The organism is Burkholderia sp. APQ4-4ca, assembly GCF_057837105.1.
Genome location: NZ_JBYQCG010000243.1, coordinates 66,814 through 121,756, shown reverse-complemented (window position 1 = coordinate 121,756; position 54,943 = coordinate 66,814). Strand labels below are relative to the sequence as shown.

General features: G+C 67.6%; 56 protein-coding genes and 5 pseudogenes (1 of these 61 cut by a window edge). 28 read left to right on the top strand and 33 right to left on the bottom strand.

The window, feature by feature from the left end; translation table 11 throughout:
• Positions 1-484 carry the 3' portion of an MBL fold metallo-hydrolase RNA specificity domain-containing protein gene (locus AC3IFE_RS33075; protein ID WP_489194543.1) on the top strand. The gene continues 899 nt to the left of window position 1, outside the view, so only the last 484 of its 1,383 coding nucleotides appear in the window; the start codon falls outside the window, past its left edge; the stop codon is at positions 482-484.
• 102 nt (positions 485-586) lie between these two features.
• Here AC3IFE_RS33075 and AC3IFE_RS33070 read toward each other — a convergent pair whose 3' ends face one another.
• The 4 genes from AC3IFE_RS33070 to AC3IFE_RS33055 are packed head-to-tail and all read right to left on the bottom strand — an operon-like array spanning position 587 to position 4,731.
• On the bottom strand, positions 587-1,627 hold the full coding sequence (locus AC3IFE_RS33070; protein WP_489194541.1) for a zinc-dependent alcohol dehydrogenase family protein: 1,041 nt from the start codon (positions 1,625-1,627) through the stop codon (positions 587-589).
• Positions 1,628-1,641: 14 nt separating this feature from the next.
• On the bottom strand, positions 1,642-3,462 hold the full coding sequence (locus AC3IFE_RS33065; protein ID WP_489194539.1) for a PHA/PHB synthase family protein: 1,821 nt from the start codon (positions 3,460-3,462) through the stop codon (positions 1,642-1,644).
• Complete coding sequence (locus AC3IFE_RS33060) at positions 3,459-4,205, bottom strand: beta-ketoacyl-ACP reductase (RefSeq protein WP_489194537.1); 747 nt, start codon at positions 4,203-4,205, stop codon at positions 3,459-3,461. Before AC3IFE_RS33060 ends, AC3IFE_RS33065 begins: the two co-directional genes overlap by 4 nt.
• Complete coding sequence (locus AC3IFE_RS33055) at positions 4,195-4,731, bottom strand: hypothetical protein (protein ID WP_489194536.1); 537 nt, start codon at positions 4,729-4,731, stop codon at positions 4,195-4,197. The genes AC3IFE_RS33060 and AC3IFE_RS33055 overlap by 11 nt, the downstream gene beginning before the upstream one ends.
• Positions 4,732-4,919: 188 nt before the next feature.
• Between AC3IFE_RS33055 and AC3IFE_RS33050 the strand changes: the two genes are divergently transcribed.
• The 3 genes from AC3IFE_RS33050 to AC3IFE_RS33040 all read left to right on the top strand — a co-directional run bounded on the left by AC3IFE_RS33050 (position 4,920) and on the right by AC3IFE_RS33040 (position 7,414).
• The gene (locus tag AC3IFE_RS33050; RefSeq protein WP_489194534.1) at positions 4,920-5,759 is read left to right on the top strand and encodes a universal stress protein; all 840 of its coding nucleotides are present in this window, start codon (positions 4,920-4,922) and stop codon (positions 5,757-5,759) included.
• 321 nt (positions 5,760-6,080) lie between these two features.
• On the top strand, positions 6,081-6,584 hold the full coding sequence (locus AC3IFE_RS33045; RefSeq protein ID WP_489194532.1) for a universal stress protein: 504 nt from the start codon (positions 6,081-6,083) through the stop codon (positions 6,582-6,584).
• On the top strand, positions 6,581-7,414 hold the full coding sequence (locus AC3IFE_RS33040) for a universal stress protein (protein WP_089471411.1): 834 nt from the start codon (positions 6,581-6,583) through the stop codon (positions 7,412-7,414). The genes AC3IFE_RS33045 and AC3IFE_RS33040 overlap by 4 nt, the downstream gene beginning before the upstream one ends.
• A 42-nt stretch (positions 7,415-7,456) precedes the next feature.
• Here the strand turns inward: AC3IFE_RS33040 and AC3IFE_RS33035 are convergent.
• Positions 7,457-7,798: pseudogene (locus AC3IFE_RS33035) on the bottom strand (universal stress protein); the annotation flags it as partial.
• Between the two features lie 158 nt (positions 7,799-7,956).
• Here AC3IFE_RS33035 and AC3IFE_RS33030 point away from each other — a divergent pair.
• Positions 7,957-8,604: a response regulator gene (locus tag AC3IFE_RS33030; protein ID WP_089471721.1), complete on the top strand. Its 648-nt coding sequence runs from the start codon at positions 7,957-7,959 to the stop codon at positions 8,602-8,604.
• 303 nt (positions 8,605-8,907) lie between these two features.
• Positions 8,908-9,681: a helix-turn-helix domain-containing protein gene (locus AC3IFE_RS33025; protein ID WP_489194529.1), complete on the top strand. Its 774-nt coding sequence runs from the start codon at positions 8,908-8,910 to the stop codon at positions 9,679-9,681.
• A 26-nt stretch (positions 9,682-9,707) separates the two neighbouring features.
• On the opposite strand, the gene AC3IFE_RS33020 is transcribed toward AC3IFE_RS33025, so the two are convergent.
• Positions 9,708-10,697 carry a zinc-dependent alcohol dehydrogenase family protein gene (locus AC3IFE_RS33020; RefSeq protein WP_489194527.1) on the bottom strand — a complete coding sequence of 330 codons (990 nt, stop codon included), beginning with the start codon at positions 10,695-10,697 and terminating at the stop codon, positions 9,708-9,710.
• 172 nt (positions 10,698-10,869) lie between these two features.
• Here AC3IFE_RS33020 and AC3IFE_RS33015 point away from each other — a divergent pair, with 172 nt between their 5' ends.
• The 5 genes from AC3IFE_RS33015 (at position 10,870) to AC3IFE_RS32995 (ending at position 15,502) form a co-directional block, all read left to right on the top strand.
• On the top strand, positions 10,870-11,871 hold the full coding sequence (locus AC3IFE_RS33015) for an Acg family FMN-binding oxidoreductase (RefSeq protein ID WP_301737035.1): 1,002 nt from the start codon (positions 10,870-10,872) through the stop codon (positions 11,869-11,871).
• Between the two features lie 71 nt (positions 11,872-11,942).
• Positions 11,943-12,284, top strand: coding sequence for a c-type cytochrome (locus AC3IFE_RS33010; RefSeq protein WP_301737036.1), 342 nt, complete (start codon positions 11,943-11,945; stop codon positions 12,282-12,284).
• Entirely contained in the window at positions 12,266-13,264 is a 999-nt protein-coding gene (locus tag AC3IFE_RS33005; protein ID WP_489194524.1) for an LOG family protein, read from the top strand. Before AC3IFE_RS33010 ends, AC3IFE_RS33005 begins: the two co-directional genes overlap by 19 nt.
• A gap of 138 nt (positions 13,265-13,402) precedes the next feature.
• Positions 13,403-13,627, top strand: a complete 225-nt coding sequence (locus AC3IFE_RS33000) for a hypothetical protein (RefSeq protein ID WP_089471417.1) — start codon at positions 13,403-13,405, stop codon at positions 13,625-13,627.
• Between the two features lie 108 nt (positions 13,628-13,735).
• A complete protein-coding gene (locus AC3IFE_RS32995) occupies positions 13,736-15,502 on the top strand; it encodes a SulP family inorganic anion transporter (RefSeq protein WP_489194522.1) in 1,767 nt (588 codons plus the stop codon).
• Between the two features lie 73 nt (positions 15,503-15,575).
• Here the strand turns inward: AC3IFE_RS32995 and AC3IFE_RS32990 are convergent, their stop codons facing one another.
• On the bottom strand, positions 15,576-16,226 hold the full coding sequence (locus AC3IFE_RS32990; RefSeq protein ID WP_027809190.1) for a BON domain-containing protein: 651 nt from the start codon (positions 16,224-16,226) through the stop codon (positions 15,576-15,578).
• 107 nt (positions 16,227-16,333) lie between these two features.
• Here AC3IFE_RS32990 and AC3IFE_RS32985 point away from each other — a divergent pair.
• A pseudogene (locus tag AC3IFE_RS32985) lies at positions 16,334-16,671 on the top strand (nitroreductase family protein); the annotation flags it as partial.
• Between the two features lie 102 nt (positions 16,672-16,773).
• On the opposite strand, the gene AC3IFE_RS32980 reads toward AC3IFE_RS32985, so the two are convergent.
• From AC3IFE_RS32980 to AC3IFE_RS32960, 5 genes are all read right to left on the bottom strand, one after another.
• Positions 16,774-17,208: an Hsp20/alpha crystallin family protein gene (locus AC3IFE_RS32980; RefSeq protein ID WP_301737037.1), complete on the bottom strand. Its 435-nt coding sequence runs from the start codon at positions 17,206-17,208 to the stop codon at positions 16,774-16,776.
• 179 nt (positions 17,209-17,387) lie between these two features.
• Complete coding sequence (locus AC3IFE_RS32975; RefSeq protein ID WP_089471420.1) at positions 17,388-17,663, bottom strand: DUF1488 family protein; 276 nt, start codon at positions 17,661-17,663, stop codon at positions 17,388-17,390.
• A gap of 81 nt (positions 17,664-17,744) precedes the next feature.
• On the bottom strand, positions 17,745-18,218 hold the full coding sequence (locus AC3IFE_RS32970; protein ID WP_089471421.1) for a universal stress protein: 474 nt from the start codon (positions 18,216-18,218) through the stop codon (positions 17,745-17,747).
• Positions 18,219-18,351: 133 nt separating this feature from the next.
• Positions 18,352-18,816, bottom strand: coding sequence for a hypothetical protein (locus AC3IFE_RS32965; RefSeq protein WP_301737038.1), 465 nt, complete (start codon positions 18,814-18,816; stop codon positions 18,352-18,354).
• A 247-nt stretch (positions 18,817-19,063) separates the two neighbouring features.
• Positions 19,064-20,302, bottom strand: a complete 1,239-nt coding sequence (locus tag AC3IFE_RS32960) for an SfnB family sulfur acquisition oxidoreductase (RefSeq protein ID WP_301737039.1) — start codon at positions 20,300-20,302, stop codon at positions 19,064-19,066.
• Between the two features lie 291 nt (positions 20,303-20,593).
• Here AC3IFE_RS32960 and AC3IFE_RS32955 point away from each other — a divergent pair, with 291 nt between their 5' ends.
• Together AC3IFE_RS32955 and AC3IFE_RS32950 are read left to right on the top strand one after the other, a co-directional pair.
• Entirely contained in the window at positions 20,594-21,865 is a 1,272-nt protein-coding gene (locus tag AC3IFE_RS32955; protein WP_489194518.1) for an acyl-CoA dehydrogenase family protein, read from the top strand.
• Positions 21,862-23,262, top strand: a complete 1,401-nt coding sequence (locus tag AC3IFE_RS32950) for an LLM class flavin-dependent oxidoreductase (RefSeq protein ID WP_489194516.1) — start codon at positions 21,862-21,864, stop codon at positions 23,260-23,262. The genes AC3IFE_RS32955 and AC3IFE_RS32950 overlap by 4 nt, the downstream gene beginning before the upstream one ends.
• A 138-nt stretch (positions 23,263-23,400) precedes the next feature.
• Here the strand turns inward: AC3IFE_RS32950 and AC3IFE_RS32945 are convergent, their stop codons facing one another.
• A complete protein-coding gene (locus tag AC3IFE_RS32945) occupies positions 23,401-24,828 on the bottom strand; it encodes an MFS transporter (RefSeq protein WP_489194514.1) in 1,428 nt (475 codons plus the stop codon).
• A 355-nt stretch (positions 24,829-25,183) separates the two neighbouring features.
• Here AC3IFE_RS32945 and AC3IFE_RS32940 point away from each other — a divergent pair.
• A pseudogene (locus AC3IFE_RS32940) lies at positions 25,184-25,282 on the top strand (MerR family transcriptional regulator); the annotation flags it as partial.
• Between the two features lie 18 nt (positions 25,283-25,300).
• Here AC3IFE_RS32940 and AC3IFE_RS32935 read toward each other — a convergent pair.
• A complete protein-coding gene (locus tag AC3IFE_RS32935; protein ID WP_179233570.1) occupies positions 25,301-25,708 on the bottom strand; it encodes a VOC family protein in 408 nt (135 codons plus the stop codon).
• Positions 25,709-26,053: 345 nt separating this feature from the next.
• Positions 26,054-26,296, bottom strand: a pseudogene (locus AC3IFE_RS32930) (YadA-like family protein); the annotation flags it as partial.
• 119 nt (positions 26,297-26,415) lie between these two features.
• Between AC3IFE_RS32930 and AC3IFE_RS32925 the strand changes: the two are divergent.
• The 3 genes and pseudogenes from AC3IFE_RS32925 to AC3IFE_RS32915 form a co-directional block, all read left to right on the top strand.
• Positions 26,416-27,327, top strand: coding sequence for a DUF72 domain-containing protein (locus tag AC3IFE_RS32925; RefSeq protein ID WP_489194512.1), 912 nt, complete (start codon positions 26,416-26,418; stop codon positions 27,325-27,327).
• 182 nt (positions 27,328-27,509) lie between these two features.
• Entirely contained in the window at positions 27,510-27,680 is a 171-nt protein-coding gene (locus AC3IFE_RS32920) for a hypothetical protein (protein ID WP_006397039.1), read from the top strand.
• A 24-nt stretch (positions 27,681-27,704) separates the two neighbouring features.
• Positions 27,705-27,813, top strand: a pseudogene (locus AC3IFE_RS32915) (LacI family DNA-binding transcriptional regulator); the annotation flags it as partial.
• Between the two features lie 46 nt (positions 27,814-27,859).
• Here the strand turns inward: AC3IFE_RS32915 and AC3IFE_RS32910 are convergent.
• Positions 27,860-28,885 (bottom strand): AraC family transcriptional regulator, encoded by a 1,026-nt coding sequence (locus AC3IFE_RS32910; protein ID WP_489194508.1) that lies wholly within the window; start codon positions 28,883-28,885, stop codon positions 27,860-27,862.
• Positions 28,886-29,235: 350 nt separating this feature from the next.
• Here AC3IFE_RS32910 and AC3IFE_RS32905 point away from each other — a divergent pair, with 350 nt between their 5' ends.
• The 5 genes from AC3IFE_RS32905 to AC3IFE_RS32885 all read left to right on the top strand — a co-directional run bounded on the left by AC3IFE_RS32905 (position 29,236) and on the right by AC3IFE_RS32885 (position 34,154).
• The gene (locus AC3IFE_RS32905; protein WP_489194506.1) at positions 29,236-30,483 is read left to right on the top strand and encodes a dienelactone hydrolase family protein; all 1,248 of its coding nucleotides are present in this window, start codon (positions 29,236-29,238) and stop codon (positions 30,481-30,483) included.
• A gap of 43 nt (positions 30,484-30,526) precedes the next feature.
• Positions 30,527-31,315, top strand: a complete 789-nt coding sequence (locus AC3IFE_RS32900; RefSeq protein ID WP_089471430.1) for an SDR family oxidoreductase — start codon at positions 30,527-30,529, stop codon at positions 31,313-31,315.
• A gap of 64 nt (positions 31,316-31,379) precedes the next feature.
• Positions 31,380-32,618 carry a styrene monooxygenase/indole monooxygenase family protein gene (locus tag AC3IFE_RS32895; RefSeq protein WP_489194503.1) on the top strand — a complete coding sequence of 413 codons (1,239 nt, stop codon included), beginning with the start codon at positions 31,380-31,382 and terminating at the stop codon, positions 32,616-32,618.
• Positions 32,619-32,623: 5 nt separating this feature from the next.
• Entirely contained in the window at positions 32,624-33,151 is a 528-nt protein-coding gene (locus tag AC3IFE_RS32890; protein WP_489194501.1) for a flavin reductase family protein, read from the top strand.
• A gap of 37 nt (positions 33,152-33,188) precedes the next feature.
• Positions 33,189-34,154: a SphA family protein gene (locus AC3IFE_RS32885; RefSeq protein WP_489194499.1), complete on the top strand. Its 966-nt coding sequence runs from the start codon at positions 33,189-33,191 to the stop codon at positions 34,152-34,154.
• Between the two features lie 266 nt (positions 34,155-34,420).
• Here the strand turns inward: AC3IFE_RS32885 and AC3IFE_RS32880 are convergent, their stop codons facing one another.
• From AC3IFE_RS32880 to AC3IFE_RS32810, 15 genes are all read right to left on the bottom strand, one after another.
• Positions 34,421-35,395 (bottom strand): type II secretion system F family protein, encoded by a 975-nt coding sequence (locus AC3IFE_RS32880; protein WP_089471433.1) that lies wholly within the window; start codon positions 35,393-35,395, stop codon positions 34,421-34,423.
• A gap of 36 nt (positions 35,396-35,431) precedes the next feature.
• Positions 35,432-36,409: a type II secretion system F family protein gene (locus AC3IFE_RS32875; protein WP_089471434.1), complete on the bottom strand. Its 978-nt coding sequence runs from the start codon at positions 36,407-36,409 to the stop codon at positions 35,432-35,434.
• Positions 36,410-36,444: 35 nt separating this feature from the next.
• A complete protein-coding gene (locus tag AC3IFE_RS32870) occupies positions 36,445-37,812 on the bottom strand; it encodes a TadA family conjugal transfer-associated ATPase (RefSeq protein WP_089471435.1) in 1,368 nt (455 codons plus the stop codon).
• A gap of 18 nt (positions 37,813-37,830) precedes the next feature.
• Positions 37,831-39,039, bottom strand: a complete 1,209-nt coding sequence (locus AC3IFE_RS32865) for a CpaE/TadZ family protein (protein ID WP_301737045.1) — start codon at positions 39,037-39,039, stop codon at positions 37,831-37,833.
• Positions 39,040-39,061: 22 nt separating this feature from the next.
• Positions 39,062-39,505 carry a TadE/TadG family type IV pilus assembly protein gene (locus AC3IFE_RS32860; RefSeq protein ID WP_301737046.1) on the bottom strand — a complete coding sequence of 148 codons (444 nt, stop codon included), beginning with the start codon at positions 39,503-39,505 and terminating at the stop codon, positions 39,062-39,064.
• On the bottom strand, positions 39,502-40,035 hold the full coding sequence (locus tag AC3IFE_RS32855; RefSeq protein WP_089471438.1) for a TadE/TadG family type IV pilus assembly protein: 534 nt from the start codon (positions 40,033-40,035) through the stop codon (positions 39,502-39,504). Before AC3IFE_RS32855 ends, AC3IFE_RS32860 begins: the two co-directional genes overlap by 4 nt.
• A 13-nt stretch (positions 40,036-40,048) precedes the next feature.
• Positions 40,049-41,320: a pilus assembly protein TadG-related protein gene (locus tag AC3IFE_RS32850; RefSeq protein ID WP_489194494.1), complete on the bottom strand. Its 1,272-nt coding sequence runs from the start codon at positions 41,318-41,320 to the stop codon at positions 40,049-40,051.
• Between the two features lie 25 nt (positions 41,321-41,345).
• The gene (locus AC3IFE_RS32845; protein ID WP_089471440.1) at positions 41,346-41,642 is read right to left on the bottom strand and encodes a hypothetical protein; all 297 of its coding nucleotides are present in this window, start codon (positions 41,640-41,642) and stop codon (positions 41,346-41,348) included.
• A gap of 20 nt (positions 41,643-41,662) precedes the next feature.
• Positions 41,663-43,588, bottom strand: a complete 1,926-nt coding sequence (locus AC3IFE_RS32840; protein WP_489194492.1) for a type II and III secretion system protein family protein — start codon at positions 43,586-43,588, stop codon at positions 41,663-41,665.
• 104 nt (positions 43,589-43,692) lie between these two features.
• Positions 43,693-44,532, bottom strand: a complete 840-nt coding sequence (gene cpaB, locus AC3IFE_RS32835) for a Flp pilus assembly protein CpaB (protein WP_489194491.1) — start codon at positions 44,530-44,532, stop codon at positions 43,693-43,695.
• Positions 44,533-44,567: 35 nt separating this feature from the next.
• Entirely contained in the window at positions 44,568-45,968 is a 1,401-nt protein-coding gene (locus AC3IFE_RS32830) for a DUF8689 domain-containing protein (RefSeq protein WP_489194489.1), read from the bottom strand.
• A 32-nt stretch (positions 45,969-46,000) separates the two neighbouring features.
• On the bottom strand, positions 46,001-46,540 hold the full coding sequence (locus tag AC3IFE_RS32825) for an A24 family peptidase (protein WP_489194487.1): 540 nt from the start codon (positions 46,538-46,540) through the stop codon (positions 46,001-46,003).
• Positions 46,541-46,568: 28 nt separating this feature from the next.
• Entirely contained in the window at positions 46,569-46,787 is a 219-nt protein-coding gene (locus AC3IFE_RS32820) for a Flp family type IVb pilin (RefSeq protein ID WP_489194485.1), read from the bottom strand.
• An 82-nt stretch (positions 46,788-46,869) separates the two neighbouring features.
• Positions 46,870-47,061 (bottom strand): Flp family type IVb pilin, encoded by a 192-nt coding sequence (locus AC3IFE_RS32815; RefSeq protein WP_059577621.1) that lies wholly within the window; start codon positions 47,059-47,061, stop codon positions 46,870-46,872.
• Between the two features lie 148 nt (positions 47,062-47,209).
• Positions 47,210-47,401: a Flp family type IVb pilin gene (locus tag AC3IFE_RS32810; protein ID WP_089471446.1), complete on the bottom strand. Its 192-nt coding sequence runs from the start codon at positions 47,399-47,401 to the stop codon at positions 47,210-47,212.
• A gap of 1,050 nt (positions 47,402-48,451) precedes the next feature.
• Here AC3IFE_RS32810 and AC3IFE_RS32805 point away from each other — a divergent pair.
• Genes AC3IFE_RS32805 through AC3IFE_RS32790 form a run of 4 tightly spaced genes read left to right on the top strand, consistent with a single transcriptional unit; the run spans position 48,452 to position 52,530 of the window.
• Positions 48,452-49,690: a glycosyltransferase family 87 protein gene (locus AC3IFE_RS32805; protein ID WP_489194483.1), complete on the top strand. Its 1,239-nt coding sequence runs from the start codon at positions 48,452-48,454 to the stop codon at positions 49,688-49,690.
• The gene (locus AC3IFE_RS32800; protein WP_489194481.1) at positions 49,687-51,066 is read left to right on the top strand and encodes a glycosyltransferase family 87 protein; all 1,380 of its coding nucleotides are present in this window, start codon (positions 49,687-49,689) and stop codon (positions 51,064-51,066) included. The genes AC3IFE_RS32805 and AC3IFE_RS32800 overlap by 4 nt, the downstream gene beginning before the upstream one ends.
• A 24-nt stretch (positions 51,067-51,090) precedes the next feature.
• Complete coding sequence (locus AC3IFE_RS32795) at positions 51,091-52,134, top strand: glycosyltransferase family 2 protein (RefSeq protein WP_301737052.1); 1,044 nt, start codon at positions 51,091-51,093, stop codon at positions 52,132-52,134.
• Positions 52,135-52,146: 12 nt separating this feature from the next.
• A complete protein-coding gene (locus tag AC3IFE_RS32790) occupies positions 52,147-52,530 on the top strand; it encodes a GtrA family protein (RefSeq protein WP_489194478.1) in 384 nt (127 codons plus the stop codon).
• A 102-nt stretch (positions 52,531-52,632) separates the two neighbouring features.
• Here AC3IFE_RS32790 and AC3IFE_RS32785 read toward each other — a convergent pair whose 3' ends face one another.
• The gene (locus AC3IFE_RS32785; RefSeq protein WP_489194476.1) at positions 52,633-53,247 is read right to left on the bottom strand and encodes an NIPSNAP family protein; all 615 of its coding nucleotides are present in this window, start codon (positions 53,245-53,247) and stop codon (positions 52,633-52,635) included.
• A gap of 112 nt (positions 53,248-53,359) precedes the next feature.
• On the opposite strand from AC3IFE_RS32785, the gene AC3IFE_RS32780 reads away from it, so the two are divergent.
• Complete coding sequence (locus AC3IFE_RS32780) at positions 53,360-54,280, top strand: LysR family transcriptional regulator (protein WP_489194474.1); 921 nt, start codon at positions 53,360-53,362, stop codon at positions 54,278-54,280.
• A 54-nt stretch (positions 54,281-54,334) separates the two neighbouring features.
• On the opposite strand, the gene AC3IFE_RS32775 is transcribed toward AC3IFE_RS32780, so the two are convergent.
• Positions 54,335-54,943 (bottom strand): alpha/beta fold hydrolase (locus AC3IFE_RS32775; RefSeq protein WP_489194472.1); only part of this gene is annotated, 609 nt, incomplete at its 5' end.

The following is a 54,943-nucleotide window of genomic DNA, read 5'->3' as shown; positions in this document are numbered from 1 at the left end:
CCACGCGGCGACGATGATCCGGACGGTCGAGCAGTCGAAGGCGATTGCCGAACACCATGGCCCGATGGTCATCATCGCCGGCAGCGGCATGGCCACGGGCGGCCGCGTGCTGCATCACCTGGCCCGCTATGCGCCGGACGCGCGCAACACGATCGCGCTGGTCGGCTACCAGGCCGTCGGCACGCGCGGTGCGGCGCTCGCCGCGCACGAGCCGACGCTGAAGATTCACGGCGAATACGTCCGCGTGCGCGCGCAGGTCGAGTCGATCACGACGCTCTCCGCCCATGCCGACTACGAGGAAGTGCTGAAGTGGCTCGGCACGATGCAGTGTGCGCCCGTGCGGACCTTCGTCACGCATGGCGAACCCGCCGCCGCGGATGCGATGCGTCGGCGCATTTCGGAGCGTCTGAATTGGCCGTGCGAGGTGCCGACCTACGCGCAGTGCGTCGACCTGGACGAACGCGAAGCCGGCGGCACGCAGTAACCCGCCGCGCTGTCGTCCTGACTGGCGGTCATGCCGCCCGGCATGCCCAACGCACGTGACGGGCGGCAGCGTCCCGGCTTCCCGTCACCGGCCACCCGACGATCAAGCGACTTCGATGATCACCTTCAGCGCATGGGTTTGCGCGGCGCGGCCGAACGTGTCGTACGCACGCTCGACGTCGTCGAGCGAAAACCGGTGCGTGATCAGGCGTGCCGGATCGAGACGCCCGGCGCGTACGGTCTTCAGCAGCATCGGCGTGCTGACCGTGTCGACGAGCCGCGTCGTGATCGAGATGTTGCGATCCCACAGCTTCTCGAGATGCAGGTCGGCCTTCGCGCCGTGCACGCCGACGTTCGCGACGACACCGCCCGGCGCCACGAGCGCCGTGCACATCTCGAACGTCGCCGGAATGCCGACCGCCTCGATCGCGCAATCGACACCGATGCCGTCGGTCAGCCTCATCACTTCCGCTACCGGATCGCCGGCACGGCCATCGAGGCAATCGGTCGCGCCGAAGTGCCGCGCGATCTCGAGCCGGTTGCTGTCCGGGTCGATCATGATGATCCGCGCGGGCGAGTAGAACTGCGCGGTCAGCAACGCGGCCAAGCCGATCGGCCCCGCGCCGACGATCGCGACCGAGCACCCCGGCTGCACCTTGCCGTTCAACACCCCGCATTCGAACCCGGTCGGCAGGATATCGGACAGCATCACGAGCGCGTCCTCGTCGGCGCCGGCCGGAATCCGGTACAGGCTGGTCGCCGCATGCGGGATACGCACGTACTCGGCCTGCGTGCCGTCGATCCGGTTGCCGAGAATCCAGCCGCCCGTCGTGCAATGCGAATACAGTCCGCGGCGGCAGTATTCGCAGCGGCCGCACGACGAGATGCACGAAATGAGCACGCGATCGCCCGGCTTCAGCGAATCGACCGCGGCGCCGACCTGCTCGACGACGCCGACGCCCTCGTGGCCGAGAATGCGGCCGGGTTCGCAGGTCGGTACGTCGCCCTTGAGAATATGCAGATCGGTGCCGCAGATCGTCGTGCGCGTCACGCGGACGATCGCGTCGGTGGGCGATTGCAGTGCCGGCTTGGGCCGTTCCTCGAGCGCCTTGCGCCCCGGCCCGTGGTAGACGAGTGCCTTCATCGCTGTTTCTCCGTTCATGTTTCCAGTACATAGGCGCCGGGCGCCGCCGCGAGTCCGGGGGGCGGCGTACGGGCCGGCGCGTCGCCCGACGAGCGCGCGTGCAACCAGTCGCGCCAGCAGGTCCACCACGATCCGTCGACCGCCGGCGTGTCGCGCACGAAGTCGTGCGGGCTGCGGTAAGCCGCGCCGGGTTCGCGCGTCGCGCATCGATAATGGCGCCCCGGATGGCCCGGTTCGGACACGATGCCCGCGTTGTGCCCGCCCGACGTCAGCATGAACGTCAGCGCATGGTGCGTGAACAGATGGAGCTGGTAGACGGAACGCCACGGCGACACGTGATCGCGCTCGGTGCCGACGACGAACGTCGGCACGTCGATATCCGACAGCGCGACCGGCCGCCCGTCGACGCAATACCGGCCGGCCGCGAGATCGTTGTCGAGAAAGAGCCGCGTCAGGTATTCCGAATGCATGCGGTACGGCATGCGCGTGGTGTCCGCATTCCACGACATCAGGTCGTTGGGCTTCGTGCGCGTGCCGAGCAGGTATTCGCTCATCATCCGCGACCAGATCAGGTCGCGTGCGTTCAGCAGTTCGAACGCGGCGGACATCTGCGCACCGTCCAGGTAGCCCTGCCGCCACATCAGCGCGTCGAGCGCGGACAGTTCGCTCGCATCGATGAACAGGCCGAGTTCGCCGGGTTCGCTGAAATCGGTCTGGGCCGCCAGCAACGTGATCGAGCGCAGCGCGTCGTGCTGCTGCCCGTCGCGCGCCAGCGCCGCCGCGGCGATCGCCAGCAGCGTGCCGCCCAGACAATAGCCGACCGCGTGGACCGCTTCGCCGCCGATCGACCGCGCGGCGTCGAGCGCCGCGATGCAGCCGTCGCGCAGATAGTCGTCGAGCCCGAGGTCGCGCGATTCCGCGCCCGGGTTGCGCCACGACACGGCGAACACCGTATAGCCCGCGTCGACCAGGAAGCGGATCAGCGAATTGTGCGGCTGCAGATCGAGGATGTAGTACTTCATGATCCACGACGGCACGATCAGGATCGGCTCGTGCGCCACGCGGGCCGTCGTCGGCGTGTATTGCAGCAGCTCGCACAGCGCGTTGCGCCAGACGACGCGACCCGGCGTGATCGCCACGTCGCGACCGGGCAGATACGCGCGCGCATCGTGGGCCGGCGTGCCGCTCGCGCGCTCGACGAACGCGTTCGCGTCTTCCCGCCAGTGCCGAAAGCCGGTCACGAGGTTCGCGCCGCCGCTGCGCATCGTCGCGTCGAGCACGACCGGATTGGTCGCCAGGAAATTGCCCGGCGAACAGGCATCGAGCCACTGGCGCGCGGCGAACCCGACCAGTTCCTCATGATGGCGTTCGACGCCCGGCACGCCGCGTGTCGCGTCGCGCCACCAACGCTGGACCGACAGGAAACCGTCGCGGTACACGCAAAACGGCCAGCCGCCCCATGCGGGCGCGGCGAAGCGTGGATCGGCGTCGCCCGCGTGCACGGCCAGGCCGCTCGACTCCGCCTCGTCGGCCTCGCCGTCGCGTCCGCTCGCCGCCGGCGCCACGGCGCCCAGCCACGCCTGGGTCGCGAGTTCGAAGCCTTTACCCGGCGCCACCGCCAGATGCGCGCCCCAGTCGAGCATGGCCAGCGCCAGCGATACCGGCGACAGTCCGAACGTCAGCGCGGCCACATTCGCGTGCGCGGCACGGTTCCACTGTTCGGCGGCGCTCATCCGGGCAGGCGCGCATCGCGTCGCCGCCGGCGCGTGCCCGTCGTCGGCCGGCGTCGGTGGCGATGCCGGCGCGCGAGGCGCGCGCAGCACGGACGCGTTCATCGCAAGTACATTCCGCCGTTGACGTCGAATTCCGCGCCGGTTGCGAACGCACCGGCATCGGAGCACAGGAGCGCGACGAACGCGGCGATTTCGTCGGGGTCGCCGAGCCGCCCGGCCGGAATCTGCGGCAGGATCTTCGTGTCGAGCACCTCCTTCGGCACCGACTCGAGCATCGCGGTCGCCAGATAGCCGGGCGAAACCGTGTTGACCGTCACGCCATGCCGCGCGAGTTCGAGCGCCAGCGTTTTCGTGAAGCCGTGGATGCCGGCCTTCGCGGCCGCGTAGTTGGCTTGTCCGTATGCGCCTCTCGACCCGTTGACCGAGCCGATGTTCACGATCCGCCCGAAACCCGCGTCGATCATGCCCGGCACGAACGGCTTCGTCATGTTGAACATGCTGTCGAGATTGGTGCGCAGCACCGCGTCCCACATGCTCTTCGTCATCTTCACGAAGGTGGCGTCGTGCGTGATGCCGGCGTTGTTGACGAGCACGTCGACGCGCCCGAATTCGGCCAGCACGCGTGCCGCGCAGTGCTGGCACGAGTCGTAGTCGGCCACGTCCACTTCGAACGCGTGAAACGTGCGGCCGGCGTCGCGTTCGCGCGCGAGCCACGTCGCGACGTGGTCGTTGCGCTCCGTGTACGACACCGCCACCGTCATGCCCGCTTCGTGCAGGCGACGGCTGATCGCGGCGCCGAGCCCGCCCATCCCGCCGGTGACGAACGCGACGCGGTCAGCGCACATGATCGCTCTCCCGTGCGCCTGCGATGCCGTTCAGGCGGCCCGCGGCGAGCGCCCCGTTCGTCGCGCCGCCCGCCGCCTCGATCCCGCGCTCCAGCGCGGCCATCCAGTCGGCCCACGGCATGCTGGCTTCGTTGACCACCGCGAGTCGCTCGAGGTCAGGCAACCAGTCGGTCTGATAGCGCGACAGCGCGCCCGAGCCGTATTCGCGCAACCAGGTACGCCACGCACTGGCGCGCTCGAATTGTGCACGCATGCACAGCTCCGCGGCGTCCTGCCAGATCTCGACGCTCGCGATCGCGTAGTCGCTCGTCACCTGCCGGCCGGCCTCGGCGAAGGCCGTCCACTCGTTCGTTTCCGCCAGCGCCTGCTGCAGGCGCCGCACCGCGGTGCGGTCGCGCTCGATGCGCCGCCCTTCCAGCGCATGCCATTCGTATTGCCAGTCGCGGTTCAGCGCGACCATGCGCAACGCGAGATCGCAGCCCGCGCGCCAAGCGTCGTTCGGTGTCGTCAAAGCATCGCTACTCATCGGCTTCCCCTTTCGATCGGATCAATGGGTTGGCATCCGCGTCGCGCCGCCTGCCCGGCCTCGGCGTCGCGACCACTTCACTGTGCGGGTATCGCGCACGGCTGCCGTTGATCTGAGTCAACCGCGTGGAAACCCTGCTTCGTAGACTGGATTGCACTGGCGGATCACCCGTCGATGGAGCGATTCCGATGAGCTACAAGAGCATGGTCGTGCACCTCGATACGAGCACCCGCGCGCATTCGCGTCTCGAGTTCGCGTTGCGTCTCGCCCGGCGCTTCGGTGCGCATCTCACCGGGCTGTTCGCGGTCTACACCCCCGAGCCGCATTCGTTCTACGTGATGGCCGGTTCCGCCGACTATTTCCGCGCGCACCGCGAACAGCGCGACGAGCGGCTCGCCGCGCTGGAGCGCCTGTTCCATGCCGAAACGGCGCGCGCCAAAGTGCCGGCAACCTGGATTCGCGCCGACGAGCGTGCGAACGTGGCCGTACCGCGCGCCGCTCGTCTCGCCGATCTGGTGATCGCCGGCCAGAGCGACCCGAACGATCCCGAAACCTATATCGACGACCAGTTTCCGGAAAACCTCGTGTTGACCGCCGGTCGCCCGGTGCTGTTCTGGCCGTACACCGGAGAATTCCCGTCGATCGGCGAACGGGTTTTCGTCGCATGGGACGGCAGCCGCGAAGCGGCCCGCGCCGCGCACGACGCGCTGCCGTTTCTCGAACACGCGAAGCGCACGACCGTCGTCGCCGTGGTCGACGGCAAGTCGGAGGCTGCGACCGCGCGGATTCCCGCCGCCGATGCCGCGTTGATGCTGGCGCGCCACGCGCGCGACGTGAACGTGCTCGACATCGATGCCGGCGCCGGCGCGTCGGTTGGCGACACGCTCCTGTCGCGCGCGTATGAAACGGGTTCCGACCTGCTGGTCATGGGCGCGTACGGCCATCCGCGCTGGCGTGAACTGTTGATGGGCGGCGCCACGCGCACGGTGCTCGCATCGATGACGCTGCCGGTGCTGATGTCGCACTGAGCCGCCCGATGCGTACGTTCGCGTTGTTCGTCGTCAACGCCGGCGTCGGCAAGCACTCGGCCGTGTTGCGCGGGCGGATACGCGCATCGCTCGGCTGGCTCGGCAGCGAGAGCGACGCACGCGCGAATGCGGACGACGCACACGTCGTGTCGTTCGCGTCGGGCGCGGTGACGGTGGTCGTCGCGCCGACCAACGAAGCGTCGATCGACGCGCGCCGCGACGGGCGTGCCGCGCGGCAATCGGGACGCTTGATCCAGATCAGCGCCATCGGCGTGCACGCGCCGATGATGGCTTCATCCACATCCGTTCAAGGGAACTGCCATGTACTCGAACATTCTGGTTGCACTCGACGGCAGCGACACGTCGTCGCGTGCACTCGACGCCGCGCTGAGTCTCGCGGCGGAAACGGGTGCGCGGCTGACACCCGTCTACGTCGTCGATTTCCTGGTGCCGGCCTACGACATGTACGGATACGATCCGTCGATCCTGGTCGATTCATTCCGTGAAGAAGGATTGCGCGTGACCGAGGACGCCGCGCGGCGCATGAAGGCGCGCGACGTGGCCGGCACGCCGCGGATTTCCAACGTCGCGCCGGCAGGCGACGACATCCCGCACCGGATCGTCGGTCTCGCGGGCGAGATCGGCGCCGATCTGATCGTGATGGGCACGCACGGCCGGCGCGGCTTTCGGCGCGTGTTCCTCGGCAGCGTGGCCGAACGCGTGCTGCGCCTGGCCAGATGCCCGGTCCTGATGATTCCGGCGAGCTGCGCAACGAAGGCATCCGCCGACGTCACGGCCGCTTCCACCGAAAAGGAGCCATCATGAGCTACAAGACCCTGCTCGTTCATCTCGACGACAGCGATCGCTGCGCGACGCGCGTCGACCTCGCGCTCCAGCTCGCGGGACGCTGGAACGCGCATTTGATCGGCCTCTACCTGGTCTGCCAGGATCTCCTCGAACCGTTGCGCCGGCCCGACGAACCACTGAAGCTGGCCGTCTACGAGCGCCTGTGCGACCAGCGGCGCAAGGAGGCGGAAGAACGCTTCCTGACGGCCGCCGAACGCGCCGGACGCAGCGTCGAATGGCAAGCGCCGGCCGGCAATGCGATCGATGCCGCGATCCTGCACGCCCGTCACGCCGATCTGCTGGTGCTCGGCCAAGAGGATCCCGACGATCGCATGACCTACGTGGCGCGCCATTTCGTCGAGGATGTCGTGATCGGCAGCGGCCGTCCGGCGATCGTCGTGCCGTATGCCGGTGACGTACGCACGTTCGGCGAGAACGTGCTGATCGGCTGGGACGGCGGGCGCGAGGCCGCGCGCGCGATGGCCGACGCGCTGCCGCTGCTCGCCCGCGCACGCTTCGTCAACGTCGAGACGGTCGTGCGCGGGCAACCCGATCCGGACCAGACGCCGGCCGGCGTCGACGTCGCCGCGTATCTCGAACGACATGGCGTTCGCGCGTCGTTCTCGACGACGCCGCGCGAGCGATCGGTCGGCGTGGGCGGGACGCTGCTGAACCGCGTGACCGACGTGCATGCGGACCTGCTCGTCATGGGCCTGTACAGCCATACCCGCGCCCACGAGCGCGTGCTGGGCGGGGCGACCCGCACGATCCTCGAGACGATGACGGTGCCGGTGCTGTTGTCTCACTGAACCGGCGGGGTTCGGGCAGCCGGTCGCGGCTGCCCGCTTGCGTCACGACACGGCCGCAGCCGCGCCCGGCCCCTCCCGCACGGCGAGCACCGGCCGTTCGGCGGTGCGCGCCAGCGACTCGGCGACGCTGCCGAGCACCGCGCGGCGCATGCCGCGACGGCCATGCGTCCCCATCACGATCAAGTCCGCGTCGCATTCGGCGGCCGCTCGCGCGAGCACCGACGACACGTCCTCCCCGCACGCGTCGATCGCATGCGCGGTGCCGCGGACGCCGCACAGGCGGAACGCGGTCGCGGCATCCGCCACCGCGATCGCGGCCTTGTCCGCATCGGTCCCAATTGGCGAATACCGGCAAAACGCGCACAATCTCGGCGCATCGGACATGCTTTTGATGCGACCCTTTGAAGAGCCAACATCCGGTTATCGACGGCAGCCATCCTGCCCGCCGTTCGGAATCGGACGATCGCCACGTTCCGTTCGGAATCGGATCGACGAACGCCGACGCGCGCCTGCCCCGCGCGAGCCGGCAAAGGACGCACGCCATGATCAGGGTACTCATCGCTGACGATCACACCCTCGTCCGGGACGGCCTGCGCCACATCCTGCAGAACGCGAACGATTTCGTCGTGGCGGGAGAAGCAAGCGACAGCGCGTCGACGATCGCGCTGACGCGCGGCACCGAGGCCGAAGTGCTGGTGCTCGACCTGTCGATGCCCGGCCGCAACGGCATCGAACTCATCAAGCAGATCAAGGACGAGAAACCGGCCCTGCACATCCTCGTGTTGACGATGCACGCCGAGCAGCAATATGCGGTGCGCGCGTTCCGCGCCGGCGCATCGGGCTACATGACCAAGGAAAGCGCGAGCGCGGAGCTCGTGGCCGCGCTGACGAAAATTTCCGGCGGCGGCGTGTACGTCAGCCTTGCGATGGCGGAGCAATTCGCGCAAAGCCTCAACGAGCCGACCGACCTGTTGCCGCATCAACGGCTGTCCGACCGCGAATTCGACGTGTTCCGGCGCGTGACGACCGGCGAGTCCATTTCCGAGATCGCGCGGGCGCTGTGCGTCAGCGTCAAGACCGTGAGCACCTACAAGACGCGGATCCTCGAGAAGATGCAGATGGCCAACGATACGGCGCTCGTCCGATACGCGATGCGCCACAAGCTGTTCGACGACCCGGACGAACTCTGACCGCGACAACCCGCCACACCGTTGTAGGAATCGTCCTACAAACCTTCGCTATCACCTACCGCATCTTCAATTTCCGCTGATTTCAATCAAGCGTCCGGCTGTCCATACTCCGATCAACAACAACACACCGGCGTGCCTTCCGGAGCTGCCCGGCCTTGCCCTCGTATCGCGACGGCATCGCCGGCCCGCCGATCCGGTGCGGCGCCGATTCGACGAACCAGGCGGCGGCCTCCCCGTCCGCCCGTACGACGGCCAGCGCAACCGCGACGACGCGACCCGCGGCCGCCCCAACCGGAGCAGATCATGCAGAGCCATGCCGACATTCCGACGACGGTGCCGTTGCACCCGTTCATTCCGCTGCATCCCGTCGCGCGGGCGGACCAGCCGAAGCGCACGTCGTCCCGCTGCTCGTCCTGCACGCTGCGCATCGTTTGCATGCCGCGGGAAATGACGCCCGACGAATTCGCGCGGGTCGACGCGATGATCTGCACGACGCGCCACGTCAAACGCGGTGAAACGCTGTTTCGCGCGGACGACACGTTCCACAGCATCTATGCGGTCAGGACCGGGTCGTTCAAGACCGTGATGATGCATCGCGACGGCAACGAGCAGATCACCGGCTTCCAGATCGTCGGCGAATCGCTCGGGCTCGACGGCGTGCACACCGGGCGGCACAACGGCGATGCGATCGCGCTCGAGGACAGTACGGTCTGCATCATCCCGTTCGGCCAGCTCGAGCAGATGTGCCGCGAAGTGCGGCCGATGCAGCATCACGTGTATCAGATGATGAGCGGCGAAATCGTGCGCGAATCCGCGCTGATGGTGCTGCTCGGCACGATGACCGCCGAGCAGCGCGTGGCCGCCTTCCTGCTGAACCTGTCCACCCGCTTCAAGGCGCGCGGCTACTCGGCCGCCGAATTCGTGCTGCGGATGACGCGCGACGAGATCGGCGAATATCTCGGGATGAAGCTCGAAACGGTCAGCCGCATGCTGTCGAAGTTCCAGCGCAACGGGCTCGTCGCCGCGCAAGGCAAGCAGATCCGCATCGTGGATCCGGAAGGCCTCGCGCGCATCTGAGCGGAGGGCGTGCGGACCGGGCGGGATCAATCGCGCATGTCGAGCACGGCGGCGCCGGACACGCGCCCCCTGCGCAGATCGTCCAGCGCGCGATTCGCATCGGTCAGCGCGTAGCGCACGGCTTCGACCCGCAGCGGCATCACTGCGGCGATCCGCATGAATTCCGCCGCATCCGCGCGCGTCAGGTTGGCGACCGACGCGATCCGGCGCTCGCCCCACAGCCACGCGTACGGAAAGTTCGGGATATCACTCATGTGAATGCCGCCGCATACGACGATCCCGCCTTTGCCGACGGCGCGCAGCGCGGCCGGCACCAGCGCGCCCGCCGGCGCAAAAATGAGCGCGGCGTCGAGTGTTTCCGGCGGCGTTTCGTCGCTGCCGCCGGCCCACGCGGCGCCGAGTGACAGCGCGAGCTGCTGGGCCGCTGTATCGCCGGGCTTCGTCAGCGCGAACACCTTGCGCCCCTCGAAACGCGCGACCTGCGCGACGAGATGAGCGGCCGCGCCGAAGCCGTAGATGCCGATGCGACGCGCATCGCCGGCCATACGCAAGGTTCGATAGCCGATCAGGCCGGCGCACAGCAGCGGCGCGGCTTCCAGATCGGAATAGCGCCGCGGCAGGTGCACGCAATACCGGTGGTCGGCGATCGCGCACTCGGCATAGCCGCCGTCGATCGTATAGCCCGTGAAACCCGGGCTGTCGCACAGGTTCTCGCGGCCCGACGTGCAATACGCGCAATGCCCGCATGTCGAGCCCAGCCACGGAACGCCGATCCGGTCGCCTACGGAGAACCCCGTCACGCCATCGCCGAGCACGCGCACCGTTCCGACGATTTCGTGCCCCGGCACCAGCGGCAGCTTCGGGTGCGCGAGTTCGCCGTCGACGACGTGCAGATCGGTTCGACAGACACCGCATGCATGCACGTCGATCAACAACTGGCCCGGCGCCGGCAGCGGATCCGGCACGCGCGCCTCGCGCAAATGCGGTGTCGTGCCGTCAAACATCATCGCAAGCATGCTCGCCTCCCACTCCATCGTCTTCGTGCTTCGCTGTCCAAGACTAATCCCGGCGCATCGCGCGTGCATGGCCCGGTGACGGGCGCTTGACGTGGGTCAACGGCTGCCGGACGGTTGCTGACACGATGAGATGGCATGACGCCGCCCACGCGGCGTGCCAGGAGATGATCGAATGATGTCCGTTCCCCCGCTTGCCGCAAGCGCCCATGTCGACGATCAATTGAAGTCGCTGTTGGCGTACGCGGTGCTGGCCCCGTCCAGCCACAATTCCCAGCCGTGGCGGTTCATCGTCAACGGCGCCACGATCGCCGTCTGCGCGGACCGGGTCCGCGCGTTGCCCGTGGTCGATCCGTTCGACCGCGAACTGATCATCAGTTGCGGCGCGGCATTGCTCAATCTGCGCGTCGCGCTCGATCACGCCGGCCTCGCCCACACGATCAGCACGTTTCCGTCCGAGGTCGACCCCGATCTCCTTGCGCTGGTCCGGGTCTGCGACGACGGCTATTCCGATCCGTCTCTCGGCGGGCTGTTCGACGCGATCCAGGCGCGCGTCACGACGCGCGCGCCGTTCGAATCCACCGCGCTGCCCGACGAAATTCAGCGCGAGTTGATCGCGGCCGGCGTCGCGGAAGGCGCCGAGGTCGCGTGCATCGACTCGACCGCGCGTCGCGCACGGGTCGCCGAACTGGTTGCGCAGGCCGACCGGCAGCAGTTCGCAGATCCGCGCTTCCGGCGCGAACTGGCGAGCTGGATCGATCCGCGTCGGCGCGTCGACGGCATGCCGGCATTCGCGGCCGGCGTGCCGACGCTGCTGGACTTCGCGGCGCCCGTCGTGACGATGGCGGTGCGGACGTTCGATCTCGGCAACGGGCTGGCCGCGCTCCATCACCAGCTCGTCGGCGCGTCGCCTTTGATCGTCTGCCTGTCGACCGTGCGCGACGATCGCGAAGCGTGGCTGGCCGCGGGCCAGGCGCTCGAGCGGATCCTGCTCGTCGCGGCGCGCGCGGGCTATACGGCGTCGTACCTGAACCAGCCGATCGAGACGGCCGCGCTGCGTGCCGACCTGGGCCGCACGCTCGGGCTACGCGGCGAGCCGCAGTTGCTGTTGCGGGTGGGCCGCGGCCCGCACACACCGCATTCGCCCCGTCGCCCGCTCGGCGAAGTGATCTCCTGAGTGATCTCCTGAGTGATCTCCGAGCGCAACCGGCGACGCGCCGCGCGCATTCGGCTCCGGACGAGGAAAACATGAACATCACGCGCTGCTCCGCTTTCTCTTTCTTCCTGATCGCCGCCATGGCCGGAACGGCAGCCGCGCAAACCACCGTGCCCGAGCCGACCGAGCTCGTCAACGCGCAACACTGCATGTTCTGCCACACGCCCGACATGACGTTCCTCGGGCCGTCGTTCCACGACATCGCCGCGCGCTACCGCGGCGATCCTCACGCGGCCGCCGAACTGGAGCGCAAATTGCGCGTCGGCGGCCCCGCGCATTGGGGCGACACGCCGATGCCGTCCGCCATCGATCGCGGCGGGCCGCTGTCTGCCGACGACGCGCATCAGCTCGTCCAATGGGTGTTGAGCCAGTGACCGTGCCCACGATAGTCAAACGCGCTCCTGCCGGCATGGTGCGCGGCAAGCGGGTACGCACCCGGCCCATCTCGCCCGCCAGCCTCGACGACATCCCGCGGCCGTCTCGTCGAGGGCGGCATCCAGCCAGCCATCCGGGCTGCACGCCCGGCGACGCGGACACGTCGTTGCTGCAACGCGCGACCATGCGCGGTATCCGGCTGCAACTCGACTACTGGAAAGCCGAAGCGCGCCTGCAACACGAGCGCATCGGCCACGCCGTCGTGATCTACGGCAGCACGCGCATCGTCGCGCCCGCCGTCGCGAATGCACGGCTCGCCGAAGCGAACCGCCTGCTCGCGCTGCGCCCGCGTGACCCGGCCCGGCGTCGTGCCGTCGCGGTCGCCAGCCGTCTCCTCGAGCACAGCGCGTACTACCGCGTCGCACGCGAATTCGGCCGTATCGTCGGTCATGCCGACCGGCGCACGCGTACGGCGCGCCTCGCGATCGTCACGGGCGGTGGCCCCGGCATCATGGAGGCCGCCAATCGCGGCGCCTACGAGCGCGGCGCCCCGAGCATCGGCTTCAATATCGAGCTGCCGCGCGAACAGGCGCCGAATCCGTACATCACGCCGGATCTGTGCTTCCGGTTCCACTACTTCGCGATTCGCAAGCTTCATCTGCTCGAGCGCGCCAAGGCAGCCGTGTTTTTCCCCGGCGGATACGGCACGTTCGACGAACTGTTCGAGGTCCTGACGCTGCTGCAGACGCGCAAGATCGCGCCGCTGCCGGTTGTGCTGGTCGGCGAAGCGTACTGGCGGCGCGCCGTCGATCTGGCGTTTCTCGCGGACGAAGGGATGATCGACCGCCGCGACCTCGAACTGTTCACCTACTGCGAATCCGCCGCCGATATCTGGCACGCGATCGGCTCCTGGTATGCACGGTGCCGCGCCGGGCGAGCGGCCCGACGAAGCCCTTCGCCGAAGCCGTCCGCCGTGTAGGAATCCGCCGACGGCCTCCGCTCGATTCCTACTACAACTTCGGGACACGCCGATTGAATCGCGCATGCCCGCCAACGATACTGAAATCACGGACAACGGCTCCCGGCATACCGATCGCGAGCCCTCAGGAGAGACGTCATGTCACACGCTACCCAGCCTGCCGATTCGGGCAATCCGTCCGGTCGGTCCGATGCAGCGACGCTCGACACGCTGGCCTTGGTCACCCTCGCCCGCGACGCCGGCATGCTCGTGATCCTCGACGGCCAGATCGGGCGGGAACGGTACGAAAGCGTGACGGGATCGATCGCCACGCTCGCCCGCTTCGCGCAGGCGCTGCAACGTTCGGCGCTCAAGGCTGCATGACACCGGGCGCGGTGGAAGCCGTGCCGCGCGCCGACCCAATGCCGATGAACCCGCCGCTCACGGATCGGTCCGCCCGTTTTGCCCGGATATCCGCTGGATGAAGCGGCGATGAACCTGCCCCGCTCCGGACGCATCGCACGCATGTTCCCGGGTGCGGCGTTGCTCGCGAACTACCGGCGTGCCTGGTTATCGCGCGATCTCTATGCGGGCATCGCGCTTTCCGCCGTGCTGGTTCCGGTCGGCATGAGCTACGCGCAGGCGGCCGGCCTGCCGGCCGTCACCGGGCTGTATGCGTCGATCGCGGCATTGCTCGCCTATGCGGTACTCGGCCCGAGCCGGATTCTCGTCCTGGGCCCCGATTCGGCCTTGGCCGCGCTGATCGCCGGCGCCATCGCGCCGCTCGCCGACCATGATCCGCAGCGCGCCGTCGCGCTCTCCGGCGCACTGGCGCTGGCGGCCGGTACGATCTGCATCCTGCTCGGTACGCTCGGCCTCGGTTTCGTCACCGACTTGCTGTCGCGCCCGATCCAGTACGGGTATCTGAACGGCATTGCCATCACGCTCGCCATCGGTCGCCTGCCCGAGCTGTTCGGCATGACGGCATCGGGCGGCGACGTGTTCGCCAGCGTCCCGCACATCGTGCATGCCCTCGTCGCGCGCCGGTTTTCACCCGCTGCCTGCCTGCTCGGTGTCGGTGTTCTGGCGACCATTTTCTTGATGAAGCGTGTGATACCTCGCTGGCCCGGCGTATTGATCGCCGTGCTCGCGGCGACGCTGGCCACGCGCGTGCTGCAGCCGGACGGCATCGCGGCGGTCGGCGCATTGCCGGCCGGTGCGCCCGCCCCGCACCTTCCGGCCGTCTCGCTCGCCGACCTGAGCGCGCTCGCGTCCGGTACGATCGCCGTGGCGCTGGTGTCGTTCGCCGACATCAGCATGCTGTCGCGTGCGCTTTCCGTGCGTGCTGGCGACACGCCGGACCGTAACCAGGAACTGATCGCATTGGGCGCGGCGAATCTGCTGGCGGGGGTGACGCAGGGTTGCGCGGTCAGCAGCAGCGCGTCCCGTACGCCGGTGGCGATCGCCGCCGGCGCGCAAAGCCAGGTCACCAATCTCGTCGCGGCCGCATGCATCGCGATACTGCTCATTGCCGCGCCCACACTGCTGACGCTCGTCCCGCGCGCAGCGCTGGCCGCGGTCGTGATCTACGCGGCGTTCGGCATCGCCGACGTCCGCAGTGTCGTCCGGCTGTACCGGATGCGCCGCGGCGAATGCCTGATTTCGATCCTGTGCTTTGCCGGCGTGATCGGCCTGGGTGTCGTCCCCGGCATCCTGCTCGCCAGCGCGCTGTCGCTGCTGTCGTTCGTGTGGCGGGCCTGGCACCCGTACGATGCCGTGCTTGGCCGGCTGTCAGGCGTGCGCGGCTATCACGACATCACGCGACATCCGGACGCCGTGCAAACCCCGGGCCTCGTGCTGTTCCGCTGGGACGCCCCGCTCTTCTATGCCAACGTCGAGATCTTCTGCGAGCATCTGCACGCGGCAATCGCGCGCTCGGCATGCCCGGTCACGCGTATCGTCGTCGCCGCGGAGCCCGTCACCGATATCGACGTCAGCGCGGCGGACCGGCTCGTCGCGCTGTGCGAAGAACTCCGCGAGCAACGCATCGCGTTGAACTTCGCGGAAATGAAGGGGCCGGTGAAGGATCGCCTGCGCGCCTACGGATTGTTCGACGTGTTCGGCGCGGCCAGTTTCTTTCCGACCGTGACCGACGCCGTTGCGCATCACGTCCAGCGGAAAGGCGATCACGCGGGCGCGGGCGAACACGGCACGCGTTCCGCGTCATCGCCGCCCGCGCGGAACAAGACGGGCGGCTAGACGCTTGAAGATGGGCGGCCGTCACGCGTATCGCGTCGGGCCGGGCGGCGCGGCCAGCTTCAGCCCGCCGGCCTTACTCGACGACCAGGTCGTCGACGACGGCGCGCACGCCACGCGCGGACCACGCGGCGCCGCGCACGGCCTTGCGTTCGGAGAACGAGCCGACCTTGCCGGACAACCGGACGGTGCCGTCGCGCACCTCGATCGCGATGTGCTTCGCCTCGCGCTCCGCGTGGCGCATGATCGCACGCTTGATGTTGCCGCCGATGTCGGCCGAGCCGACCGCCCCCTGCACGACGATGTGGTCGGTCACGCCGGTCACGCTGCGCATCTGCGAGATCGCGCGCACGGCCAGATGGCTCTGGTATGCCCATTCGACCCGGCCGGACAGCGTGATCCAGCCGTGCTCGACCTGCACCTTGACCGCGTCGTCATGCAGCCCGACCGTCCAGTGCAGCACCGAGCGCACGGCATTCGCGATGTCCTCGTCGGTGCGGACGTCGTCGTTCGGCAGATGCACGGTCATGTCGACGACGAGCGCCTTGACACCGGCCACGCGGTTCGCCGCACGCTCGATCGCGAGTTTCTCCGCATAGCTCGGCGGGTGACCCGAAAGCGTCACGATCCGGTCGGACACCTCGACACCGATCCGTGTCGCGTCGATTGCCGGGTCGGATTCCAGCTCGTCCTGAACGTCCTGTTTCAACTGCTTGTCGGTTTTCATCGTCTGCACTCCCGTGAGCCTCGGCGCGCCTGTCCGCCGTATACGACCAGATTTGCACACGCGCGGCCCGGCGGTGCTGATGCAGGTCAACCGATGCCCAGCGCCGGGCTCCGCGGCTCGTGCCGAAACACGCAGCCGATGCACGCAACCTGACGGGGTACCAGGACGTCGTGGGCCGCGCGCCACTCGATCTCGTCTACGTGGTGCGGACCGCCTCGATCCTCGACATGCCGCCGCCGCAACGCTGCGTGTTCCCGGCCATCGCGGCGGGCGCCATCGCGCAGAACGTTTCGCTCTACTGGACGGCAGCCGGCCTCGGCACGGTCGTGCGCGGCTGGATCAATCATCGCGTGCTCGCCGACGCGTTGCGGCTGAACGAGGACGGCTGCCGATCCTCGCGCAGACCGTCGGATACCGTGCCCGCGGGACGGTAGCGGCGGCGTGAGCGCACGTGGCCGATTGAAAGAAACGGCACGCGGATGGCTCCGTGCGCCGTCGCCCCCTTCGAGCGACGCGTGCCCCGCATCGCCCGGCGTCTGCCTCCCGATCAACTGATCGTCAGCTTCTTCTGCCCGACCGGCGCCTTCTTCGGCAGCGTCAGCGACAGCACGCCGTCCTGATACGCCGCCGTCGCGTTCGCGTCGTCGATCTCGTCGGACAACGAGAACGACCGGCCGATCGCGCCGCTGTAGCGCTCGCGCCGGATCACGCGCTCGCCATCCTTCTGCTCGTTGCTGCGCTCGACCTTCGCATTGATCGTGACGGTTCGGCCCGTCACCTGGACATCGATATCCTCCTTCGCGACGCCCGGCAACTCCGCATGGACCTTGTAGGCGTTGTCGTTTTCCGACACGTCGATCTTCATCGACGCAAGACCGGGGTCGTCCGTCGTCGCCACGCCGCGCAGCGGCCTGAACAGTCCCTGAAACAGGTCGGAGACGGGTTCGATCGAAAACGGATCGTAACGCGTGAGGTGGGTCATGGTTCGCACTCCTCGTACGGTTGACATGCAGCAGCGCTTTCGTCCGGCCAGCGCGGCGCCGTGATGCGGATCGGACTGGCGCGGCATCGCGAGCCGCGCAACGGACGAAGGATCCCTCTGAAATCAGCGTATCCGCTCGCACCGTCGCGCGCTTGATACGCGTCAATGACCCGCGGCGATCACGTACAGAACCGGAAAAATCCGCTGTGAAGCAGGATCGGCCTGCCGTCCATTTCCTCGAGCAGGCAGCGCGCCGCGCGTTCGATCGCGGGGCGATGATGCGCGAATGCGTCGACGAGATCCTGTTCGCGCGGCGATGCCGCCCGGAAGTGATCTTCCAGCGCTTCCGCGGTGATCACGCAGCGCACGCGGCGGCCTTCGACCACGGCCGGAAAGGCCAGCGCCGGGTCCAGACCGCAATACGTCGGCGGTTCGGAAGGAAAAGTTATCTGCATGACGATCCCCTGGGCAGGTTGCGTGCCGATCGTCGCCCGACTCGACCCGGGCGAGCCGACCCGTTATCGGGCACGGCGACGCTAGGCTGCCGCGACGGCAGCAGGCGCGGCATCGTCGCCGCGTACGAGCAGGACCGGGCAACTCGATCCGCGCAGAAACCGTTCGGCTACGCTGCCGAGGACCAGTCGACGGACGCCGCGCCGCCCGTGCGTACCGACCACGGCGAGATCGATCGACCGTTCGACGACATAGCGTTGCAGCCGTTCGGCGATATCCTGGCCGGGTTCGGTCTCGACGATTTCGGTATCGCCGTTGACGGCCGCATGCGAGATGGCCCGTTCCGCGCTTCGCAGCACCGCCGCGCCATCGCGCCGGACCTCGTCGAGCAGGCCATCCGGGCTCATTCGTCCGGCGTACGTGATCAGAAGCGATTGGTCGACGACGAAAACGGCGAACAGGCGCGCGCCGCAGGACCGGGCAACCTTCAAGCCCTCTTGAAGCGCCAGATTCGACGAAGGACTGCCGTCGACGGCGACCATGATGTTCGTGTACATATCGACCTCGCTGGATGACTGGACGCGCCGGTGGCGTTCGGCGTTGTTTCATCATCAACGCTCGCCGGAAACCGGCGTTGACCGACGTCAACGGTTCGAAGCGATATGAGCCGACGCAGAAGGCGCTCCATTATCAAGGGTCGACCGGCGGCGTCGGCGCGCCCGTCGGGCGCTCGTACGTCGCGAAACCGCGCTCGATTTCAAGGATCTTCGACGCGCATGCATCGTATTGCCAGCCGGGGCCGCCATCGGTGCCGTACATGCCCTTGCACATCGCCTTGAGCCGAATCACCGCGCCGCCGTCGTCCGATGCCGTGCGCGACGCCCATAGATAAACTTCGCCGGCGAAATGGGGTTGCGCGGTCTCGATCCGGTCCGCACTGAATCGCGTGACACGGGTCGACGAACGCGCGTCGACGTAGCGCCGTGCGAGCTGCCATGCACGGTCGCATTCAGGCGCCGTCGAACAGTGCAGCGCTGCAGCTTCCCGTGCCGCCCGCAATTGCGTTTCGGTCGACCGGAACGCCGCTTCCTGGCTCATACCGGCGCAAGCGCCCAGCGCGAGCGCGGCGCCGATCGCCCACGTCGGATGTTTCATTGCCCCTGCCTCATCGCGCGGCGACTCGCGCGCCATCGGGCGCCGCGTCGTGCGAGCGCCGGAGTCCACTGTATTGCCGGCAGCGCGAATGAGGTTGACCTGCGTCAAGCGCCGTCATGCGTCGCACATCGCGTGCGTCGCCACGAGACCCTGCTTTCGACGATTCGTTGATTCGATCGGCACGGCGCCGCCCGTAGCATGGGCGCGTCCCCGATCCTCGGCGCCCGCCTCGTTTGCCGCTGACGATTCAATTCCACGCATGCCGCGCCGGGCGCGCGCCGTTCAGGTAGTAGTTGCCGACGAGGTGATATTTCCAGCGCACCGGGTCGTGCAGCGTATGCGTGCGCGCGTTGCGCCAATGCCGGTCGAGATTGTGCTCGGCGAGCGTCGACTGCGTGCCGGCCAGCTCGAACAGCTTCTCGCCCGCGAGCAGCGCGATCTCGGTCGTCAGCACTTTCGCTTCGCCGACCGCGACGGACGCCCGCGCGACATCGTCTTCGGTCACGTCGCCTTTTGCCGCGATCTCGTCGAGCGTGCGCGCCGCGCGTTCGAGCAACGCATCGGCCGCATGCAGCTGGATGTGCAGCCGGCCGATTTCGCGAATCGTCAGCGGATCGTCCACCGCCCGCTCGACGCCGCTGTCGACCCACGGCCGCGTGCGGGTCCGCACGAACGCGAGCGTATCGTCGACGGCCGCCTTCGCGATGCCCGCGTCGATCGCCGCCTGGATGATCTGAGACAGCGGGCCGTTGAGCGTCGGCACGTCCGACACGCGCTGCGCGGGCAGCACGTGCGACGCGGGGATGCGCACCGCGTCGAGCACGACCGTGCCGCTCGCGGTCGTGCGCTGCCCGAATCCCGACCAGTCGTCGATCACGCTCAGGCCCGGCGTCGGTTGCGGCACGTACGCAAGCCACGCCTGCCGCGCGTCGTCGAGCCCGAGCACCGGCACGTAATGCGCGAACAGCGCGCCGGTCGAATAGAACTTCGTGCCGTCGACGACATAGTCGTCGCCGTCGCGGCGCACGCGCGTCTTCAGGTCGAGCACGTGCTTCGTGCCCTTCTCCGAGAATCCGTTGCCGAACCGCTTGCCGCTCAGCACTTCGGCGAAGAAATGCCGCTTCTGCGCGTCGGTGCCGACCAGCGCGATCACGTCGACCAACCCGAAATGATTCTGCGGAAGCTGCCCGAGCGACGCATCGGCCGCGGCGACGATCTTGATCACCTCGGTAAGCGTCACGTGCGACACGCCCGCGCCGCCGTATGCCTTCGGCACCGTGATCGCCCACAGCCCCGACTGCGAGAACCATTCGATCTCTTCGCGCGGCAGCCGGCGTTCGCGATCGCGTTCGGCGGCCCCTTGCGCGACGCGTTGCGCCAGTGCATGCGCCGCCGCGATCGCTTGCGCATCGTCCGCAATCACGCGAGCCACCTGCCGTGGTGCATCGGTGGGCCGCTCCTGAATCGTCGCGCTCGTGTCTGACATCGGGTTCTCCTGTCGAATGACGAAAGCATTCAATCTAGCAGCGCCGCGCGGGCCGGAAAACCGAGCGATTCTCGAAACGATATTCCTTTGGAGAACAAACGACGTCGCGCCTGATACCGGTGAATCGATGTTTTAGCGCCGCAACGGATGCGAGAGCGTCGATGCGTCCCGCGCGGTTGCCGTAATACGCAGCGACGATAACGATCCGAGAATCCGTTATTGGAACGCCCGCGTCGCGCTTCCTATACTGGGCTCCCGGCGCACACGGCCACGCCCTTCGAGGAAATCCGCATGACTTCATCGCACGCAGCTCCCGACCTTTCCACCGGTACCGATTACGACGCGCTCGCGAGCCGGTTCCGACCGATCTTCGAACGTATCGCCGCCGGCACCGCCGAGCGCGAACGCAACCGCGAATTGCCGCACGAGGCGATCGGCTGGCTGAAGTCGGCAGGCTTCGGCGCGATCCGGCTGCCGCCCAGTGCCGGCGGCGCGGGCGCGTCGCTACCGCAGTTGTTCCGGCTGCTGACCGAACTGGCCGCCGCCGATTCCAATTTGCCGCAGGCGTTGCGCGGACATTTCGCGTTCGTCGAGGACTGGCTCAATGCGCCGCCCGAGCCGCAGCGCACGACCTGGTTCGACCGCTTCGCGAGCGGTCAGCTCGTCGGCAATGCGTGGTCGGAGGCCGGCGACGTGCCGCTCGGCCAGACCATCACGAAGGTGTCGGAGCAGAACGGCCGGCTCGTGCTGAACGGCCGGAAGTTCTACAGCACCGGCAGCCTGTTCGCCGACTGGATCGACGTATTCGCGCAGCGCGCGCACGACGGCAGCGACGTGATCGTCGCCGTCGCGACCGCGCAGCCCGGCGTGATCCGCGACGACGACTGGGACGGCTTCGGCCAGACCACCACCGGCAGCGGCACGACGCGCTTCGAGAATGCGGCGGTCGACGCGGACAACGTGATCGATTTCGCGCGCCGCTTCAAGTACCAGACCGCGTTCTACCAGTTGTTCCACGTCGCGACGCTGGCGGGCATCGGCCACGCGATCGTGCGCGACGCGGGCGAGCTCGTGCGCAACCGCACGCGCGTGTACAGCCACGGCAATGCGCAGCGTGCCGGCGACGACGCCCAGCTGCAGCAGGTGATCGGCGAGATCGCGTCATGGGCGTACGCGGCCGACGCGCTCGCGCTACGTGCCGCGCAGCCGCTTCAGCAGGCCTATGAAGCGCGCTTCGGCGGCGACGAAGCGGCCGAGCAGGCCGCGAACGTCGCGGCCGAAATCGAATCCGCGCAGAGTCAGCTCGTCGTGTCCGAACTCGTGCTGCGCGCGGCGACGCGCCTGTTCGACGCGCTCGGCGCATCCGCGACCCGCAGCACGACCGCACTCGATCGCCACTGGCGCAACGCGCGCACGGTGTCGTCGCACAACCCGCTCGTGTACAAGGCGCGCATCGTCGGCGACTGGATCGTCAACGGCCGCACGCCGCCGTTCGTCTGGCGGGTGGGCAACGGCGCGGGCGCCAATGCGAACGCCGGCGCGGAGACGGGGGCCGCGCAATGAGCAAGACCATTCGCTTCAACGCGTTCGAGATGAACTGCGTGGGACATCAATCGCCGGGCCTGTGGGCGCATCCGCGCGACCGCTCGTGGCAGTACAAGGATCTCGATTACTGGACCGACCTCGCGCGCGTGCTCGAGCGCGGGATCTTCGATGCGATCTTCATCGCGGACGTGATCGGCTACTACGACGTGTACAAGGGCAGCAACTATCACGCGCTGCACCAGGCCGCGCAGATCCCGGTCAACGATCCGCTGCAACTGGCCGCGCCGATCGCGATGGCGACCGAGCATCTCGGCATCGGCATCACCGCGTCGACGACGTTCGAGCACCCATACACGTTCGCGCGCCGGCTGTCGACCGCCGACCATCACACGAAGGGCCGGCTCGCGTGGAACATCGTCACGTCGTACCTGGAGAGCGGCGCGAAGAACGTCGGCGATCACGGGCTGCGCACGCACGACGACCGCTATGCGGTCGCGGCCGAATACGTCGAGGTGCTGTACAAGCTGTTCGAGGGCAGCTGGGAGGATGGCGCGGTGGTGCGCGATCGCGACGGCCGCGTGTTCACGCATCCGGAGAAAGTGCACGAGATCGGCCACCAGGGCCGCTTCTTCGACGTGCCCGGCTACCACCTGTGCGAGCCGTCGCCGCAGCGCACGCCGGTGCTGTTCCAGGCGGGCGCGTCGGGCCCCGGCAAGGCGTTCGCCGCGCGGCACGCCGAATGCGTGTTCGTCGCGGCGCCGACCCGCGATCAACTGGCGCGCTACGTGGCCGACGTGCGTGCGCAGGCTGCCGCCGCCGGACGCGATCCGGCGAAGGTGCTGATCTACAACCTCGTCACGGTGATCGTCGACGAGACCGACGAGAAGGCGCAGGCCAAGTTCGACGAGTATCGCCGCTACGTGTCGTACGATGGGTCGCTGGTGTTCATGTCGGGCTGGACCGGCATCGACTTCGGCCAGTACGCGCCGACCGATCCGGTCAGGCGCGTCGAAACGAACGCGATCGTGTCGGCGGTCGAGCACCTGTCGGGCGGCGACACCGCGTGGACGATCGAAGCGCTGGCCGCCTGGGGCGGCATCGGCGGGATGGGCCCGGTGTTCGTCGGGTCGGCGGCGACCGTTGCGGACATCCTGCAGGAATGGGTCGCCGCGACCGACGTGGACGGCTTCAATCTCGCGTATGCGGTCGCGCATGAAACCTTCGAGGACGTCGTGCGTTATCTCGTGCCGGAGTTGCAGCGCCGCGGCGTGTATCCGGCCGCGTATGCGCCCGGCACGCTGCGCGAAAAACTGTTCGGCGGTTCGGCACGGTTGCCGGACGAACATCCGGCCGCGCGGTTTCGCGATATCGAACAGGTGAAGCGCGCGGCCGAGCGGGAAGCGGTCAGCGCGTAACGAAACGTCGGCAAACGTCGAAGCCGGTCTGTCCGCATTCACGCGGCGACCGGCTTCAGTACGAACGGCTTCGTGCAGTGCGACGAAGCCGTTCGTGTTTTCGGGGAGCGGGGACGGCGAGCGCGCCCCGGTCAGTGCTTACGCGGTGCTTCCGTCGTCGATGTCGTGCGCCGTCGGTTCATACCGCACGATCAGCAGAAACACGATCGGCGTGACCGCACTGACCGCGACGACCCAGAACATGTCGGTGCCGAGGCGGGCCTGCAGGATCGGCAGCACGAACAGCGCCAGCGCCTGGCCGATGCCGCACAGCGACCGCCCGAAGCCGACGCCGGTGCCGCGAATCGCGGCCGGATACGACAACGTCGGATAGATCATCATCTGCGCGCCGGGCCCGAAGCCTTCGGCGAACAGCCACGTGCCGAGCATCAGCAACACGACGCCGACCGCGATCGCCCCGTGCGGATGGCCCGCCAGCGCCAGCGCGACGAGTGCGATCGTTTGCAGCGCGAACCCCGCGATCGCGACATGACGCGACGGATAGCGATGCGCGACGCGCATGCCGAGCAAGCCGCCGGTAAACGCGAACAGCACGTTCAACGCCAGCGACGCCGCGATCGTCTCGAACACGCCCGCGCCGAGGAATTGCGACAGGATCGACGGCAGGAAGAACGCGATCGCCGTGTATTCGAACGGGATGCACAGGTTCATCACGCTGGCGACGATCGTGCGCCCCAGATACGGACGCTGGAACAACACGCGAATCCGCACAGGCGGCGGGCTCGGCTCGCGTCGCGCATCGTCCGCTTCGTGCGCGTGAATGCCGTACGACTCGCGCAGGATGCGCGCGGCATTGGCCAGGTCGCCCTGATTCGCGGCCCACAGCGGCGACTCGTTCATGAAGCGGTTGCGGAACAGGATGATGACGAGCGCCGGCACCGCGCCGAAGATCAGCGACGCGCGCCACAGCCAGCCCGCATGCTCGGCCGGCAGCAGGAAATACAGGCCGAAGATCAGCAGGAAGCACACCGACGACGCGACGTACCACATCGGGCACCACGCGGCGAGCCGCGACGCCTTGTTGCCGCGGCCGTTGAACTTCGAGAATTCCGCGAGAAACGCCATCGCGACGGGCAGGTCGATGCCGACGCCGAGTCCCATCACGAAGCGCGCGGCGATCAGCACCCAGACGTTCGGCGCGAGCCCGGCCGCGATCGCCGCGACCACGAAGAACAGCATGTCGGCCATGAACACCTGGTAGCGGCCGATCCGGTCGGTCAGCCAGCCGCCGATCAGGCTGCCGAAGATCGTGCCGATCATGATCGCCGACCCGACCAGCCCGGTCAGCGCGGGCGTCAGGCCGAATTCGCGCGCGACGTCGTCGATGCCGTAGGACAGCGTCGTCAGGTCGTACGCGTCGAGAAACACGCCACCGAGCGCCAGCAGCACGATCATCCGCGCGTGGCTCACCGAACTGTCCACCGTATTGATCAGGCGCGCGACGTCGCTGGCCGAGCGGATGGGAGAAGAAACCGGCGTGACCGGGCTCAGATCGATCGAACTCATCGGATTCCTTAGTTTGATGCCGAATACATGGCAAGGTCGTCGTGAAGCCGGAAACCAGGCGGGCGCCTTGTCGGCTATCGCGGCGTCGAGCGTATTCGGCCCGCTGCCGTCGACTTCCGGCAGCGGAAATTCTGTTCCCTCGATCCGGTAATCCCAAGCGATATAAACCGATAAATTAATCGGCGTACGTCATAAAGTTGCGCGGGCGGTGCTTAGCGGCAGCATGCATGTGCAATCGCGAATTCCTTCGTTAGTGAATCGCCTGCGCTTCGTTACATTAGCCGGTCACTTACCTGTTTGCGGCGCGTTGCCGCTCGCGCGCGAGTGCTAAATGATTGCCTCCCCTTCCGTCCGCGGTTTCACGCTCGACGATATTCGCGGCTTTCTGGACTGCATGCTGCTGATCGAGGGCACGCGGTCGTGCGACCAGATCGCCGATCTGGAGAAGCGGCGCGACACGCATCGCATCGCGTCAATCGTCGAAGGTCCCCTGATATTCCGGCGCGGCATCCGCGCGCGTGTTCAGTTCGAACATCACGCCGCCCGGCGCGCGGCAAAAGAAGCGCGAGCCGCGCCCGTTGTTGAAGACATCCGTCTCCATCGCGACGCCCTCTTCCTTGAAACGCGCGAACAGCGCATGCACGGCATCGAGGCTCGGCAGTTCGAAGCCGACGTGGAAGTTGGTCGGCCACGCGGGCACGCCGTCGCCGACGTGATCGATCACGACGTCGAAGCCCGGACGCTTGAGGATCCAGGATTTGTCCCAGCTTCCCGCGATCGTGAAGCCGAGGTATCGCTCGAAGAACCGGGCCGTCGCCAGCGTGTCGGCAGAGGGGAAGCTCAGGTGGTTGAGTTTCATCGTGTGTGTCGTTTCGGTCATGGTCGCGCGCTCCGATGCGGTGGTGGGCGAAGGCTCCATGCCGTGCCGCCCGAGGACTTCAGAATACGAGCGGAAGCTCGCATTCCACAACTCGCATTCGACGTTCCGCCGGAACCGCGTGAAACCCTTGTCGCACCGCCCGTTGCGGGAGGGCGACGATTGCGACGGATCGCATGACTCGCATTCGCGACAGCCTCGTCGATGCGAGGCACCCGATCGGCCGACGACATCAAACGACGACGGCCCGGGATTCGCGAACGAACCCCGGGCCGTCGATCGACAGCGGTGTCCGGCTGTACATCCGTTGCCCGGCACCGCGCATCGCTCAACGCGACGCGACCTGCATCAGAACTGATAACCCGCGCCGACCACCGCGCCGAAGTCCGACCGCGTGTTGCCCGTCACCGATGCCTTGACGACCCAGCGGTTGCTCTCCGTCACGTACGAGTAGCCGGCCGCGAAGCCCTGCTGGCCGTGATAGTTCGACGTCGCCGCCGACACCATCGAGCGCCCCGCGCCGGTCGGCCGCGGCAAGCCGGCCACCGCCATCGCCGACGCGACGCCGCCGTACATGTCCTTCTTCAGGTCGAGCGCAGCGATGATACTGGCCGAACGTGGCGCGGTCTTTAAAAAATCAAATCGGCGGCGGCACGCCGATTGCTCGTCGCCCGAACCGCATCAGGGAGCCGGCGCAGCCGGGCATCGACGTGACACGCACATCCGGCAGGATTCACATCGGCATTTCGGGCTGGCGCTACCCCGGCTGGCGCGGGACGTTCTACCCGCCCGACCTGAAGCAGGCCAGCGAGTTGCGGTATGCATCGGCCCACATGCAGACGATCGAAATCAACGGCACGCACTACAGCCTGCAAGCGCCCGACAGCTGGCGGCGCTGGTATGCCGACTCGCCGCCCGGGTTCGTGTTCAGCGTGAAAGGCTCGCGCTACCTGACGCACATGCTGCGCTTTCGCGGCGAAACGGCCACGATCGCGTGCGCGAATTTTTTCGCGCAGGGGCTGTTCGCGCTGAAGGACAAGCTCGGGCCGCTGCTGTGGCAATTCCCGCCGTCGCTGCGGTTCGATCCGGCGCATATGGAGCGCTTCCTGAGCCTGCTGCCGCCCGACACGGAAGCCGCGCTCGCGCTCGCCCGACGGCACGATGCGCGCGTCCGCGAGCCGTATCTGCGGATCGACCGCAAGCGCGCGTTGCGTCACGCGGTGGAAGTACGGCACGAGAGCTTCGTCGATCCGGCGTTCGTGAAACTGCTGCGCCGCCACAAGGTCGCGCTCGTCGTGTCGGATTCGACCGAGGCGTGGCCGCAGCTCGAGGATCTGAGCGCGCGGTTCGTCTATATCCGGCTGCACGGTACTGAAACGAAGTATTCGGGTGAATACACCGATGCGGCGCTCGAACGATGGGCACGCAGAATCGAAACCTGGAGCCGGGGCGCGCAGCCCGACGATGCGCGTCTCGCCGCACCGGCGCTAAAACCGCCTCGGGCGGCGACGCGCGACGTGTACTGCTATTTCGACAACGACACGAAAACGCAGGCGCCGTTCGATGCCGGGCGGCTCATGGCCCGGCTCGGGCTGCATGCGCCCGATGCGGTGTCCGAATGAAACGCTCGGCAAGCTGCGGCCGGCGGGCGTGCCAGCCGGCCCGCCGAAGCCAGGCCAGGCCAGGTCCGCCAGATGCTTCTATGCTTACGGATAGTGCCCCTCATCGCGCCCGTCGCGCGCCCGGTAAATTTTGCACGACCGATAGCCGGCGCCATGGGCCAAAACTGCAAGGAGAAAAAGCGATGACCCTGCTTATCTACCTGGTCGGATGGATCATTTTCATCGGCGGCGTCGCGTGGGGTTTGATGACGCTGCACGTCTCCCAGCACATCATCGAGATCGTGGCCGTCATCCTGTTCGGCATCGCGGTCATCACCGGCGCGACACGCGCCCGGAATCGCGACCGGTCGTAGCGCGGCGTGCTGCGCAGTCCGTAGAAGGTGAAGCCGGCGACCGTCGCGCGCGTGACGGCGGCGATCCGCGAACTCGGCTATTGGTCGAACCTGGCCGCGCGCGCTCGCCGAGGGCCGTACGTCGACGCTCGCGACCGGCATTCGCGCGCTGGCCGCCGAACGCGCGCCGTGCAGCCGGGTCACCTCTGCCCGCGCCGCATCCTGAGCGTCGCCGACGGCGATTCCCCGAACGCGCGCTTGTACTCGATCGCGAACCGCCCGAGGTGCGCGAAGCCCCATTTCAGCGCGACGTCGGTGACCGACGCGAGTCCCGGCGTGTCGTCGGCCAACAGTTCATCGCGTACATGTTGCAGCCGCAACTGCCGCACGAAGCCCATCGGCGTGATCCCGTGGCGATTGCGAAAGCCGGCGAACAGCGTGCTCGGACTCACGCCGGCGAGTTCGGCGAGCCGTTCGATCGTCAGCGGCTCGTCGAGATGCGCGCGGATGTATTCCTCGACGCGCCGCACGTAGAACGGCGCGAGTGGTGCCGGCGCGGGACGTGTGCCGTTGCGCGCGGTATTCGGTTGGCCGTACAGCAGCAGGTTCAGCAGCGTCGATTCGAGTTGCTCGAAAGCGAGCGGATGGCGCAGCGGATGGCCGTCCGTCGCGATCGCGTCGGCCAGCATCGGCAACATTTGCGCGAGGCAGGCCCCCTGCTGCGACGCCAGGCTGAACGCCGGCTCGAACTCCACCGGTGCGCGCCGGTCCCCGCCGAAATGGCGCTGCGCATGCCGTTCCATCACGTCGCGCTCGATACGCAGGATGACTTGCGGACACGCTTCGCCCCATCGCATCCGGAGCGGCAGCGTGGGCGACAGCAGCGACGCCGTGTCGGGCGACGACACGAAGCGCGTCGCGCCGCATTCGATCTCGGCGTCGCCGCGCAGCGGAATCTGCAACAGATAGAAATGCTCGAGCGGCCCCGGTTCGATCGACACCTCGCCGCCGTAATCGAGCAGGTTCAGCGACAGGTTGCCCCAGCGCGCATGGTGCATGCAGCTGTGCAGCACGCGCGATTCGCCGGTCGGCGTGAGTCGATGCGGCTTGAAGACGTCCGCCACGCGCGCACGCACCTCGTCGACGTCGTTCGACTCCAGCAGCAGCGTGCCGTGATTGAAACAGGCGGCGTCACCCAGCCAGCCGGTTTCGGAAAATTGCGCCATCGAAGTTCTCCCGTCGTGCTCGATCGCACTCGCGCCGTGCATGCATTCCCGATATCGGGGAATGCGCCGCACGATCCGGACAGTGCCCGGAGTATCCGGACAATCCGTCCGATGAAACACGCAAGTCCCGCGCAAGCCACGCAAGAAGCGGACCGTTCGCGCATCGTAGAAAACTGTGCGGGCTGTCCGCATCCGCACATACCCGCAGTCGGCCCCGGCCCGCCGGCCCGCGGCGGCCGCTGCCGCAGGTTTCCGGAATTCGCGGATACCGGCCGAAGAAAGCGGATAGAAACGCCCATTTCGGCCGCCAATACTGGGCCGTCATCGAAACCAACCGCATGGAGGGACACATGAACGGACGTCACATCGAGATTCCAGCGCCGGACGGCGGCGCGTTCCGCGCGTACCTGAGCACGCCGGCCGGCGGCACGGGGCCGGGCCTCGTGCTCTGTCACGAGATCTTCGGCGCGAACGCGACGATGCGGGATGTGGCCGACTACTACGCCGAGGAAGGCTATACGGTGGTCGTGCCGGACCTGTTCTGGCGCCAGTCGCCGGGCATCGAACTCGGCTACACGGCGGCCGATTTCGAGCGCGCAATGGCCCTTTATCGCGCATTCGACGAAAACAAGGGTGTCGACGACGTCGGCGCCGCGCTGGACGCGCTCCGCCGGCGACCGGAATGCACGGGCGAGGCCGGCGTGCTCGGCTACTGCCTCGGCGGCAAGCTCGCGTATCTCGCCGCGTGCCGGCTGCCGGGCGTGGCCGCGGCGGTCAGCTACTACGGCGTGGGCATCGAGCATGCGCTGGACGAAGCCGCGCACCTGCGTGGACGGCTCGTGCTGCAGATCGCCGCGCAGGACCGCTTCTGCCCGCCCGACGCGCGGCAGCGCATCGCGGATGCGCTGTCCGGCCGCGACGGCGTCGAAGTGTACGTCTACCCCGGCGTCGATCACGCATTCGCCCGCGCCGGCGGCGATCATTACGACCAGCCCGCCACCATCATGGCCCACCAGCGCGCGATCGCCGCGTTCCGCGCCGCGCTCGGCCCGCGCTACGACCTGTCCGCGCTGTGGGAAACGCACCTGCAGCACGAGTTCGACACGCGCAACGTCGACGCGACGATGGCCACGATGGTCGCCGAGCCGTACGTCAACCATATTCCGACGCTGACGGGCGGCGTCGGCCACGACGAACTCAAGCGCTTCTACACGCATCACTTCGTGCATGCGAATCCGCCCGACACGACGATCACGCCGATCTCCCGCACGATCGGCGCGAGCCAGATCGTCGACGAGCTGCTGTTCTGCTTCACGCACACCACCGAGATCGACTGGATGCTGCCGGGCGTCGCGCCGACCGGCAAGCGCGTCGAGATTCCGCTCGTCGCGATCGTGAAGTTTCGCGGCGACAAGCTCTATCACGAGCACATCTACTGGGATCAGGCGAGCGTGCTCGTGCAGATCGGTCTGCTCGCCCCCGCCGGCCTGCCGGTCGCGGGCGTCGACACGGCCCGCAAGCTGCTCGACGTGACCGTGCCGTCGAACGGCCTGATGCGCCGCTGGCGCGATAGCGCGCCGTCCACGGGTGCGCGCTGACGCGCCCCCAAACCCTCACCCCCACGATTCCCGGAGACATCCCATGAATGCCCTTGCTGGCAAAGTCGCGCTCGTCACCGGCGGCGCCACGCTGATCGGCGCCGCAGTCGCGCAGGACCTGAGCCGCGCCGGTGCGTGCGTCGCGATCCTCGATCTCGATGCGGACAACGGCGCACGCGTGGCCGCATCGCTCGGCGAACGGGCGCTGTTCATCGCGCTCGACATCACCGACGACCGCGCGATCGAGCGCGCGGTATCGGCGATCGTCGAACGGTTCGGCGCGATCGACGTGCTCGTCAACCTCGCATGCAGCTATGTCGACAACGGCATCCACGCGACCCGCAACGACTGGCTCGCGGCGATGGACGTCAACGTCGTGTCGGCCGCAATGCTCGCGAAGGCCGTGCATCCGCACATGGCCCGGCGCGGCGGCGGCGCGATCGTGAACTTCAGCTCGATCTCCGCGCAGTGCGCGCAGACCGGCCGCTGGCTGTATCCGACCTCCAAGGCCGCGATCCGCCAGCTCACGCGCAGCATGGCGATGGATCTCGCGCCCGACCGGATTCGCGTCAACTCGGTGTCGCCCGGCTGGACCTGGTCGCGCGTGATGGACGAGCTGACGCACGGCGACCGCGCGAAAACCGATCGCGTCGCCGCGCCGTTCCACCTGCTCGGCCGCGTCGGCGATCCGTCGGAAGTCGCGCAGGTCGTCACGTTCCTGTGCAGCGACGCGGCGAGCTTCGTGACGGGCGCCGACTACGCGGTGGACGGCGGCTACGCCGCGATGGGTCCCGAACAGGCGGTGCCGGCGATTCCGCGCCTCGCGGAGTGACTGCTCCGCGTCGCCCCTTCACGCAATCATTCCGGCCGCCACGCGGCCAACCGAGGACATTCCCATGAGACGCATCGCTATCGTCGGCGCCGGCCAGTCCGGCCTGCAACTCGCCTTCGCCCTGCTCGGCCGGGGCTACCACGTCACGCTCGCGACCAACCGCGACGCGGAGCAGATCCGCGCGGGCAAGGTCATGTCGAGCCAGTGCATGTTCCACACGTCGTTGCAGATCGAGCGCGATCTCGGCCTGAATACGTGGGAGGAAGCGTGCCCGTCCGTCGAAGGCATCGGCATCGCGGTGCCGCACCCCGACGGCAATGGCCGCAAGGCGATCGACTGGTCGTCGCGACTGACGCGCTACGCGCAGTCGGTCGACCAGCGCGTGAAGATGGCCGACTGGCTCGACGGCGTGCGTCGCCGCGGCGCGGACGTACGGATCGGCGACATCGGCGTGCCCGAGCTCGAGGAACTGGCGCGCGGCCACGACCTCGTGCTGCTCGCGGCCGGCAAGGGCGACATCGTGAACCTGCTCGGCCGCGACGATGCGCGCAGCCCGTTCGACCGCCCGCAGCGCGCGCTGGCGCTGACCTACGTGAAAGGAATGACACCGAGCAAGCCGTATTCGCGCGTGCGCTTCAACCTGCTGCCGGGCATCGGCGAATACTTCGTGTTTCCCGCGCTGACCACCACCGGCCCGTGCGAAATCATGGTGTTCGAAGGCATCCCGGGCGGCCCGCTCGACTGCTGGGCCGACGTGAAGACGCCCGAGCAGCATCTGGACCGCAGCCTGTCGTTCCTGCAGCAATACGTGCCGTGGGAATACGAGCGCTGCCGCGACGTCGCGCTCACCGATCCGAACGGCACGCTGGCCGGGCGCTTCGCGCCGACCGTGCGCAAGCCGTTCTTCCGGCTGCCGTCGGGCCGCACCGTGTTCGGGATGGCCGATGCGGTGGTGGTCAACGATCCGATCACGGGCCAGGGCTCGAACAACGCCGCGAAATGCGCGAACGCGTATTTCGACGCGATCGTCGCGCGCGAGGCCGCCCCGTTCGGCGAAGACTGGATGCACCGGACGTTCGAAAACTACTGGGCGTATGCGCAGCACGTCGTGCGCTGGACCAATTCGCTGCTCACCCCGCCGCCGCCTCACATTCTCGAACTGCTCGGCGCGGCCGGCCAGCTGCCGTCGCTCGCGAAAACGATCGTCGACGGGTTCGACGATCCGCGCCGGTTCGCGCCGTGGTGGTTCGAGCCGTCGGCATGCGCGGCGCTGATCCGCGAACACAGCGTGCGTGCGGAGTAATCGTCATGGAAACCATCGTCACCGACCGTCCGGCCCTCGACCCGATGCAGTTGCGCGCCGCGTTCGGGCAGTTCCCGACCGGCGTCACCGTGATCACCACGTGCGCGGCCGACGGCCGCAAGGTGGGCCTCACCGCGAATTCATTCTCGTCGCTGTCGCTCGATCCGCCGCTCGTGCTGTGGAGCCTGCGCAAGCTCGCGCCGAGCCGCCCGGATTTCGTCGCCGCGACCCACTTCGCGATCAACATCCTCGCGCACGACCAGATCGACCTGTCGCGCCGCTTCGCGACGCCCAGCGCCGACAAGTTCGACGGCGTGCCGCACGCGGATTCAGGCAGCGGCGGCGTGCCGTGCCTCGACGGCGCGAGCGCGCGCTTCGTGTGCCGCAACGTCGGCCACTACGAAGGCGGCGACCACCTGCTGTTCATCGGCGAGATCGAGCAGTTCGACGCATTCGGCAAGGCGCCGCTCGTGTTCCATGCCGGCCAGTATCGCGCGATCGCCGATCATCCTGCTCTTTCACGCACGCTTTGATTAGTACATACAAATAAAACTCCAGGAGGTGGTGAACATGAAATTCGGCTCTCGTCTGCTCGTCGCCGCGGGCTTCGCGCTCGCCGGCCTCGGTGGCCTCGCCGGTCATACGCCGGCCCATGCGGCCGACCTGCCGGCGGTCAACCTCGGCATGACCAGTTTCCTCGACGGCATGCCGCCGGCCGGCGCCGGCTGGTACGGCACGCAATACCTGCAGTACTACACGGCCGGCCGCGTCAACGACAATGCGGGCAACAAGGTCGGGCTGCCGAAGCAGGACGTCGACCTGTTCGCGGGATTGAGTCAGCTCGTCTATCAGTCGCCGCTGACGTTCGCGGGCATGCATCCGGGCCTCGACGTGATCCTGCCGTGGATCGCGTCCGCGCGCACCGACGACGGCATCGGCAACGTCGCGCTGAATGCGCGCGCCGGCTTCGGCGATCTGCTGATCGGCCCGTTCGTCCAGTTCGACCCGGTGATGGGCGCGCAGGGCCCGCGTTTCGCGCAGCGCGTCGAATTCCAGTTCATCGTGCCGACCGGCGCGTACGATCCGTCGCGCGCGATCAATCCGGGCAGCCATTTCTGGTCGTTCGATCCGTACTGGGCCGCGACGCTGTGGCTCACGCCGAAATGGACCGTATCGTGGCGGCTGCACTATCTGTGGAACGCGACCAACCATCAGCCGGCGACGGCACTCGGCCCGGACGTGACGTCGACGCAGGCCGGCCAGGCGATCCATGTGAACTTCGCGACCGAGTACGAAGTGCGGCCCGGCCTGCGGCTGGGGCTCAACGGCTACTGGCTGCGCCAGACCACCGACATGAAGGCCAACGGGCAGGACGTGCCGGGCACGCGGGAAGCCGTGTTCGCGATCGGGCCGGGCGCCATGTATAGCTTCTCGCCGCACGATCACCTGCTGTTCAACGCGTATTTCGAAACCTATGCGCGCAACCGGCCGCAAGGGACGCGGTTGGTGCTGCGCTACGTGCATCACTTCCAGTGATGCACGGCGCGCCGGCCGTCCCGATACGGTGCTTGCCGCTTCGAGAGGTTAGCCGCAGGGGGCAGCCGTGAAGGCGGTGGACTACGGCTCGTTCCATGATCGACCATGGGTCCAGGATGCATTGACGCCGCTATGGTCGACCTGTCTCGCGGCGCCGCCTGGGGAGAGAGCCTCCATGAAGCCTGTTGCCGCGCCGGCCGCCAAATCACCCGGGGCCGGCACGTCCAGCCTTGATCGGTACGCGCAAAGCCGCATCCGCGCGCCGCTCACGGCGCGATGCCGACGAACGTGGGCAGCAGCACGCGATAGACGTGAATCATCGCCGGGCCGAGCAGCACCACCATCAGCGCGGGGAAGATGCAGAAGATCAGCGGGAACAGCAGCTTCAGCGCGATCTTCGCCGCGCGTTCCTCCGCGCGCATCCGGCGGCGGGTGCGCAGCATGTCCGACAGCACGCGCAGCGATTCGCTGATGCTCGTGCCGAACCGGTCCGCCTGGATCAGCATCGCGCAGAACGATTCGATGTCCTCCACGCCGGTGCGCAGCGCGAGATTGCGCAGCGCAGCCTCCTTCGTGAAGCCGGATCGCATCTCGAGCAGCAGCAGATCGAGCTCGCTCGCGACCACCTCGCTGCTGAACCGCAGCTCCTCGCTCACCTTCATCAGCGCCGCGTCGAGCCCGAGCCCCGCCTCGACGCACACCGTCAGCAGGTCGAGCGCGTCCGGGAAATCCTCGAAGATCTTCTGCTGACGCACCTTGACCCGCTGCGACAGCACGACGTTCGGGATGTAGTAGCCGATGCCGGCGAGCGCCACGAGGATCAGCGACAACAGCGCGCGCTCGTCGCCGAGCGACGTCGTGATCAGCGCCAGCAACGCCGCGCACGGCAGGCCGAGCGCGAGCACCGTCTTCGCGGTGAAATACAGCGCGGCCGCGCTCTGGTTGCGCCAGCCGGCATTCATCAGCCGGATGCGCAGCGGCGAATTCTCCCAGCCCTCCTTCGGCACCGACAGCTTCGAGATCGGGGTGGACAGCTCGACCAGCTTCGCGACCCAGCGCGACGCCACGTCGTCGCCGTCGCCCGGGCCGGCGACGGCGCCCGCCCCGGTCCCGCCGGCCTGCTGGAGCCGGCGCTGGATGCCGCGCGGCGCGAACAGCAGCATCGCGACGAGCACGCCGCCGGCCACGAAGATGAACAAGCCGCCCAGCATCACGGCCTGGACCACGCTCAGGTTTTGCATGACAACCTCGCAACGGTTCGTTATTCGGCTCGCGCGTCAGACGCGAATGCGCACGATTCGGCGGATCCAGAACAGCCCGAACAGCATCGACACCAGCATCGTGCCGACCATCCGGATCCCGGCCGGATCCTCCCAGAGCACCGACAGGAATTCGCGGTTCAGCAGCGCCATCACCGCCGCGGTGCCGAACGGCAAAAGCCCGAGAATCCACGCCGACAGCCGCCCTTCCGCCGACAGCACGCGCACCTTGTCGAACAGCTTGAAGCGCTCGCGGATCAGCCCGGCGATGCTGTCGAGCAGTTCGGCCAGGTTGCCGCCCGTCTCGCGCTGGATCAGCACCGCGATCACGAAGTAGCGCAGGTCCTGCACCGGCACGCGCGTCGCCAGATTCGTCAGCGCGTCGTGCAGCGACACGCCGTAGTTGACCTCGTCGAACGTCACGCGAAATTCGCCGCCCATCGGCTCGGAAAACTCGTCGCCGACCATCCCCAGCGTGCTCGTGAACGAATGGCCGGAGCGCAGCGCGCGCGCGATCATGTCGCAGATGTCCGGCAACTGCCGCTCGAGCTTGCGCATCCGCCGGGCGCGGCGGCGCAACACGTACATCATCGGCCCCCATCCGGCGAACAGCGCGATCGGCACCGCGGCGAGCTGCGGCGCCCGCGCGAAACTCGCCGCGAACCACGTGAGCGCCGCGAACGTCGCGCTGAGCGTGATCAGCTTCGGCAGCGTCCAGTCGAGACCCGACTGCTGGATCACGAGATCGAGCGCGTGCACGCGCGGCAGGCGCAGCAGCAGCCGGTCGAACGGCTTCGATTCGTCGAGCATGCGCTTCTTCAGGATCGACAGCCGCTCCTGCTGCACGTTGCCGCCGGCCGACATCGCGCGAATGCGCGATTCGATCCGCCGCGCGGCGGCGCCGTGCCGCGCGTTCCACCATTGATAGATGCCTTCGATCGACAGCACCACCGCGACGAAGGTAAGAATCACAAAACCGTAAAAGATCGCATTCATGAGGCCTCTCCCCGGCAGCACACGACGCCCTGGCGTCAGTCCGTCTCGTATCGCATGGACGGGTCGTACAGCGAATCCGGCAGGTTGATGCCGAACGCCTGCAGCCGCTCGACGAACTTCGGCCGCACGCCGGTCGCGCAGAAGTGGCCGCGTACCGAGCCGTCGCGATCCACGCCCGTGCGCTTGAACGTGAAGATCTCCTGCATGTTGATGATGTCGCCTTCCATCCCGGTCAGTTCCTGGATGCTGACGATCTTGCGCTTGCCGTCCGTGAGCCGCGCCGCCTGCACGACCACCGAGATCGCCGACGCGATCTGCTGGCGCATCGTCTTCGGCGGCAACGTCAGGCCGGACACGCTGACCATGTTCTCGAGCCGCGTCAGCGCGTCGCGCGGCGTGTTCGCGTGGATCGTCGCGAGCGAGCCTTCGTGGCCGGTGTTCATCGCGTTGAGCATGTCGAGCGCTTCCGCGCCGCGCACTTCGCCGAGGATGATCCGGTCCGGGCGCATCCGCAGCGCGTTGCGCACCAGCGTGCGCTGCGTGATCTCGCCCTTGCCTTCGATGTTCGGCGGGCGCGTTTCGAGCCGCAGCACGTGCGGCTGCTGCAGTTGCAGCTCGGCGGCGTCCTCGATCGTCACGATCCGCTCGTTGCGCGGAATGAAGCCGGACAGGATGTTGAGCAGCGTCGTCTTGCCGCTGCCGGTGCCGCCCGACACCAGCACGTTCACCTTCGCGCGCGACAGCGCGTCGAGCAGCTCGGCCATCGGCGGCGTCAGGCTGTGGTAGCGCACCAGGTCGTCCATCTTCAGCGGGTTGACCGCGAAACGCCGGATCGACATCAGCGGCCCGTCGATCGCGGACGGCGGGATGATCGCGTTCACGCGCGATCCGTCCGGCAGCCGCGCATCGACCATCGGGCTCGATTCGTCGATGCGGCGCCCGACGCGCGACACGATCTTCTCGATCACCTTCATCAGGTGCGCATCGTCGTAGAACGTCACGTCGGTCAGTTCGAGTTGACCGCAGCGCTCGACGTAGACCTGCCGGTAGGTGTTCACGAGGATGTCGGAAATGCCGGGGTCGCGCAGCAACGCTTCGAGCGGGCCGAAGCCGAACATCTCGTCGTACACGTCGATCGCGAGCTGGCGGCGCTCGATGTCGTTCGCCGGCATGCGTTCCTCGTCGAGGATGCGTGCGATCAGCGAGCCGATCTCCATGCGAACCTGGTCCTGGTGCAGCCGCGACAGGCGCTCGAGTTCCACGCGCTCGAGCACGGCCAGGTGAATTTCGCGGCGCAGCTTCTGGTATGCGTCGCGCACCGACGAATGCGCCGGGCCGGCCGTCTCGCTGCCTGCCGACAGCGGCTGGGCCCGGTGCAACGACATCTGTTCGCGCAATGACATGATGATTCCCCGTAAGAATTACATCGACTTGAGCTTCGGCGTGGCCTTGCGGCCGAACAGCCGTGACATCAACGGCTCGCTGTGCGTCGCGCTGCGTCCCGCGCGCACCTCGCCGTCGACGAGTTGTTTCGCATAGCCCTGCAACGCCCGTACGACCGCCGAGCCGCGTGCGAGCCGCGACACCGGATGGCCCTGGTTGATCGCTTCGAGCACCGTGTCGGCATCGTCGGGAATCGTGCAGGCCGCCTGCAGCCCGAGCACTTCCTCGAGCGCGGTGCGGGTCCGCTCGCTCGCGCGCGTCGCTCGGTTCACGATCAGCCGCAACTGGTCGGTCGAATAGCCGAGCGACACGAGGATCTCCAGCAGCCGGCGGCCGGCGCGCACGTGCGGCATCGCGGGCTGCAGCACGAGCTGGATCTGGTCGCTGCGATCGAGCGCGACCATCGACAGCGGATTGATGCCGACGCCGACGTCGAAGATCACGAAGTCGTAGCGCGGCGCGGCGACGCCGAGAATCCATTCGAGCGCGTCCTCCCGCATCTCGGCGGCCTTGACCGGGTCGCCGGCGCCGGCCAGCACGTGGAAGTTTTCCGTCACGTGCGCGACGCTCGCGTCGAGAAACGCGCTGTCCAGCCGCTCGATCTGCGCGCACAGCTGCGGCAGCGTCGACGGCGGGGTTTCGTCGCTGACGAGGAACGCCGCGTCGGCGAACTGCTGGTTCAGGTCGATCAGCAGCACGCGGCGCTTGAAGCCCTCGGCGATCTCGAACGCGACGTTGCTGGCCGCGAAGCTGGTGCCGGCCCCGCCCTTGCACGACATGAACGACACGATGCGCGTGTCGTCGGTATCGCGCCGCGTGCTCTGCGCGGCGGCCCGCCCGAGCGCGCTACCGAGCGCCTGCGAATCGAGCGGCCACTGCAGCACGTCGCGCGCGCCCGCACGCATCGCATCGAGCAGCACGTGCGGCGATGCGTCGGCCGTCACGAGGATGCAGGTCAGGCCCGCATGCGCGCGGCAGATGCGCTCGATCGCCGACAGCTCGGACGGCTCGAGCGACGTGCCGTCGACCAGCAGGATGTCGAACGCGTCGAGCCCGTCGGTGCGATGCTCGATCTGCGACGGGCGGCCGGTGGCGCGCGTCGTGCGATAGCGTCCGCAGTCGGCCACGAGACGCGCGATCTGCGAAAGCCGCGCGGTGTCGTCGGAAGCTACGAGGATGTTGATCATGTCGTGTGCCTCGTCTTTTCGATCAGTTGCAGGCGGAGCCGCCCGTCGCGGAATTCAGGCTTTCGCGCGGCAGCGTCGTCGTGAACGGCGGCATTTTCAGCGTGACGTTCATGAACGGGATCATGGTCTTGACGGTGACGTTCGTGACGCTCACCGTCACGAACGAGCACGTGTTGATGTCGCAGCTCGCGGGCGTGTAGTCGACCGACACGTTCGCGTCCGACAGCAGCGGCAACAGCGAGCGCACGCGCTTCACGACGCCCGCGGCGTTCACGTCGCAGACCACCGCGGTGCGCGCGCCGAGGCGCACGGCCTCGCTCGCGGTGTTCCAGTAGAACAGCACGCGGCCGAACTCGAAGATGCCGATCAGCAGCATGATCAGCACCGACGCGATCAGCGCGAATTCGACGATCGCCACGCCGCGCTGGGCGCGCCGGCGGGACAGCGGAAAATGGCGCGCGTTCATGACACTTGCCTCATCACGGTGACGATGTTGCCGAAGGTGATCGACGGCAGCCCCGGGTACGCGGGAATCGGCTGGTACTTGTAGCCGCTGATCTTCACTTCGACGACGTTGATCGCGCCGGTGGCCGTGCCGCTTGCCGCGTTGTTGTTCGAATCGTAGGTCGGCAGGTTCGCGAACTGCGGCGGATCGGATGCATCGCTGCAGCCGGTCGTATGCTGCGCGTCGCAGATCGTGACCATCGACGTCGTGAGCCCGGGCACCAGCTCGGTGCCCGACGTGCCGCACGTCGTGCTGCCGTAGACGACCAGGCACTGCGCCTGCGACACCGGATACGCGCTGTCGGTCGGCAGCCAGACCGACAGGTAGCGCGCCGCGTCGCGGGTCGCCTTGGTCAGCGTCTCGTACTGGTAGATCGCCCGGCCGAACTCGGCCACGCCGGTCGCCAGCATGATCATCGGCATCAGCACGAGCGCGAACTCGACGGCGACGGCGCCGCGGGTGCGCGAACGACGAATCGACGGCTTCTTCATGATCGCCTCTCCGCTATTGAACGAGCATCGGCACCTGGGTGCCCGACGCGCTGCCGCTGCCGGGCAAGCCGTGCGTCGCGCACGGGTTGTTGCCGGAAACCGACGAACCGAGGTATTCCAGGTGCGCGACGACCGGGCCGCTGCCGGCGCTGAACGGAAGCGGATCGAGCATCAGCACGCAATCCCATTGCGTGACGTGCACCTTGCCGCTGCTTCCGGACAGCGTCGAGCAGTCGCCCTCCGGCGCCAGCGCGAGGCGGCGGTCGCTGCCGTAGGTCGCGTAGTTGCTCGCCGTCGCCGTGCCGTTGGTGGCGATGCCGCTGCCCGACGGCGGTGCGCCGTCGCCCTGGTAAGGCTTGAAGCTCGCGCGGTCGGCCACGAACTGCGTGTACGCGTCGCCCTTGATGCCCGGCGTTCCCGGCGGCCCGTAGTTCGGGCCGACATACGCGTAGCCGGTGAAATCGGGCTGGCCGCTCGAACCGTTCGCGCCGTTCGTGTAGATGCCGAAGCGCGTGTTCCAGGCCCGCTGCGACGCCGCCTTCAGGCCCGTGGTGGCCAGGTCCGGCGGGCTCGTGATGTTGCAGGTATTGCCCGACAGCTGGCTCGCGAGCGTCGTCTCGTTGGTCGAGCCGTCGAGCGCCGCCCAGCCGAAGTTGCCGGGTCCGTAGGTCGACGACGAGCCGGACGGCGACGAGATCCAGTCGCCGACCTTGTACGGCGGATCGGACGGGCCGCGGCACACGAACACCGGAATCGCGCAGGTCGTCTGCCCGCCGCCGACTGTCGCGATCGCGCTCGCCGACACTTCCGCCGCATTCGCGAGCTTCGCGCCCGGCAGCACGTTCAGCACCTCGATGAACCAGTGCGCGATGTTGCTCAGCGTCGCGGTGCACTGCACGTACTTGATGTTCGCCGGCGTCGCGACCGCGTCCTTGGTCAGGAACGGGTTGGTCAGCGAATCGCTGAACGTGACGTTCGCGTTGGTCGACATCTGCACCGACTTCTTCTGGAAAAACACGAAATTCAGGTGGCCGGCGGCGATGCCGTCGGCCTCGGCCACCGACAGGCTGATGGCCGAGGTCAGGTCGCGCGCGGCCGACAGCGCGCAGGCATCGGCGCTGTTCTGCAGTTCGCTGCGCGTGACGTACAGCTTGCCAAGATCCAGCGCGAGCCCGACGAACCCGATCATCACCGCCAGCGAGAGGCCGACGATGATCGCGACGGCACCGCGCTGGCGATGCGGGCCGCGACGCGTGACTTTCGGATAGCGGGCTGCGCTGTTCATGGCGTTCTCCCTGAGCATGCCGTCGTTATTGGGTGGCCTTGCCGATGCCGATCACGAACGCGTTGGCGGGCGGCACGGTCTGCTTGAACGACTTGTCGTAGTTGTCGAGCGCGGCCGCCGCGGCGGCGCCGTCGACCCCCGGCGCCGACGCCGGATGTTCGCCGGCATGCGGATCGATGATCTGGGCGTGCATCACGGTGCGGACCGAATCGCCGAAGCGGCTGTCCCACACCGGGGTCGACGACATGCAGCCGGCAAGCGCGAACGCGAGCGGGACGGCGAGCGCCGCGCGGCGCACGAATACGAGGTAGGCGGATTTCATGAGCTTCCCCTTGGATGGCTTCAACGATCGGTGGACTGGGGTTCCGCACCCGCACGCGCCATCTGCGCGTTGGGCGCCGCCGCGGTCCGGTGCTTGGTGCGCGCCGCCGGCTGGGCCGACGGTTCGGCGCCGGCGGCCGCAAGACGCGCGGCGGCGGCTTCGATGCGCGCGACGCGAGCCGCGGTGGCCGGGTCGGGCTGCGGAGCGGCAGCCGCGACCAGCGCGGGCGCCTTCGGCGGCTCGGCCGGCGCCGGCTGTTGCACGTCGGCTTGCGGTGCACGCGGCGCGGGCAGCGCGGCCGGCGCGACCGGGGCTTCCGATTTCGGCGCCGGTACCGGTGTCTGGGCCGGGGTCCGCGGCGCGGCGGCCGCATCGTTCGCGGGCTGCATCGGCTGGGCGCCTGCCTTGCGCACGCCGCGGCGGCCTTCCATGTTGCCGGTCGCATACACGTCGATTTCGCTCGGCTTCGAGAAGCTGTCGGTCGGCAGCGCGACGTCCGCGGTCTGCAGCGGCTTCACCAGGTGCGGCGTGATCAGGAAGATCAGCTCGGTGCGGTCCTGCTGGAACGACGTGCTGCGGAACAGCGCGCCGAGCACCGGCACTTCGCCGACGCCCGGGATCGCCTTCAGCGCGCCGGTCGCGTTGTCCTTGATCAGCCCGCCGATCGCGAACGATTCGCCGTCGCTCATCTGCACCGTCGTCGATGCGCGCCGCGTCGTGATCAGCGGCAGGATCGACGTGCCGCCGATGTTGGTCGCGCTCAGCGTGACGCCCGTCTGCGACAGCTCCGACACTTCCGGCGCGACCTTCAGGCTGATCCGGCCGTTGGCCAGCACCGTCGGCGTGAACTTCAGCGCGACGCCGAATTCCTCTTCCTGCAGCGTGATCGACGACGTGCCGTTGCCGCTGCTCTGCGGGATCGGGATGAAGATCTTGCCGCCCGCGAGGAACGTCGCCTCCTGGCCGCTGATCGTCACGAGATTCGGCTCCGCGAGGATCTTGACGAGGTTGTCGGTGTTCTGCGCGTCGGCCGCGATGCTGAACGGCTTGTTGTTCGCCTTGTTGAAGATGGCGCCGCTCGCGACGCCGGCGAGCAGGTTGCTGACCAGCGCGCCGCTCCACGAACCGAAGCCGCCCTGGATGTTGAACGCGCTGCCCATCTGGTTGATCAGCGTCTTCGACACCTCGGCCACCTTCACCTCGAGCATCACCTGCTGCGGCGACGTGACGTTCAGCATGTTGAGCACGCCGCCGCCCTGCTTGCCGCCGCCCGCGGCATCGCCCGCGCTGTCGCCGTACGCATGGGCGATCTGCACGGCCTGCTGCGCGGCCTGCGAGCTCGACACGGTGCCCGCCAGCACGATCGTGCCGGCCGCGGTCGACACATGGATGTCGCGCTCGTTCGGCATCAGTTGAAGCAGCGACGCCTGCAGCCCGCCGGCGTCCGCGCCGACCGCGACGTCGATCACCCGGCATGCGCCGCTCCGGCCCTGCACGATCATGTTGGTCGTGCCGACCGCGAGCCCGAGGATGTACAGCGTCTGCGGCGACACCATCGTCGCCTGCGCGACGGCCGGATTGCCGATCGTCCGGTTGCGGACCGGCTCCGGCATCGGCACCAGCAGCGACTTGCCGAGCGGCACCGCGACGCTGGTCGATTCGCGCACGGCGCCGACGCAGTTCGGCCCGCGCAGCGGCCCCGCCGACGCGGCGGGCGCGGCGGCCGGCGCCGGCGTCATGCTGATCGTCATCTGCATCGGCCCCTTGCCGACCGCGGCCGGCGCGCTGGCGCCGCCCTTGGTCAGCACCGCCGATTCGATGCCTTCCTGGGCGAGTGCGCCATATACGGTCAGCCATCCCGAACAGAGGATCGCGGCCATCATCGTGCCCCGTGCGACGCGTGTGCGCAGTGGGCCGGTACCTGTGCGTTGCGGTTTGATCTTCATTTCGTCTGATCCCCCGAGAGACCGGCGCCGTGCCGGTTATCGACTTCCAAGGCCGCCGCGCGTTGCCGGCGGCCGGTTTGTTTGTATGGCTGGTTGGTTTGGTTTCAGAAACACTCGACGCTGCCCTTCACGCCCGTCAGCACGCCGACGCAGTCGCGCCGGACTTCCGGCGCCGCATGCGACGCGACGTGCACACGGACCGGCCGCGCCTGGACGGGCGCCGGCGGCGCTGCCGGTGCGGGCTCCTTGCCGAGCAGCGTCAGCTTGGTCGCGCCGCCGGTGGTCAGCGTCTTCTGGTCCACCTGGTTGCGCAGCACGAGCGACAGCGTGCCGACGCTGCGCGCGAGATCGAGCCGTTCGGCCTGGTCGGGCGTGACTTCCAGCGTCACCGCGTTGACCACCTTCGGCGCCGTGTCGTCGCGGCTGACCTGCTGCGCGACGGCGAGCACGAGGATGTGCTCGAGCACGATCTTCGAGATGCTCTGCCCGTCGGTCTTGCCCTGCTGTTCCTGCGTGTTGACGATCACGTCGACGTAGTTGCCCGGCAGCGCGAAGCCCGCGACGCCGACCACGTCGTTCACGCGCACCGTGATCGCGCGGCTGCCGTCGGCGATCACCGCGGAGAGCCCGCCCTTCGTGCCGACCGGCGCGAGCTTCGACTCGATCACCGGCTCGCCGCGCGCGAGGCTGGTGCGCACGACGCGCCCTTCGAGCGTTTTCGTATCGGTGAACGCGCCGGGCGGCACGCTGCCCGACGGCCAGCTCACCATGTGGATCTGGTTCGGCCCGAGCGGCTCGCCCAGGTTCAGGTCGGTGGTGGCCACCGCGACGGACGTGACCGAGCTCGTGGACGTCTGCATCAGCCAGTGGGAGGCGAATACGACCGCGGCAAGACCCGCGATCATCGCGACGACCAGCATCATGACCGCTCGACTGTTTTTCATGGCAATGCTCCTCGACGAATCGTGAAAGAAACCGCTCAACCGGTGACGAACGTACGGCCGCCGCGCTCGACGGGCGGCGGATGGCTGCCGTCCCGTTCAGGTACCGCGCCGAAGTAACTCGCCCACGCGTCGTACAGCGCGTCGTGCGTCACCTCGGGCGGGTCGCCGCGGTAACGCGCGCCGGCGGCCACGAGGCGCAGCAGATCCGCCGGAAAGCACGCGAGAAACGCCTTGCCGGTCGGCAGATGCAGCCGATGCAGCAGGAAGTCGAACGCATCGCTCGCCGATACGAGCCCGAGCGACGTGCAGGCCGCGTCGTACACCGCGCGGTAGTCTTCGATCGACATCGCGCCGACGTGCAGCTTCGAGCCGAGGCGGCGCATGAACGCGTCGTCGCAGAACTGCTCCGGCGCCAGGTTGCTCGAGAACACCGGCCATACGTCGAACGGCATCACGAAGCGGTTGCCGGATTCGAGCGTCATGAAATCGACGCCGCGATCGAGCGGACGCAGCCAGCGATTGAGCAGGTCGCGCGGCTCGACGCGCTGGCGGCCGAGATCGTCGATCACGTACATGCCCATGTTCGCCTTCATGTGCGGCGGCGCCTGATAGAAGCCGGCCGCGTCGTCACGGCGCAGGTCGAGTTCGTCCAGCGTCAGCTCGCCGCCCGACATCACGACCGGCCGGCGGCACAGGCGCCAGCGGCGATCGACCGACTGGCCGCCGCCCGGCGCCGGCGCGTCGACGTGCACGAGCGGGTCGTAGACCTGGATCACTTCGCCGGCCGCGCAGATCGCATGCGGGACCGGCACGCGGCCGTGCATCAGCGCGCCGAGCCGCTCGGCGAGAAAGGTCTTGCCGCTGCCGGCCGGGCCGTGGATCAGCAGCGGCCGGCCGGCGTTCAGCGCGGCGGCCGCCGCATCGAGCACCGCCGTGTCGATCACGATGCCTTCGAATGCCGCCCACACGTCGCTCTGGCCGATGTGCAGCTTGCGCACCGAATGCGCGGCCACGCTCGCCAGATACGCGTCGAGCGTGACCGGCGCGGGGCCGCTGTAGCCGCTGCGTTCCCGTTCCTCGAGCGCAAGCACGCGGCCCGCATCGGTGAGGCGGAACGTCACGTCGAGATCGGTCGCGCCGCGATGGGTCAGCTCGACGAGATGCTCGCGCACCAGGAACGCGAAGACGTCGTCGAGCACCGCGAGCGGCAGGCAGTGCCGCTCGACCAGGTCGCCGTACGACGGGCGGCCGAGCACCAGCGTCGACTTCAGCACGAGGCCGGCGACGAACGCCGTGCTCAGCCCGGTTTCGGCGAGCGAGCGCGGCGCCGGCGGCAACTGCGCGCCCAGCTTCGTATGGACCTCCCGCGACGGCGGCGGATCGGGCAGGCGTGCCACCTGCGCGTCGCGTCTCGGTTCGGTGTGGTTCGTGTTCATGATCGTTGCGTCCTCGTTGCGGATCCGCCGCGCTATGCGCACGACGCGAACAGCATGCCCAGCGTGCCGGCCGCGATCGCCACGCCGTACGGCAGCGTGCCGACCGAGGCGATCTCGACGGGGCCGTCGTCGGCCTCGGCGCGTGCCGCGTGCGAGCGCCGCACGATCAGCGTGCGCACGTTCGCCCACATCCGGCGCATCCGCCCGCGCAGCAGCGCGTAGGCGACGGCGCCGACCCCGCCGGCCAGGAACGTGGCCAGCACGATGTAAAACGTCATTTCCGCGCCGACCCATGCGCCGATCGCGAGCATCAGCTTCACGTCGCCCGCCGCCATCCCGCGCAACAGATAGAACGGCAGCAGCAGCCCGAAGCCGGTTGCGGCACCGGCGAGCCATCCGAGCACGCCGGCCGGAAAGCCGTGCAACAGGCACTGCGCGACCAGCGCGCCGGCCAGGCCGAGCAGCACGAGGCGGTTCGGAATGCGACGGCTCGCGATGTCCGTGCTGGCCGCGGCGATCGCGAGCAGCGTCACGCACAACGGAACCGGATAAGGCGGCGCAACGGGAAACATGGCGAACCTCGCGTATCGAATCGGTGGATCAGGAAACCATGGACAGCGCGGTGGTCACGGCGGTGCTCACGGCGGCCGTCACGGCCGCGGCGATCATCTCGTACGCATCGCCGAGCGAGCCCTTCAGCGTGACGACGCTGCCCAGCACCGCAATGGCGAACATCGACGCGAGCAATGCGTATTCGATCGACGTCACACCCTCTTCGTCGGCGATCCAGCGACGGGCGACACGTGTGATGGCTTGCATGATGGTCTCCGGTTTCCGGTTGACGGAATCGCCGGGGACGGCTCGAACACTGCACCAGCCGAGCCGCCCGCGGCACGGTGCATCAGATGCCTGCAACCGCCGAATCGAGGTCGGCCGCGATCGTGCTGAACACGGTCTTCAGGTCCTTCCCGATGGTCGACAGCGCGAGGATGATGCCGACTGCGATCAGTGCGGCGATCAGGCCGTATTCGATGGCGGTCACGCCGTCTTCGTCGCGAATGAAACGGCCGGCTTGTTGAATGAACTTGGACATGGTGTTCTCCTTGCGTGGTGACTTTCAAAAGCCTCGCGCACCGGCTGGTCGGACGACCGTGCATCGATACGGCGAGGAATATCGTTGATGCCGTGTGGCGCCGACGAACGATTCGAACGATCGGACAAACCGTTCGTCGTACCATCCATCAGAGGCCTGCTACCGCCGAGTCCAGATCCGCGGCGATCGTGCTGAACACGGTCTTCAGATCCGTACCGACCGTCGCCAGGGCGGCGACGATGCCGATCGCGATCAGCGCGGCGATCAGGCCGTATTCAATGGCCGTCACGCCGTCCTGATCCTGGACGAACCACGCGACCTTTTCGATGACTCTTGACATGAGCACTCTCCTTTCGAACTGCTATGAAATACCCTTCGTCGGTCGGGACGTCGGGGGTGGGCACCACCGGCACTACGCTGGAAATCGGAAGCCGACGATCAGTCGCGGAAACGGGGCGGACTACCGCGGTCAGTACGAACGGGTATCGGCGAGACGGAGCATGAGAGACGCGTGTACGGTCCGACCGGCCGGACGAATCGGGCGGGTCGAGCGACCGGAACGGCACGACGGCCATTCGACGCATGGAATCCGGTTGAACGGGAGAGGAACTCCCGGCAAAGCTGCAATGTGTCTTTAACGCGGCTTGCGATTCGCGATGTGCTGTGGTCGTTCATTTTTATTCCCCATGTACTGCCATGCCGATTTCTTATTGCCCGGAAGCTGCCAGGTCTGATGGGTCGTTCGACGACGGTTTCCGCGGTTGATCGGACGGGAGCCGCATGTTCCCCGACGCGCTCCGGACCATCCTTTCCGCAGGCGATTCGCGAGCCGGTTCCACTGCTTGTTGCCTGAACCGCCCGGTCGCCACATCGTCGACTGCCGTGCCAACGCTTACGCAAAGAGCGGACCATCCCGGGCGGAATCGAGGCGTATCAAGGGTTCCGGCGATCCGCTCGCCTGCCCGTCAAACGCCCGGCTGCCGAAATGTTTCAACTTTGATATATGCGGCTCGGGCGCATGCAACCGGCATGAAACCCCGTCGCCGCGCTGCACAAAGGGCCTAAAAAATTTTCTCGGGATTTTCCCGAACGCGGCGAGTCGCTCGCGCGTGGAGGGTTCGGCGGCATGCCCGCTCGGTAAAAATCACGGAATGTTTCAGGCCAGAAACACAAATCCCGGCGGCGGGGTTTTCTCATACCAGAAATGGCGGTTTTCGCCCGAATCGCTGAACACATTCAATGCCGTCCGACCGTGCCTGGTTTGCATCACGCGTTTTTTTCTTCAACAATGAATTCACCGGACAACGCCATTTCAGCGCGATCGATCCGCAGGCACGACAACATCAAACGGCTGCGACAGACCACGCGGCCACACGACAGACGGGGCATCATGTACACAGCCAATCGTGAAACGCGCGATCGCGCAATACGCTGTGCTCAATGGCTGACGGCCGACCGGATCATTCCGTACAGCTGCATCATGCTGATGCTCTTCGTGGCGCTGCTGATCGTCTGGGGTATCGTGACCGACGGCTTCACGTCGAACGCCACCGCCCGCCCCGGCACCGACTTCTCGGTCTTCTGGACCGCATCGCATCTCGTGTTGCAAGGCCATGCCGCGGCGGCCTACGACACGTCGTCATTCCTGCAGGCCGAGTTCGCGCACTTCGGTGCGTATCTGCAAAACCGGCCGCTTCCCTGGCTCTATCCGCCGACGATGTTGCTGTTCATCGCCCCGGTTGCCCTCGTGCCTTTCCTGCCCGCTTACTTCCTCTTTTTCGCGGGCAGTCTTTTATGCTACGCGTTCGCCGTCTCGCGGTTGTCGGGGCTGCGCGCGCATCTTCCCGTGCCGCGCGCCGCGACGCTCGTCGTCGTCGCGTATTCGGCCGTGTGCATGTCCGCGCTGTTCGGCCAGAACAGCATCCTGACCGCCGGCCTCGCCGCGCTCGCGCTGCATCTGCTCGGCAAGCGTCCGGTCGTGGCGGGCGTGCTGATCGGGCTGCTCGCGATCAAGCCGCAACTCGCGGTCGTGTTCCCGTTCGTGCTGATCGCGACGCGCGCATGGCGCACCTTCGCGGCAGCCGCGCTCAGCGCGACGCTGTTCGCGGCCGCCGGCGTCGCACTGGCCGGCCCCGCCGCGCTGCACGGATTGAGTCATGCGATGTCGACGGTACGCGAGCAGCATTTCATGCTCGCGTCGTACTGGCTCGCGTCGCCGACGCCGTTCGCCGCGCTGCGGCTCGCGGGCGCGCCGGTGGCCGCCGCGCTGGCCGCCCAGGCGGCGGTCGCGCTCGTCGCGCTCGCCGCGGCCGTCGACGTATGGCGCCGCACGCGCGACATGCGGCTGCGCGGCGCGGCGCTGGCGGTCGCCACGCTGCTGACGACGCCGTACCTTTGGAACTACGAACTGACGTGGCTCGGCATCGCGGTCTTCTGCCTGATCGCGCACGGTCTCGACGAAGGCTGGCTGCCCGGCGACCAGGGCATCCTCGTGCTGGCGTGGCTGCTGCCGATCTTCGAAATGCTGAACCGACTGATGAAGCTGCCGCAGATCGGGCCGGTCGTGCTGCTCGCGGTGCTGTTCGTGGTGGTGCGCCACACGGCGCTCGCCTCCCGGAGCGCACGATGAAGACGCCGTCGTTCGCCCGCCACGCGCAACCGGCCGCCAGCGTGCATCCGGAACTCCCGATCGCCGGCCCGCGCCGCCGTCCGCACTGGCTCAACCGCGATCGCGTACAGCTCTATGCGGCCGCCGTGCTGTTGACGGAGCTGCTGTTCATCGTCATCTACCTGATCCGCGTGCACCTGTCGCACGACGGCGCGCTGGAGCCGCTGTCGCAGGATTTCTCGCCGGTCTGGAGCGCCGCGTGGCTGGCCGCGCACGGGCACGGAGCCGACGCGTGGCATTACTCCACGCTGTTCGCGGTCCAACAGCACGCAATCCCGACGATGACCCTCGCGGACGGCACGCTGCCATGGCTCTATCCGCCGACCATGCTGCTGCTCGTGCTGCCGCTCGGCTGGCTGCCGTACACGCTGGCGCTCGTGCTGTGGCTCGGCATCGGAATCGCGCTGTTCGCGGCGGCGATGCGCGCGACCGTGCAGCGCGATGTCGCGTGGCTCTGCGCGCTTGCGTTCCCCGGCGCGTTCCTCACGGTGATCGTCGGGCAGACGAGCCTCTTCACCGCGACGCTCGCCGCGTTCGGACTGCTCGCGCTGAATCGCCGCCCCGTCTTCGCCGGCATCTGTTTCGGGTTGCTGACGATGAAGCCGCAGCTCGCGGTGCTGTTCCCGCTCGCGCTGCTGTGTGCCGGCCAATGGCGCGCGCTGGGCGCATGGGCCGCGACGATCGCCGTCAGCGCCCTGCTCGCGACGCTCGCGTTCGGCGTCGGCCCATGGATCGCGTTCATGCACCTGATCGCGCACGTCTATACGATCGTCGGCACCGGCCACGCCAAGCTCGCGCGCATGCCGACCCTGTTCGCGCTCGCGACGATGGCCGGCTGGCCCGCGCTCGTCGCGCGCGGCCTTCAATTGCTGTCGGCGGCGGGCGCGGCGATTGCCGTCGTCTACGCGTGGCGCGGCGCGTGTTCGTATGCGCTGCGCGCCGCGACCCTCGCATGCGCATGCCTGCTCGTCAGCCCCTACCTGTACGACTACGACCTGACCTGGTACGGCATCGTGATCGCGTGGTACGCCCGCTATGCGTGGACGCACGGCTGGCGGCGCTTCGATCGCGAATGGCTGATGCTTCTGTGGCCGATGCCGCTCGCGAGCCTCGCGATCGTGCCGCATCTGTCGTTCCAGTTCATGCCGCTCGTGACGCTCGCGTCGCTCGCGCTGCTCGTCAGCCGGATCGCCCAGGAAAGACGCGACGTGCCGTCGATGCCCGACGCGCGCGACATCTCGACCGAGACCGAATTCGCACACCCGGTCCGACCGCACCACCGCCCGGCGCACGGCATGCGCCGCACCGGCCGCCTGACGCTCGGCGCCCACCGGTAAAGCGACATCACAAGGGGAATCATCATGCGGGAATCCATCTACACGCCGCTCGTCTCGCTGGTCGTGCCGTTCTACAACGAAGGCGAAGCCGTCGAGCGCTTCTTCGACGTCGTGATTCCGCTGATGAGCGCGATCGATGCGATCCGCTTCGAGATCGTCTGCGTGAACGACGGCAGCCGCGACGACACGCTGGAGCGCCTGGTCCGGATCGGCGCCGCCGAGCGGCGCGTGCGCGTCATCGATCTCACCCGCAATTTCGGCAAGGAGGCCGCGCTGACGGCCGGCCTCGACGAAGCCGCCGGCGACGCGGTGATCCCGCTCGACGCCGACCTGCAAGACCCGCCGAGCCTGATTCCGGTGCTGATCGAGCACTGGCGCGACGGCGCGGAGGTCGTCGCGGCGAAGCGCAGCAACCGCGCCTGCGATTCGTTCGCGAAGCGCACCGCCGCCGCGGTCTACTATCGCGTGCACAACCTGCTGTCGGACGTGAAGCTGCCGGAAAACGTCGGTGATTTCCGGTTGATGGATCGCAAGGTCGTGAACGCGCTGCGCAACCTGCCCGAGCGGCATCGCTTCATGAAAGGCCTGTTCGCATGGGTCGGCTACAAGACCGTGATCGTCGAGTACCAGCGCGATCCGCGCAGCGCCGGGCATTCGAAATTCTCCGGCTGGAAGCTGTGGAATTTCGCGCTGGAAGGCATCACCAGCTTCAGCACCGTGCCGCTGCGCAGCTGGACTTATATCGGCGTGGGCATCGCGGCGCTCGCGTTCGTGTACGGCGCGTTCATCATCCTGCGCACGCTGCTGTTCGGCAATCCGGTGCTCGGCTATGCGTCGCTGATCTCGGTCACGCTGTTCATCGGCGGCATCGAGCTGATCGGGATCGGCGTCGTCGGCGAATACGTCGGGCGGATCTACGACGAATCGAAGCAACGGCCCGTGTACCTGATCCGCCGCCGCTACGAGACGCATGGCAAGGTGATCGAACTGCCGGTCGCGCGCGACGCACGCCGCCAGGCCGCCCGCCGGCGCGCGCAGCCGGTCCGGGCGCGCATCGGCGCACGCTGACGCGCTCGCGCCGTGATCGCGCTGCTCCAGGCCGAGCGCACGCAGCTCGTGCGTTTCGGCGTGTCCGGGCTCTGCTCGACCGCGATCCATTCGCTGGTCGCCGCCGCCCTGTTCGCGCTGCGCGATGCGACGCCGGTGAGCGCGAATGCGATCGCGTTCCTCTGCGCGACCGCGTTCTCGTATCTGGCGAATACACTGTGGAGCTTCTCGTCGACGGTGCGCACCCGTAACGCGACGCGCTTTCTCGCGGTCACGCTCGCCGGGTTCGTCGAAACGATGCTGCTTGCTCGCGCCGCCGAGGCGCTGGATGCGTCGCGCGCGATGAGCGTCGTCGCGATCGCGCTGCTGATCCCGGCGACGACGTTCGTGCTGCACCGGCGCTGGACGTATCGGTAAGCGGCCCGCAACCGAAGCTCCAATGCCGCCGTACTCATGCAACGCATCGACTCGGTCGATGCCGCGTGCCATCCACCCAAACGTGCCGCGCCCGCGGCGCACTCAACGCAACGGCGACCACGCCTCCGGCAAGCCGATCGTCGACGTCGCCCTTTCGATCTGCTCCGGCCCGCCTGCCGGCGGCCACAGGCCCTCGGCATAGTGCCGCTTTCTCAACGCCATGCGTTCTTCCAGACTCGAAAATCCCCAGATGTGCGTGATGCGCGGCGGTCCATCGAGCGCGTACATGTTGCAAACGAGATGCGACGTATAGGCTTTGGCCGGGCCCACCGCACGTTCCCACGCGGAAATGGTCGGCGCGACACCGCCGGCTTTCAGCCAGTAGCGACGAATCTCATAGAAGTCGCCCAATACCGCCGGCTCGATGTCGGGTAGAAAAGGAAAAAGTGCGTAACTTTCCATGCTCAGTCGAACGGACGCGCTTTCAATCCCGAAAGGTCGCCCGGCGCTCAATGCCCGATTACGTTCATGCTGCAATTCATCCATCGTCTCGAAGCCACGCAGCACGACGATCCGCGATAACTCGCCGATTTCCGTGCGCCATGCACCAAGCAGCCGCCCCCGCGCGTCGGCATCCGATACCCAGTGATGCGCACGGCCGGACACGATATTCTGGTCCGGAAGCGGACACGACAACGTCGTAAGTTCATACCGCATTTCTGCCCTCCTTTCGCTCGCCTGTCGCAATGCATTTCCATCGCAATGTATTTCCAAACAGGCGGCCGATAAACGCGCCGCACCTTGAAACAGAATCCAGTACCATTGCGCAATGGATCTCCTCAAGGCGATGGCCGTATTCGTCCGCATCGTGGAAACGGGCAGCCTGACGGCGGCCGCGCAGGCGTCCGATCTGTCGCCGACGATGGTCGGCAACTACCTTCAGGCTCTGGAAAGTCGGCTGGGCGCGGTCCTCGTTCACCGCACGACCCGTAAGCAGAAAGTCAGCGCGTTCGGCCAGGCTTATTACGAGCGATGCGTCGAAGTCCTCGGTCTGGTCGACGACACGGAACAGCTTGCACTCGATCACCTCAAGCATCCACGAGGGCGTCTGCGCGTGACGGCGCCTGTCGTGTTTACGAACGAGTGCCTGATTCCCGCGCTCGCCGACTATTACCAGCGCTACCCCGAGATCAAGCTCGATATCGTCGCAACCGACTCGCTCGCCGATCTGTTCGACGAAGGTTTCGAGGCCGCCATTCGCATCGGCGCGCTCGCCAGCCCGGATGTGGTCGCGCGTCCGTTGACGCCATACCGGCTGGTACTGTGTGCGTCGCCCGCTTACGTTCACGAACATGGCGCGCCGACTACGCCGCACGCGCTGCGCGAGCATCACTGCCTGACGTATGCGTATCCGCCCCGATCGGAATGGCACGCGGCGCAATCTCACTGGATGCTGGAAGGTCCGGACGGGCCGACGACCCTCTGCGTGGACGGCAGACTGAAAATCGACAGCGCGGAAGCGCTGCGACGGGCGACGTTGAGCGGGCTGGGTATCGCGATGCTGCCTTCGATGTTGATCCACGAGGACATTCTCGAGGGGCGGCTCATCGAGATCATGCCGGACTTCGCCGCCCCCGAGCGGTCGATGCATCTGCTTTATCCGCAACAGAAGCAGAAGTCCCCGAAGCTTCGCAGTTTTACTGAATTCGTGGTCGAGCGGTTCGGCGCCGAAATGGCCTCCCGGACCTGACGCGGCAACCGCCGCCGGTCGCGAAAAACGCCCTATTCCACCGCGCCCCCGGCTTCACGCCTTCGCGAAGGCGAGCAAGCATTCGCCGAGTCTGACCGGCTGCTCCTGCTGGATCCAGTGGCCTGCGCCGTCGATCATCTCGATGCCACGCATGCTCGTCGTCGCCTTCGTTCTCATCAGATCGAGCGCGCCCGGCGCCGAATAAGTGCCCCAATCGCTCGTGCCGCCAATGAAGAGCGAGGGGACGTCGATCGTCTTGCCCGAAAACAGGCGCAACTCCGCGTTCAGGTCGGGATCGGACAACACACGATAAGCTTGAAGCGCGCCTTGAAACCCGGTGCGGCCGTACTCCGCGGTGTACACGCCAAGTTCCGCGTCGGTCAGCCATGTGCAGCCAAGGGTTTGGGCGGCGGACGGTTGGAATGGCGCGACGGTTTCGGGCATCGTCTTGCCGAGATCCATCACGTAGTAGGTGGGCATTTGCGCCAGTTCCGCGGCCGTGAGCGCCTTCAGCGGATGCGGCTTGTTTCCCGACCAGTCGGCGCTCTTGACATGGAAAAATGCGCGAAGAAACGCGGATAACCCTTGCGGTGGGTGCCGCATGTCCCGGTTGGCGTTCCGTGTACAGAGGTATTGCTGGTAATGCTGTCTCGGCGGATCGAG

Coding starts and splice junctions, on each gene's coding strand:
- AC3IFE_RS33070 (WP_489194541.1), bottom strand. CDS start 1,627: ATGAAGGCACTCGTCTACCACGGGCCGGGGCGCAAGGCGCTCGAGGAA.
- AC3IFE_RS33065 (WP_489194539.1), bottom strand. CDS start 3,462: ATGAACGCGTCCGTGCTGCGCGCGCCTCGCGCGCCGGCATCGCCACCG.
- AC3IFE_RS33060 (WP_489194537.1), bottom strand. CDS start 4,205: ATGTGCGCTGACCGCGTCGCGTTCGTCACCGGCGGGATGGGCGGGCTC.
- AC3IFE_RS33055 (WP_489194536.1), bottom strand. CDS start 4,731: ATGAGTAGCGATGCTTTGACGACACCGAACGACGCTTGGCGCGCGGGC.
- AC3IFE_RS33050 (WP_489194534.1), top strand. CDS start 4,920: ATGAGCTACAAGAGCATGGTCGTGCACCTCGATACGAGCACCCGCGCG.
- AC3IFE_RS33045 (WP_489194532.1), top strand. CDS start 6,081: ATGTACTCGAACATTCTGGTTGCACTCGACGGCAGCGACACGTCGTCG.
- AC3IFE_RS33040 (WP_089471411.1), top strand. CDS start 6,581: ATGAGCTACAAGACCCTGCTCGTTCATCTCGACGACAGCGATCGCTGC.
- AC3IFE_RS33030 (WP_089471721.1), top strand. CDS start 7,957: ATGATCAGGGTACTCATCGCTGACGATCACACCCTCGTCCGGGACGGC.
- AC3IFE_RS33025 (WP_489194529.1), top strand. CDS start 8,908: ATGCAGAGCCATGCCGACATTCCGACGACGGTGCCGTTGCACCCGTTC.
- AC3IFE_RS33020 (WP_489194527.1), bottom strand. CDS start 10,697: ATGCTTGCGATGATGTTTGACGGCACGACACCGCATTTGCGCGAGGCG.
- AC3IFE_RS33015 (WP_301737035.1), top strand. CDS start 10,870: ATGATGTCCGTTCCCCCGCTTGCCGCAAGCGCCCATGTCGACGATCAA.
- AC3IFE_RS33010 (WP_301737036.1), top strand. CDS start 11,943: ATGAACATCACGCGCTGCTCCGCTTTCTCTTTCTTCCTGATCGCCGCC.
- AC3IFE_RS33005 (WP_489194524.1), top strand. CDS start 12,266: ATGGGTGTTGAGCCAGTGACCGTGCCCACGATAGTCAAACGCGCTCCT.
- AC3IFE_RS33000 (WP_089471417.1), top strand. CDS start 13,403: ATGTCACACGCTACCCAGCCTGCCGATTCGGGCAATCCGTCCGGTCGG.
- AC3IFE_RS32995 (WP_489194522.1), top strand. CDS start 13,736: ATGAACCTGCCCCGCTCCGGACGCATCGCACGCATGTTCCCGGGTGCG.
- AC3IFE_RS32990 (WP_027809190.1), bottom strand. CDS start 16,226: ATGAAAACCGACAAGCAGTTGAAACAGGACGTTCAGGACGAGCTGGAA.
- AC3IFE_RS32980 (WP_301737037.1), bottom strand. CDS start 17,208: ATGACCCACCTCACGCGTTACGATCCGTTTTCGATCGAACCCGTCTCC.
- AC3IFE_RS32975 (WP_089471420.1), bottom strand. CDS start 17,663: ATGCAGATAACTTTTCCTTCCGAACCGCCGACGTATTGCGGTCTGGAC.
- AC3IFE_RS32970 (WP_089471421.1), bottom strand. CDS start 18,218: ATGTACACGAACATCATGGTCGCCGTCGACGGCAGTCCTTCGTCGAAT.
- AC3IFE_RS32965 (WP_301737038.1), bottom strand. CDS start 18,816: ATGAAACATCCGACGTGGGCGATCGGCGCCGCGCTCGCGCTGGGCGCT.
- AC3IFE_RS32960 (WP_301737039.1), bottom strand. CDS start 20,302: ATGTCAGACACGAGCGCGACGATTCAGGAGCGGCCCACCGATGCACCA.
- AC3IFE_RS32955 (WP_489194518.1), top strand. CDS start 20,594: ATGACTTCATCGCACGCAGCTCCCGACCTTTCCACCGGTACCGATTAC.
- AC3IFE_RS32950 (WP_489194516.1), top strand. CDS start 21,862: ATGAGCAAGACCATTCGCTTCAACGCGTTCGAGATGAACTGCGTGGGA.
- AC3IFE_RS32945 (WP_489194514.1), bottom strand. CDS start 24,828: ATGAGTTCGATCGATCTGAGCCCGGTCACGCCGGTTTCTTCTCCCATC.
- AC3IFE_RS32935 (WP_179233570.1), bottom strand. CDS start 25,708: ATGACCGAAACGACACACACGATGAAACTCAACCACCTGAGCTTCCCC.
- AC3IFE_RS32920 (WP_006397039.1), top strand. CDS start 27,510: ATGACCCTGCTTATCTACCTGGTCGGATGGATCATTTTCATCGGCGGC.
- AC3IFE_RS32910 (WP_489194508.1), bottom strand. CDS start 28,885: ATGGCGCAATTTTCCGAAACCGGCTGGCTGGGTGACGCCGCCTGTTTC.
- AC3IFE_RS32905 (WP_489194506.1), top strand. CDS start 29,236: ATGAACGGACGTCACATCGAGATTCCAGCGCCGGACGGCGGCGCGTTC.
- AC3IFE_RS32900 (WP_089471430.1), top strand. CDS start 30,527: ATGAATGCCCTTGCTGGCAAAGTCGCGCTCGTCACCGGCGGCGCCACG.
- AC3IFE_RS32895 (WP_489194503.1), top strand. CDS start 31,380: ATGAGACGCATCGCTATCGTCGGCGCCGGCCAGTCCGGCCTGCAACTC.
- AC3IFE_RS32890 (WP_489194501.1), top strand. CDS start 32,624: ATGGAAACCATCGTCACCGACCGTCCGGCCCTCGACCCGATGCAGTTG.
- AC3IFE_RS32885 (WP_489194499.1), top strand. CDS start 33,189: ATGAAATTCGGCTCTCGTCTGCTCGTCGCCGCGGGCTTCGCGCTCGCC.
- AC3IFE_RS32880 (WP_089471433.1), bottom strand. CDS start 35,395: ATGCAAAACCTGAGCGTGGTCCAGGCCGTGATGCTGGGCGGCTTGTTC.
- AC3IFE_RS32875 (WP_089471434.1), bottom strand. CDS start 36,409: ATGAATGCGATCTTTTACGGTTTTGTGATTCTTACCTTCGTCGCGGTG.
- AC3IFE_RS32870 (WP_089471435.1), bottom strand. CDS start 37,812: ATGTCATTGCGCGAACAGATGTCGTTGCACCGGGCCCAGCCGCTGTCG.
- AC3IFE_RS32865 (WP_301737045.1), bottom strand. CDS start 39,039: ATGATCAACATCCTCGTAGCTTCCGACGACACCGCGCGGCTTTCGCAG.
- AC3IFE_RS32860 (WP_301737046.1), bottom strand. CDS start 39,505: ATGAACGCGCGCCATTTTCCGCTGTCCCGCCGGCGCGCCCAGCGCGGC.
- AC3IFE_RS32855 (WP_089471438.1), bottom strand. CDS start 40,035: ATGAAGAAGCCGTCGATTCGTCGTTCGCGCACCCGCGGCGCCGTCGCC.
- AC3IFE_RS32850 (WP_489194494.1), bottom strand. CDS start 41,320: ATGAACAGCGCAGCCCGCTATCCGAAAGTCACGCGTCGCGGCCCGCAT.
- AC3IFE_RS32845 (WP_089471440.1), bottom strand. CDS start 41,642: ATGAAATCCGCCTACCTCGTATTCGTGCGCCGCGCGGCGCTCGCCGTC.
- AC3IFE_RS32840 (WP_489194492.1), bottom strand. CDS start 43,588: ATGAAGATCAAACCGCAACGCACAGGTACCGGCCCACTGCGCACACGC.
- cpaB (WP_489194491.1), bottom strand. CDS start 44,532: ATGAAAAACAGTCGAGCGGTCATGATGCTGGTCGTCGCGATGATCGCG.
- AC3IFE_RS32830 (WP_489194489.1), bottom strand. CDS start 45,968: ATGAACACGAACCACACCGAACCGAGACGCGACGCGCAGGTGGCACGC.
- AC3IFE_RS32825 (WP_489194487.1), bottom strand. CDS start 46,540: ATGTTTCCCGTTGCGCCGCCTTATCCGGTTCCGTTGTGCGTGACGCTG.
- AC3IFE_RS32820 (WP_489194485.1), bottom strand. CDS start 46,787: ATGCAAGCCATCACACGTGTCGCCCGTCGCTGGATCGCCGACGAAGAG.
- AC3IFE_RS32815 (WP_059577621.1), bottom strand. CDS start 47,061: ATGTCCAAGTTCATTCAACAAGCCGGCCGTTTCATTCGCGACGAAGAC.
- AC3IFE_RS32810 (WP_089471446.1), bottom strand. CDS start 47,401: ATGTCAAGAGTCATCGAAAAGGTCGCGTGGTTCGTCCAGGATCAGGAC.
- AC3IFE_RS32805 (WP_489194483.1), top strand. CDS start 48,452: ATGTACACAGCCAATCGTGAAACGCGCGATCGCGCAATACGCTGTGCT.
- AC3IFE_RS32800 (WP_489194481.1), top strand. CDS start 49,687: ATGAAGACGCCGTCGTTCGCCCGCCACGCGCAACCGGCCGCCAGCGTG.
- AC3IFE_RS32795 (WP_301737052.1), top strand. CDS start 51,091: ATGCGGGAATCCATCTACACGCCGCTCGTCTCGCTGGTCGTGCCGTTC.
- AC3IFE_RS32785 (WP_489194476.1), bottom strand. CDS start 53,247: ATGCGGTATGAACTTACGACGTTGTCGTGTCCGCTTCCGGACCAGAAT.
- AC3IFE_RS32780 (WP_489194474.1), top strand. CDS start 53,360: ATGGATCTCCTCAAGGCGATGGCCGTATTCGTCCGCATCGTGGAAACG.